Genomic DNA, 57,083 nt, shown 5'->3' with positions numbered 1-57,083 from the left:
GACAGTCACTCACGCGAGGAGCGCTCGCAACGAGCAGGCTACCTTTCAGCCGGCGGGTCTAAACCATCCGCAAAATGCCCCCTCCCAGAGACTTACGAAAAGTCAAAAATTCAGAAATCAATACAAGCTGCGCGACTTAACGGGTATTAGTGCGGAGATGAAGGGGGGCTGCATGCCTTGGCTGGATCACGAATTTATATTGGGTGACGACAGCATGTCATCTCCAACCGTTGGGTGCTCTTGCGGCTGGCGAAAGAAGGCATACTGGGGAGAGCCCGCAGACGCTTGGCAAAAGCAGCTGCGCAAGGCGCGTGCATATTTCGAGCACGATGAGAGCGATGCGACTCGGTGGACTGATTCCAACGGAGAAACTCGGGTGGCTTGTAGGTGTGGCTGGGAAGTGCACCTGGACGCCGACTGGATCTTATAGATGCATGCGAACAGCATCTACGCGACGCAAACTAATCCTCAGGCCGAAATATCAGCTGAGGAGCCGAGCCGACCACGCATTCTTCTGTCCATCCTGCCGTTGACCCACCGCGGAGCGGCAGCGGACCGGCGACGGAGGTGCAAGCCCGGCTTGACGTGTCCCTCAGCGTGGGCAGCTTCCACGTTCATTGGCCGCCAACGGTTACAGCCGGGCTTGCGGCGGAGGAGGCGGTCTGCTGGGCTTGCCTGGGTCGATGGCAGGCGGGATGGACCCCACCAGCCACCCCACAACCCGCACGTGCGTGCGATCGACATCCCGGAGCCGGAGCGCCCCCGCTGGAGGCATGCAGTGAGGCCGGCCCCGTGACCGCGCACGCGTGCGCTGGCTGGCTCGTCCACGTGAACCGAGAAGTGCGCCCCCTGTGTGATCAGGTCTGTACTGTCGCCTGGCGGCCCCTTCCACTCGTCCGCGCCAGCCGTCCGGCGTTCTGCGCGTCGCCGCCGGGAGCGCAGCGGGAGGTGGTGGCGTGCGCCGTGACGGCGGCGCGTGCGGCTCCTTGGGCCGCCTTGAAGGTACGAGAGCTCCGCCACTCTTTCGTCTCGATCTTGAGCGATGAGGACGTCTCGGTGGAACGCATCGCCGATCTCGTCGGGCACTCGACGCCCACCACCACGCAAACTGTCTATCGACACCAGATCAGACCGGTCATCGTCCATGGCGCTGAGACCATGGATGCTGTCTTCGGCAACGGCGACCAAGCTGGGTAGTGGCTCCCCCGTTGGCGCCCGGAACGACTCAGGCCCCTCATCCTTGATCCCGGAGAGGGGCCTGAGCTGTGTCTACCTCGGTCTTGCCGAAGCTCCCGCGATAGGACCCGAACCAATCCCCCACTGGGCCCCGAACAGATGTCCAGTCACGCCCTGGGGTGTGCCTGGCGGTATGCCGTGCGGAGGCGCTCGATCGAGACATGCGTGTAGATCTGGGTGGTGTGCAGCGATGCGTGTCCGAGAAGCTCCTGGACGCTGCGCAGGTCGGCGCCGCCTTCAAGCAGGTGCGTCGCCGCGGTGTGTCGCAGCCCATGCGGGCCCATGTCCGGTGCTCCCTCGACCTCACGCAAGCGAGCGTGCACCACCCGGCGCACCGTACCCGCGTCGATCCGCCCGCCTCGTACCCCAAGAAACACCGCCGCCCCCGAGCCGGCGCGGATCCACCGGGGGCGTCCGTGGACGCACCACCTGTCCAGAGCACGGAGCGCGGGCAACCCGAACGGCACCGACCGTTCCTTACGGCCCTTGCCGAGCACCCTGATGACGTGCCGATCCCGATCGACATCGTCGACGTCCAGCGCGCACAGCTCACTCACCCGCACCCCTGTGGCGTAAAGCAGCTCCAGGATGGCCTGATCCCGCAATTCCTTGGGCTCTCCGTCCGACGGCACTTCAAGGGTGGCCTGAGCCTGCTCCAGATCGAGTACGGCAGGCAACGGACGGGGAGCCTTGGCACTGCCCAACAGCAGGCCGGGGTCGTCCGGCAACCAGCCTCTGCGATGGCAGTAGGCCGTGAAGGTACGTACGCAGGCGGTCCTGCGCGCCAGCGTCGCCCTCGCCTTGCCGTTAGCGTGCTGCTCGGCCAGCCATTCGCGCAACGTACTGATATCAAGACCGTGGAGCTGACCGTCCAGGTGCTCGAACAGGGCCGTGACGTCGGAGAGATAAGCACGCACGGTATGCGGGGACAGGTCTCTTTCAAACCGCAAGTACCTGCCGAATTCGGCTGTCACCTCATCCGCCCCCAGCCACCCGTCGGTCATAAGCGCCTCCCCTCCCACAGAAGCCGACCGCTGCCGGAGCCACGCGCACCAGGCGATCGACAGCCCACGGCCGGGCTTGTACCCGTATATCGGCCTACCGTCGCCTCGTTTCTTTCACCTTTGCACATTGGTCCACGACCAGCAGCCGACCGATGGGACGGTGTCTCGTTGGTCGCGAATCGATGACGCCCCGCGGAGTGGCGTGGTTTCTCGGTCGCTCGGACCGATCCTCCCTGGTAGAAACCAAGCCATGCGGCGAGTTCGTGGATCCACCACTCAGTGGGACGCCACCGGCGGATCAGCGATCTAGCCAAGCTGAAAGCCGAGATCGCCCGCTCGCACCGGCGCGCCAGAAGCGGTCCAGGTAACCGACCGTTTCCACCTCTGGCAGAACCTGTCCACCGCGGTCGGTCGTCGGTCGAAGATGACGTCCCGCAGAGCGGTGTAGTTTCTGCGCGCTCGTTGTTCGCCCACGTAGAAAACACACAACAAGATCGTTGATCCACCACTGGGTGGGACAGACCCGCCGCCCTGGCCCGAAGCGGCCCAGATCGCGATCACGCGCCCACACCCGCTGGGCCCACCGTCGATGATCCCTTGCTCGCGGCAGCGCCTCCCCCGTGAAGGGATGAGCAACCCATGCTCCCCCAGCGGCTGTCAGTGCCATCTGCGCCGGCCGCCCGGCAGCCCCAGCCAGAGACCTCGGATGCGTTGGAATTCGCCGTTCTTGGGGGAGGGCCGTTGGGGTGCCGCCCCTTGAAGAGGGAAGGCGAGCGCCCGCCCCGCGGTGCTCGGTCGTGGATCGCGAGGCGGGCGCTCGTTCGGAGGCGCGGGCGGGAGCGCGTCCGCCCGCGACGGCGGGAGGGTCAGGAACTCGCGACGGTCGTAAGGCCAGCAGCCTTTGACGGTGGGAAGAGTCGAGCGCCCATGGCAGTGGGGAGGAGCGGGGAGCCCGTGACGGTGGGAAGGAGCGCGAGTTCGGAACGGTGGGAAGGGTAAGGAGCAGGTGGCGTGGTGGAAGGGTCAGGAGCAGGTGGCGTTGGTGGGCTGGGCGGCCGGGCCGTTGGCGGTGAAGCCGACGGCGACCGACGCGCCGGGGGCGAGGTTCTTGGCGTAGTCGGGGCCCTTGGCGGTCCACGTCGTGCCCGACTGGGTCACGACCGCGTTCCAGCCGTTGACCAGCGTCACGCCCGACGGGTACGTCCAGGTGGCGGCCCAGTCGCTGATCGTGCCGGTGCCGGTGTTCTTCACCGTCAGCTCGCCCTGGAAGCCGCCCTGCCAGGAGTTCGTCTGCTTGTACGTCACCGTGCACTGCCCGGGTGGGTTGGGCGTGGGCGTATCGGAGGGCTGCCCGGTGCCGCCGGTCGGCGGGATCAGGTACGGCTGGAGAATGGCCTGCTTGGCCTGGTTGACGGTGGTCCAGTCGTCGTTGAGGATGCCCCCGGTATCACCAGAGTTCGGGTTCCACGACCAGTAGGTGAACGACATCCCGTTCACCCCGGTACCCGTGTACTTCAGGAGCTCCTGCAGCCAGATCTTGTCCACGTTCGCGGCCAAGGTGGTGCCGAACTCGCCGATCATGATCGGCGCGATGTTCTGCTTGTACAGGTAGCCCCAGTACTTGTCCCAGATGGCTGGCAGGTTGGCGGGGTAGTCGGGGGCGTCGAACCAGGTCTGGTGGTAGACCGAGGTCGCATAGTCGTGGGGCGAGTAGACCAGGCGGTTGGCCACGTTGAGCCGTACCGGATACTGGCCCGCCTTCGACAGGTTCCCGCCCCACCAGCCGCAGTCCTCGTCGTTGCTGGGATCGCCGTCCCACACGTTGGACAGGCCGCCGCTCGGGCAGCTCACGCCCTCCACGAAGATCAGCCAGTTGGGGTTGACCGACAGAACCGCGTTGCCGGCACGCTCGGCGGCCAGCCGCCAGTCGCGGGCCTGGTCGCCGCAGCCCCAGCAGGAGCCGGTTGCGTTGGGGTTGGTGCCCTCGGCGTGCGGCTCGTTGTGCAGGTCGGCGCCGATGACGGTGGGGTTGTTCGCGTAGTGCTGGGCCAGCGCCTTCCAGTCGTTGATCCAGGTGCTCTCCGGCGTGGCGGAGACGTACCAGAGCGCGGACTGGCCCGCGGCGGTCGGGCGGTGACGATCGAGGATGATCCGCATGCCCTTGCCGCCCGCGTACGCGATGATCTTGTCCAGGATCTGCAGCGGCGACAGGCCGATCAGGTCGGGGTTGACGTAGTCGTTGATGCCGGTGGCCGTGGCGCCGGACTTGAGCGCGTCGTTGGAGTACGGCACGCGGATCGTGTTGTAGCCCAGCGAGGCCATCTTGTCGAGGTGGCCCTTCCAGGGAGTGCTCGACCACAGGCCGTGGAAGGTCCGGTTGTCGGTCTCCATGCCGAACCAGTTGAGGCCGGTCAGGCGCACGGTCGCGCCAGTACTGTCAACGATCTTGTTGCCGCTGGTGTGCAGGTAGCCGGTGCCCGTGCCGCCGGCTGCGCCTGCCGGGGCAGCCGTGGTCACCGCGACAGCGACTGCCGCTCCGGCCACCAGCGTGGCCAGGGCGGCCGTCATCGCCTTGGACAAGTGCATGGGGGTGCCTTTCGGAGAGGGAGAACGCGGCGTCATGCTCGGCTGCCGTCTTCACGCTCGTCAATGCACCGTGGGTTCTATGGCTGTGACCAGGCAGAATGCTTGAAAGTTTCACTGGGCAGACTAGTGCTCTGGAACGGGGAACAACCGGTGCATGCCCGCGGCCACCCTCCGGCTGATCAGGCCGTCAGGAGCTTGGCGATCGCGACGACGCCGATGCAGACGATCACGCCGCGCAGGATCGGCGCGGGCAGCCTGCGGCCCAGGCGTGCGCCGAAGAAGCCGCCGATCATCGAACCCAGCGCCACCAGCAGCACGGCCTGCCAGTCGACGTCCGCGACCAGGATGTACAGGACAGCGGCGGTGAAGTTGACCAGCAGGGCGAGCACGTTCTTGGCCGCATTGATGCGCTGCAACTCCTCGTCCAGCATGATGCCCATCAGGCCGATGAGCAGGATGCCCTGGCCCGCGCCGAAATAGCCGCCGTACGCGCCGGCAGCGAGCGTGCCCAGCCACAGCCACGGCCCGCCGTGCGCGTGCCCCGGCCGGGCGGACAGCAGACGGCTCAGCCTGGGCTGGGTGATGACCAGCGCGCAGGACAGCGCGATCAGCACGCTCACGATCACGTTGAAGCTGCCCTCGGGCAGGGTGAGCAGCAGCAGCCCGCCGGCCAGCGAGCCGATGACGGAGGCTGGCGCCAGCCTGAGCAGCCGCTCCCGCTGGCCCTTCAGCTCGGCCCGGTAGCCCATGACACCGGTGAGGCCGCCGGGGACCAGGCCGATGTTGTTGGAGACATTCGCCGTGATCGGCGGCAGGCCGACGGCCAGCAGCGTGGGAAACGTGATCAGTGACCCGGAGCCGACGACGGTGTTGATCGCTCCGCCCGCAATCCCGGCCGCCAGCACCGCGACCATCTCAAGTGGTGCCATGCTCGGAACTCTAGAGCGCATCTCTCTTTCTAAGACATATCAGTCCAATATATGGGAATGATCGGGCGTGGTTTCAGAGGGAGATCACGACCTTGCCGGATGCGTGGCCCAGGGCCGTACAGGACCAGCGCCCCGAACGCCGCCAGGCCACGGCGGCCGCCGAGCGGCGGCGCGCGTCCGCTTCCGGTGCGCCGCTGTGGAGGATCGCCGGGCCAAGCGGCTACTCCCCCGGTAGCAAGACCCGGTGCCCCGCGCCCAACGCCACGTCCACTTCCGGTGCGCCGCCGTGGACGATCGCCCGGCCGGGCAGCTAATCCCCCGGTAGCAAGACCCGGTGACCCCCGCCCCCGCCTCGATCCGCATCTGGGTCAGCAGACCGGCCCGCCACGCCACGCCACGCCTCGGGCTCACGGGAGAAACGCTTGGCCGACCCGATCTGGTCGTCCTCTCCGGTCACCAGCAGCACCGGCCCGTTGATCCGCCCCACCGGAATCGCCGCCGCCGCAACGACGTCGGATCGGAGGCTGCGTTCGTAGATCGGGCGAAGCGGCGGGAGCCGTCGTGAATGGCGTGGTCATACGGGAAATAAGACAACGGGTGGTCGCCCAGGGGCCAGATCGGTAGGCGTTTCGCCCCTTCGCCCCTTCGCCCCTTCGCCCCTTCGCCCCTTCGCCCCTTCGCCCCTTCGCCCCTTCGCCCCTTCGCCCCTTCGCCCCTTCGCCCCTTCGCCGGGGAGTGTCGCCTACGGCCATGGGCGACTCGCTGGCACATGGGTGTGGACTGCCCGCGGGAAGTTCACGGATCGTCGGGTGAAGGTGGGAGATCGTCGTCATCGGTTAGGTCTGAGGGGTACTGCCTAGGAGGTGCTGTTTCGTCGGCCTTCACGTACGTCCTTGATGGTGTTTTGCGGGTGCGCCAGCCCTTGGCCACTCGTTCTATGTAGCCTGCGGCGGCCAGGCCGCCCAGTGCGCTCAGGGCCGTGTCCAGAGAGACTCCGGCCGCTACGGCGATGGAGGCGGGGCCTGCGGCGCCGCGTGTGGGGATGGCGTCGAGGACCCGGCTGGTTGTCTCGCTCAGCGTGTCTCGTGGGACGACCGGGCCGCGAGTTTGGGGGGCTAGGTCGTCGCCTATCGAACCGACCAGTTCGATCACTTCCTCTGGCGAAGTGACACAGACGGCCTTGCGTTCGCGAAGGAGGCGGTGGCAGCCGGCCGACATGGTGGAGGTGATCGGGCCTGGCACAGCCGCCAGGTGGCGTTGCAGTGACAAAGCGTGACCGGCTGTGTTGAGTGCGCCGCTGCGGAGTGCCGCCTCCACTACGACGGTGCCTCGTGACAGGGCGGCGATCAACCGGTTTCTGATGAGGAAGCGCGCACGGGTGGGGTGTACGCCGGGAGGGCACTCGCTGACCACAACGCCCTGGTCGCGGGCGGCGGCGAACAGTTCGTGATGTCCGGTCGGGTAGCTGACGTCGACGCCGCAGGCCAGGACGACGACCGTCGGAGAGTCGGCGGCCAGGCTGCCGCGATGGGCCGCGCCGTCGATCCCGAACGCACCGCCCGAGACCACGGTCCAGCCGGAGTCACTGAATCCCACGGCGAACTGAGCCGCGACGTGCACACCATACGCCGTGGCAGCTCGTGCGCCGACGACGGCGATCGATCGCAGGCAGGAGAAGCGCAGGTCGGCCGAGCCGTGGAGCCACAGGCCGAGAGGGCGGCGCGGTCCGAGTTGGTCCAGCTGAGTAGGCCATTCTGGACTGCCGGGGATGATGAATCTGGCGCCGCTTCGTTCGCCGTTGGCGAGGTCGGCTGCGGGATCGGCGGACTCCAGACGGGCGCGCCAGGCGCGTAGTCGCTGGGTGAGCTCTGTTATGCGACGCTCTGTGAAGGCCGTGCCGAGTTGCTGGCCGGGGCCTGTGACGTGCTGCTGAGTGGAGTCGGAGATCCGTTGCTGGGGGATTGTCGTCGTTCCGCATTGCCCCCCGGAGTCTGTGGTCTGCCTCTGGGTGGGATTGTCTCCGTGTTGTCGGCTTGGGTCATTTAGCTGACGTTGGGTGAGGTCGGCTGCGATGTGCTGCCACATTGGGTCCGGGATGTGTGGCTGAGTCGGGTCCGGCATGTGCTGCCGGGTGGGATCCGACAATTGGTGCTGGGGGGCGTCCGAGATGTGCTGCCCGTTGAGGTCCGCCCGTCGGCGTTGGGTGGGGTCCAGGAGGTGCTGCCCGCTGGGGTCCACCAGTCGGTGTTGGGTGAGGTCCGGAAGGTGCTGCCCGCTGGGGTCCGCCAGTCGGCGTTGGCCGGGGTCCGGGATGTGGTGGTCTTGGGTTTCCTGGGAGATGAAATCGGGCGGGAGGGTCTCCGTACGTACCGCGTCGATTGCTGCCTCGGCGCCGCAGCAGGCGACGAGGCGACCCATCGTCGGGTCTCCAGCGTCGGCTACGCGCATGAGCGCGGCCCTCGCCTCCACTTCTGCTCTCGTCATCGACGCTCCTGAGGGGTGGGAATGCGGGCTTCGGGTGCGCCGGGCCTCGGTGGTGGCTGCGCGGCGGGTTGAGGGGTCACGTGTTCACCCCCAGCCACAAGGCGAGGGCTGTCGACGTTTCCGTGTCTTCGGGGCGGGGTTTGCCGGCCAAGTCCGTAAGGGTCCACGCGACTCGTAGGACGCGATCGAGGCCGCGCGCGCTGAGGGCGCCCGAGTCGAGGGCGGTCGTCATGCACTTCATGGCGGCGTCTGAAGGGCGGTAGTCGGCGTGGAGGGCGGCGGACGGGATTTCGGCGTTCGTGCGCCAGGCGGTGCCGGCCAGGCGTTTGGCGGCTCGTTGGCGGGCTGCCAGCACGCGCTCGGCCACGATCTTGCTCGGTTCGACGAACTGGCGGTCGGCCATGAGCTCGCGTCTGGACGTACGGGCGACTGTGACCTTCATGTCTACGCGGTCGAGAAGCGGGCCGGACAGTCTGGCCAGGTAGCGGCGTCTCATCGTGGGTGAGCACTGGCAGCTTTCGCCCTGGTCCTGGGGCTGAGCGCAAGGGCAGGGGTTGGCGGCGAGAACGAGCATGAAGCGGGCCGGGAAGGTGACGGAGCCCGCTGATCTGCACACCGTCACGCGACCGGCCTCCAGGGGCTGGCGGAGGGAGTCGAGGATATGGCGGGGAAATTCGGGGGCTTCATCCATGAACAAGACTCCCCGGTGGGCGAGAGAGACCGCGCCGGGGCGTATGACGGTGCTGCCGCCGCCGATGATGGCCGCCGCCGTGGCGGTGTGGTGAGGGCTGACGAACGGCGGTCTGCTCAGCATGGGGCTGCTGGCCGGGAGTACGCCTGCCACCGAGTGGATGGCCGTCACCTCAAGGGCGTGGTCCAGCTCCAGGTCGGGGAGGAGTGTGGGGAGGCGTTCGGCCAGCAAGGTCTTGCCTGTGCCGGGCGGGCCGAGCATCCAGAGGTTGTGGCCTCCCGCCGCGCATATCTCAAGTGCTCGGCGGGCTACCGGCTGGCCGGCCACGTCGGACAGGTCGACGGCGGGCTGAATGGTCGGCTGAGGCGGCTCTGGAACCTCTTGGATGTGCCACTCGGGCAGGTCGTCTCCCCGTCGTAGCCACTCCACCAGCTGGCGCAGGTCGGTGAACGGCGCCACCTTGACATCGGGCACCAGCGCCGCTTCCGCCGAGTTCGCGGCGGGGACGACCACCGTGACGTCTCCGTGCTCGGCAGCGCCCAGCACCGACGGGAGAACGCCACGCACGGGTCTCAGGCGTCCGTCGAGGCCGAGTTCGCCGAGGAAGAAAGGCTCCGCGACCCGGTCGGCGGGGACCACCCCGGCGGCGCCCAGTATGGCCACGGCTATGGCGAGATCGAACTGGCTGCCACGCTTGGGAAGGCTTGCGGGGAAGAGGCTTACTGTGATGCGGGCGTCTGGCCAGGGGAAATGGCTGTTGACCATCGCCGATCTGACCCGTTCTCTGGCCTCGCTGAGTGCCATGTCCGGCAGGCCGATGAGGTGGATCCCCGCCAAGCCGTTGCCCACATCGGCTTCCACTTCCACGCTGCGGCCTTTGACGCCGACCAGGGCCACGCTGCGGGTCCTCGCGACTGCCATCTCAGATCGCCCCCCGTACGTGCTGGAGGGAGTAGTCACCGGCGAAGCGCTCCAGGGCGATCACGTCGATTCTGACCGTGTCGAAGGCGCGGGGCTGGGTCATGAGCCATTTGGCGGCGAGCATGCGGAGCTTGGCCAGTTTGGCCGGTCGTACCGACTCCAGGGCTGTGCCGTGTGATCGGCTGGATCTGGTCTTGACCTCTACCACGACCAGGTTGGGGCCGTCCTCGGCGATGACGTCGATCTCGCCGTGGCGGCAACGCCAGTTGCGTTCGATAATGGTCATTCCCTCGGCTTCCAGGTAGTTGACGGCGAGCTGCTCGCCGTGTTTGCCGAGGTCGTTCCTCGCGGCCATGTGGCACCTCCGGGCCCTGACTTTCGCGGATCGGGGATGGGCGATTGGGGCCGAGCGAGGTTCTGTGGACAGAGGGGGCTGTGGGTCCGGGGGTTGTGGATAAGTCGGGGGCGGGGTTGGGCATCTGGCAACGCGCCAGGCGCCGGGTGAGGTGCGCTGCCGCTCCGGGTGGCCTCGCCGAATGGCTGCTCCGGATGGCCTCGCCGTAAGCCACCCGCCCAGAATGAGCCGACCCAGGTGATCCATCCGCCCAGAATGAATCGGTCCAGGTGATCCATCCGCCCTGAGTGGCCTGTGGCAGGTGCAGGTGGTCAGTGGCGGTGCGGGTGACCGGCCTGCGGCGGTGCGGGTGCCCCGTGGCGGCTGCGGGACGGCTGTAGCGGGGGAGCGCGGGTGGCTTACGGCGGTGCGGCTGACCGGCCTGCGTCGGTCAGGGGCCCCATGGCGGCTGCGGGACGGCTGTAGCGGGTGACCGCGGGGAGTGCGGGTGGTTGTACGGGTGCAGGTGGCAGTGGAGCGACAGTGCGCGTGCGGGTGACTGCGGGGATTGCGAGTGGCCCGTCGCGTTGCGGGTGGCCTGTGGCGGAGCAGGTGGTGGCGGGTGAGCTGCGCTAGTTAACGTGGGAGGCCGCCGAGATGCGCGAACAACCGTCCGGGTACGTGAATCGGGCGTTCTATTACGCTTGTCCGCCGTTCGCGTCCGGCATTACCGTGCCGCAGTGGATCTCTTCTCACGCTCTTGGATGGCGTTGCGTACGGCGGTCGCCGAAATCCCGGATGAGGACTTCGAGCGGCCGTCCGGTTGTGTCGGCTGGCTCGTTCGAGACCTGGCGTGCCACCTGGTCATCGACGCCCAGGACGTACTGATCACGCTGGTCACGCCCGTAGAAACCGAACCGACCGTGGACGCGGTCACCTACTGGAACCTTGTCGAGCCCCCGACCGGCGAGGACCCGCTCGATGCGCTGATCCCCCGGCTGGCCGCCGCGTACGGCGAGCCGCGGTTGCTCAAGTTCCATCTCGACGACGTCGGTTCCGCCGCTGGTCGTGCTGCCGAACTCGCCGATCCCGCCGTGCACGTCAGTACACGCGACGAGGTGCTGACCGTCGGCGACTATCTGTCCGCGTACGTGCTCGAATGGACCTTGCACCACCTCGACCTGATCGCGCATCTGCCGTCGGCCGCCGAGCCGCCCGCCGAGACCCTCGTGGCGGCGCGCGCGTCGCTTGAGAAGATCGGCGGGACCTCGTTTCCCGCCTCGTTCTCTGACAAGGACGCGCTGCTGATCGGCACCGGACGTCGTACGCCGACCGACGCGGAGAAGGCCGCGCTGGGTGATTTCGCCGCTAAGCTCCCGCTTATCCTCGGTTGAGCGGTTCACCGTGGGCTACGGCCCGCAGGGTCTACGGCCCGTGGGGTTCCACGGTCCGCAAGGGGTCTACGGCCTGTGGGGTTCTACGGGCCCTAGAGAGGGCTATGGGGGTGGCCGGCAGGGGGCTGTGCTTGGGGCCCATGAGGAGCTGGCGCCCTAGCGGGCGGCCCTCTGGGGATCCCGCGAGTGCCTAGGAGGAAGGGACCCGGGCGGGTAGCCAAGTGGTTGCGGCGCCCAGTGGTTGGCTGTGGGTAGGCCCGGCGCGGCTGTGGATCGGCCCGGTCGATGGGCCCTGACGGCCCGGCGGTTCGTCACGGGCGGACGTGCGAGGAACCACGGCGTCGACCCCAAGTTGGATGAGTGGTTCGGGGGGCGGGCGGGCTGGCGGGTGACCGTGTGGCTGCGGTGCCCGGGCGGCCGGCTACGGGTAGGCCCCGGCGGGTGATTGTGGATTGGCTATGGCGGCCAGGCAGTCGGATATCCGTGAGCGCGCGGGAACCGGGCGACTGACCCCCGATTGAGCGTGTGGCCCAGCAGGTGGCGGGCTGTCGTGGCTGTGATGCCCAGCGGCTGACTGTGGGCAGACCCCGGCGGCGGGGCTGCAGGTGGCGGGCTGTCGTGGCTGTGATGCCCAGCGGCTGACTGTGGGCAGACCCCGGCGGCGGGGCTGCAGGTGGCGGGCTGTCGTGGCTGTGGTGCCCAGCGGCTGACTGTGGGCAGGCCCCGGCGACGGGGCTATGGATCGGCCCGTTCGATGAGCCATGACGGCCAGCCGGTTGGCCACGGGCGGACGTGTGAGGAACCGGGGTGACTGACCCCGAGTGAGTGAGTGGCTCCCAGCGAGCGAGTGGCCGAGCAGGTGGGTGGCCATGCTGGCCCATGGGCGACCCTTCAGGGCTGGCCCGGACGGTGACCCTTCGAGACGGCCCTGGACGGTGAACCCTTCAGGGCGGGCCTGGACGGGCCTCAGGGCTGGCAGGGCCCCGGCCACGGGTGTTCCGGCCCCCCAAGGCACTGTCCTCCCACCGGACAGCCGCCCACAGCAACCCGCTCCAACAAACCGAGCCACCCCGAACGAACACCCCCAAAAAGCGCCTACCCCGAGAACCCCTCCTTCGGCATCTCCAGGTCGGCCTTGGCCAGTTCTTCGACGTTGACGTCCTTGAACGTGACCACCCGTACATTCTTCACAAACCGCGCCGGCCGGTACATATCCCAAACCCAAGCATCCTGCATCTTCACATCGAAGAACACGTCCCCGTTCTCCGCGGTCCGGACGTCGAGGTCTACCGAGTTGGTCAGGTAGAAGCGCCGTTCCGTCTCCACGACATACGTAAACAGCCCGACGACATCGCGGTATTCGCGGTAAAGCTGCAGCTCCATCTCGGTTTCGTACTTTTCGAGATCCTCTGCGCTCATCGCGGTCCTCCTGTCGTACCGGTCTTCCGGTTCGCCTGGTCAGGCAACCCCGGCCCCCATTTCATTTTCCCCCATCTCCCTGGCCACCGTGACGAAGGAGTAACGGTGGTGGGAGCACGGCCCGTTCGTCTCCAGCGCCAGCCGATGTCCGGGAGTGACGTACCCCTTGTGCTCGGCGAAGCCGTAGCCCGGGAACTCGGCGTCCAGTTCGATCATCATGCGGTCCCTGGTCACCTTGGCCACGATCGAGGCCGCCGCCACGCAAGCGGCCACCTGGTCCCCCTTCCACACCGCCAGCGAAGGCGCCGGCAGGCCCGGGACGGGGAAGCCGTCCGTGAGGATGTACCCCGGGTCACAGGTCAACCGCGCGACGGCCCGGCGCATTCCGGCCACGTTGCTCTTATGCAGCCCTCGCGCGTCGATCTCCGCCGGCGGAATGACGACGATCCCGACGTGCGCCGAGTCCATGATCAGGTCATAGAGCCGTTCTCGTACGGCCGGCACCAGCAGTTTCGAGTCGTTGAGACCCTCGATCGGCCTGCGCAGGATGGTCGCGGCGACCACCAGCGGACCGGCACAGGCCCCCCGGCCTGCTTCGTCGACCCCGGCGATCGGGGTCAAGCCACGGCGGGCCAATGCCCGCTCGTAGGCATAGAGTCCGGAATCACGCCGGACAACGCTGGGCCGAGGGCGGAACGCAACTGTCATGACAAGAGGCAGCGTACGCCCCAATCGCCGCAAACCGCGACCGGGAGCCGCCGCTATTTGACCTTGGCGAAGGTGTCAGGGTGCATGAAGATGCTGCCTCGCGACAGCGGCCAGTAGCGCATGACGGCCTTGCCGACCACCGCGTCCTCCGAGATGAACCCGCCCCCGGGCTCCTCGACGTGGCTGCGCGAGTCGGCGGAGGCGCTGCGGTGGTCGCCCATCAGCCACAATTTGCCGGGCGGCACGGTGTACTTGAATGGTTCGCCCGGATCCGATGGGAAGTCGCCCGGATAGAGGTAGGACTCCTCATCCAGCGGGGTGCCGTTGACCGTCACCCGCTTCTTGGCGTCGCAGCAGGCCACCTTGTCGCCGCCGATGCCGATGACCCGCTTGATGGTGTCCTCGCCGTTCCAGCCCTTGAACACGATGATGTCGCCGCGTTCGGGCTTGCCCGAGAGCTTGTTGACGAACACCCGGTCGTTGATCAGCAGGGTGTTCTCCATCGACTCCGACGGGATGTAGAACGATCCGATGACGTACGCCTGCAACAGCAGCGCGATGCCGACGCCGAGGACCAGCAGCAGGATCGTCTCGCGGAAGCCGCCCTTCTTCTTCTTGTCATCCCCCGCCGCCGCCTTCTTGGTGAAGGACATCAGGGCCTCCTGCTTCGCCTGCGCCGACGGATCAGCACCAAGGGTAGTGCTCCCGCGAACCCGGCGACCAGCGGCACGGAGCCGCCCAGCGCCTGCAACGCCGGCTGCGCGAACGTGTCGGGGATGGGCAGCGTGGTCGCCCTGTTGAACGGCCAGACGATGACGAACGCCCGCCCGACCACCTGGCCCACGGGAATCGAGCCGCCGCCCGGGTCACCCTGGTGCGAGCGCGAGTCGAGCGACACCGAGCGGTGGTCGCCCATCACCCACAGCCGCCCCTCAGGCACCTTGATGTCGAAGAACTTGTCGGAGGGCACATTGCCCGGATAGAGATAGCCACCCTCGTCGATCGCCACGCCGTTGACCGTGATGCGCCCCTTGGGGTCGCAGCACTTGACGTGGTCGCCGCCGACGCCGATGACCCGTTTGATGTAGTCCTTCTCGCCGGGCACCACGCCGAACGCGGTGCCGACCCAGCGGAAGAACGCCGCGACCGGGTTGGACGGCTCCTCCATCTCGAACTCGCCGTCCCAGGAGTCGACGCCCGAGAACACCACCACGTCGCCGCGCTCGATGTCACGCGTGTGGTAGACCATCTTGTTCACCAGGACCCGGTCGTTCTTCAGGAGAGTGTTCTCCATCGACTCCGACGGGATGTAGAAGGCCTGGATCACGAACGTCTTGATGATCAGGGCCAACACCAGCGCCACGACGACCAGGACGGGAAGTTCTTTCCAGAACGATCCCTTTTTGTCCTTCTTGCCGCCCTTTGCTGGCTTCTCTGTTTCTTCGGCGACCACGTCCACCTCGTCCTTGACAGGGCGGCGCGACGCGCCGTGCTCCTGGCTCTCGCTAGTCATCGCTGACGAGCCTAGATGATGCGTCGGCTCGACAAGTCTCGACCGACGTTACACCCGCGCCCGAGTCGCTCCACATAAAGGAAATGCCCCTGCAAAGCCGAATGGCCCGCGCAAGACGCGGGCCATTCGGAAAGGTCTGTGTCACTTGGCGGGCACGGCCTCGCGCTTCTCGCGGATCCGGGCGGCCTTGCCGCGCAGATCGCGCATGTAGTAAAGCTTGGCGCGACGCACGTCACCGCGGGTCACGAGCACGATCTTCTCGATGATCGGGCTGTGCACGGGGAAGGTCCGCTCGACGCCGACGCTGTAGCTGACCTTGCGGACCGTGAAGGTCTCGCGGGCGCCGCTGCCCTGCCTGCGCAGCACGAAGCCCTTGAAGACCTGGACGCGGGAGCGGTTTCCTTCGACGACGCGGACGTGAACCTCGAGCGTGTCACCGGGGCGGAAATCCGGCACGTCGCCGCGCAGGGTCGCCTTCTCGAGCTCCTGAATCTTCGTGTGCATGAGAGCTGTCCTCAAGTCCTCGCGAGCACGCGGAGGTCCACCCGGCCTGAGCTCGCGGCGGACGCGCCTGCTGATTCGATGAACCCGGGACTGTCCCCCGGGCATGGCAGACCAACCACATGATGGTCGGTAGCGCTTCAGTTTGCCATATCTTCCGGCTGGAAGCGAAACGAGAGCTCCTCCAGCAGCCGCCGGTCGTGCTTGTCGAGCGTCTCGGGGTCGAGCGCCGCCGCCAGCTCGGGCCGGTTGGCGACGGTACGGCGCAGCGCCTCGTCACGCCGCCACCGCGCGACCTTCCCGTGATGCCCGGACAGGAGTACGGGCGGCACCTCGTGCCCCCGCCAGACCGGCGGCTTGGTGAAGACGGGGCCTTCGACGAGGTTGCGCATGGCCCCCGGCGCGAAGGAGTCGTCGACGGCCGAGTGGGCGTTGCCGAGCACGCCGGGCAGCAGCCTGCCGATGGCCTCCACCATCACCAGCGTCGCGACCTCGCCGCCGGCCAGCACGTAGTCGCCGATGCTGATCTCGTCGACGCGCAGGCGCGTGCCGTACTCGGCCATGACACGCGAGTCGATGCCCTCGTAGCGCCCGCACGCGAACAGCAGCCAGGGCTCGTCGGCGAGCTCCTGGGCGAGCTCCTGGGTGAACGGCCGCCCGCTCGGCGTGGGCACGATCAGACGCGGCAAGCCGCCCCCAGCGACCGCAGCCGGTGAACCGCCCCCGGTGACCGTGGTCGACGGGCCGCCCTCAGTGACCGTGGTCGGCGAGCCGCCGGCGATCACCGCGTCGATGGCCTCGCCCCACACCTCGGGCTTCATGACCATGCCGGGTCCGCCGCCGTAGGGGGTGTCGTCCACGGTCTTGTGCACGTCGTGCGCCCAGTCGCGGAGCTGGTGCACCCGGACGTCGAGGGTGCCGCGCTCGCGGGCCTTGCCGATGAGGGAGACGTCGAGCGGCGCGAAGTATTCGGGGAAGATCGAGACGATGTCGAGCCGCATCACAGCAGCCCTTCGGGCGGGTCGACGACGAGCCGGCCGCCTTCGAGATCGACCTCGGGCACCAGCGCCCTGACGAACGGGATGAGCGCGTCGTCCTGGCCGCTCCGCCGTACGACCAGGAGGTCCTGACCGTGATGGAGCACGTCGGTGACCTCGCCGACGGCCTCCCCGGAGACGGTGACGACCGTGAGCCCGATGAGCTGGTGATCGTGGAACTCGTCGGGGTCGTCGGAGGGCGTCACCTCGTCGGAGTCGATGACCAGCATCGTGCCGCGGAGTTCCTCGGCCGTGTCGCGTTGGGTCACCCCGGCGAAAGTGATCAGCAGCGCGCCCTTGTGCCAGCGGCGGCTCTCGATGACCAGCGGCCCCCTGTCGGCGGGATCGGTGGCGACGGCCGCGCCGACGGCGAAGCGGAGCTCGGGATCGTCGGTACGCACCTCCACGGTCACGTCACCGCGTACTCCGTGCGGGCGGCCTATCCGGCCGACGACCAACTGCACCCTGAACCCACCTTTTCTAAAGCAAGCGCCCCCATCGGCAAGAAACCGATGAGGGCGCAGGAACCTGACGCTAACGGACGGCTTCGTCCAGGTCGAGCAGATCGACCCGGACGTACTTCCCGTCGGCCAGGGCATTCACGACAGTGCGCAGCGCCTTGGCGGTGCGCCCACCGCGACCGATGACCTTGCCCAGGTCCTCGGGGTGCACCCGGACCTCCAGGACGCGCCCGCTGCGAATGCGGCGTGCGCGGACCCGGACATCGTCGGGATGTTCGACGATGCCCTTAACGAGGTGCTCGAGAGCCTCCTCGAGCACGTCAGGCCTCGCCCTCGGTCTTGGTCTCGGCGGGAGCGGCGGCAGCGGCCTCGACGGGGGCGGCCTCGGCCGTCTCGTCCTTCTTGCGAGCCTTCTTCGGCGTGGTGGCGGACGTGCCGGTGTCGCCACCGGACAGCGTCTCCTTGGCCGCGGCCTCGTAGAGGGCGTGACGGTCGGGCGCCGCCTCGGCGACCTTCATCGGCGCAGGGGCGGCCTCGCCCTTGAACTTCTGCCAGTCACCGGTCAGCTTGAGCAGCTTGAGCACCGGCTCGGTCGGCTGCGCGCCGACACCGAGCCAGTAGGCCGCGCGCTCGGCGTTGACCTCGATGCGCGAAGGGTCTTCCTTCGGGTGGTACAGGCCGATCTCTTCGATCGCCCGGCCGTCACGCTTGGTGCGGCTGTCGGCGACGACGATGCGGTACTGAGGGCTACGGATCATGCCGAGCCGCTTGAGCTTGATCTTGACTGCCACTGGTGTGGTCTCTCCTGCATTCGAGCGTGGGTGAACGGCATCACATCGAGTGGGGCACGATGGGAGTCCGCTCCAGGGACAGGCATGACCGGCGGGAGGTGAGAGGGCACCCACCTGGCCACGGTGTTCCAACATGTCATTGTGCCAGACGCACAGGACTGCGCACGACCCGCAGACGCGGGTCGCCGCACTCTTAAACCCGGAATATCCAGAAAAGTTGCTACTTCTGGCCCGGGAGATTGAACTTGCTGGGGTCGAAGCCCGGCGGCAGCTCCATGCCCGGAGGCAGCTTCCCGCCCAGGTTGCCCAGCAGACCACCCTTGGCCGGCTGCTGCGGCTCGGCGGGAGCCGAGTCGCCCTTGCCCAGAGCGGCCTTGCGCGGGTCGCCGCTCACGCGCCGCCCCTTCTTGGCCTTCTTCTGAGCCTTGGCCACCTTGCCCCGGCCGCCCGGCATGCCGGGGATGCCCATGCCCCCCGCCATCTTCTTCATCATCTTCTGGGCGTCGAAGAACCGCGTCACCAGGTTGTTGACGGCGCTCACCGTCACACCGGAGCCGGCGGCGATGCGGGCACGGCGGGAGCCGTTGATGATCTTCGGGTCCTGACGCTCGCCCGGCGTCATCGAGCGGATGATGGCCGCGATGCGGTCGAGATCGCGGTCGTCGATGGAGTTGAGCTGGTCGCGCATCTGCCCCATGCCGGGCATCATGCCGAGCAGGTTCTTGATCGGGCCCATCTTCTGGACCATCATCATCTGCTCGAGGAAGTCTTCGAGCGTGAAGTTCTCGCCCGAGGTGAGCTTGCCCGCCATCTTGGCGGCCTGCTCCTCGTCGAAGGTCTTCTGGGCCTGCTCGATCAGGGTGAGGATGTCACCCATGTCGAGGATGCGGGAGGCCATCCGGTCGGGGTGGAAGGCGTCGAAGTCCTCGAGCTTCTCACCGGTCGACGCGAACATGATCGGCCGGCCGGTGATGTGCCTGACCGACAGCGCGGCACCGCCACGGGCGTCGCCGTCGAGCTTGGTGAGCACCACCCCGTCGAAGCCGACGCCCTCCATGAACGCCTGGGCCGTCGTCACGGCGTCCTGGCCGATCATGGCGTCGACCACGAACAGGACCTCGTCGGGCGAGACCGCGTCGCGGATGTCGGCGGCCTGCCGCATCATCTCCTGGTCGATGCCCAGACGGCCGGCGGTGTCGATGATGACGACGTCGTGCTGCGCGCGCTTGGCCTCGTCGATCGACGCGCGGGCGACCCGGATCGGGTCGCCGACGCCGCTGCCGGGCTCGGGCGCGTAGACGGCCACCTGCGCGCGCTCGCCCACGACCTGGAGCTGCTGCACGGCGTTGGGGCGCTGGAGGTCCGCGGCGACGAGCATGGGCGCGTGGCCCTGCTCGCGCAGCCACTTGGCGAGCTTGCCCGCCAGCGTGGTCTTACCGGCGCCCTGCAGGCCCGCGAGCATGATGACGGTCGGTGGGGTCTTGGCGTAACGGAGCCGGCGCGTCTCACCGCCGAGGATCTCGATCAGCTCGTCGTTGACGATCTTGACGACCTGCTGCGCCGGGTTGAGCGCCTGGGAGACCTCGATGCCGCGGGCGCGCTCCTTGACCTGGGCGACGAACGCCTTGACCACCGGCAGCGCGACATCGGCCTCGAGCAGCGCGATGCGGATCTCGCGGGTGGTGGCGTCGATGTCGGCCTCAGACAGCCGACCCTTGGAGCGGAGGGAGGAGAAGACCGATGTCAGCCGGTCGGAAAGCGTCTCGAACACGTGGTAGGCCAGTCCTCGAAGCGAATGTTGGTCTAATGGTTCAGCCTATCCGCTCCGGCAGCCCTTCCAGCCTGGCTCGGCCATCCGGTCTGTCAGCATGCCCCAGACGGCGACATCCCGGACGGCGGCCTGCCAGGCGGCAGGCGAGGTCAGCTACCGCTCCAGCCCGGCACCGCCATCCGGACAGTAAGCGCGTGTTCGACCAGGTTGATGAGCGCGCTCTTGACCGAGTCCTTCGACCGGGCGTCCAGCCGCACCAGCGGGATGTGCGGCGCCAGTGTGAGAGCGTCGCGCACCTCCGCGTCACTGTGCGGGTATGACCCATCCCACCCGTTCACGCCCACGACGAACGGCAGTTGCGCCTCTTCGAAGTAGTCGATCGCGGGGAAGCTGTCGGCCAGCCGCCGCGTGTCCACCAGCACCACCGCGCCGATCGCACCACGCACCAGGTCATCCCACATGAACCAGAACCGGTGCTGTCCGGGCGTGCCGAACAGGTAGAGGATCAGGTCACGGTCGAGCGAGACCCGGCCGAAGTCCATGGCCACGGTCGTGGTGGACTTCAGCGGCGTCATACCGAGGTCGTCGATGCCCGCCGAAGCGTCCGTCATGACGGCCTCGGTCGTCAGCGGCATGATCTCCGACACCGCGCCGACGAACGTCGTCTTGCCCACCCCGAACCCTCCGGCCACCACGATCTTCGTCGAGGTGAGGCCGGGGCTAGAGCCTGCGAAGTCCACTGAGCACCCTTTCGAGCAGGTTTACGTCTGGCCGTCCGGACTCCAGCGCTGGCTGGTGTACGCGTACCAGACCTTCGGCCGCCATGTCGGCGATCAGCACGCGCACCACGCCGAGCGGGATCCGCAACAGGGCCGATACCTCGGCCACCGACCGGACCTGCCGGCAGAGCTGGCTGATCGCCTGATACTCCGGCGTGATGTGGGAGAACTCCCGGTGCTCGGCCGTCGCGGACGAGACCAGGGCCTCCATCGCCAGCTTGACCCGCGGCGCGGTCCGTCCTCCCGTCACGGCGTAAGGACGGACCGGCGACGCGGGATCTGAGCTCAGCTGCGGCTGGGGTTGCGGATGGGGATCCCAGCCACCGCTGTTCCACCTTGGGTCCGTCACCTACATCACCTGGTCTGGCTAGCGCGCAGCTCGGCGCGCACCGCCGGAGTAAGTACCTGACCGGCACGATCGACCATAAGCGTCATTTGGTACGCGACCAGGCCCATGTCGCAGTCGGGCGCCGCCAGCACGGCCAGGCAGGAGCCGTCGCTGATCGACATGATCAGCATCAGCCCGCGTTGCATCTCGACGATGGTCTGATTGACCGCGCCGCCCTCGAAGACCCTGGCCGCTCCCTGCGTCAGGCTCACCAGGCCGGACGCGATCGCGGCCAGTTGATCAGCCCGGTCCACGGGGAAGCCCGACGATGCCGCCAGCGGCAGACCGTCGGACGAGACAACGACCGCGTGGGCGACACCTGGAACGGTACTGACGAAGTCGGTTATCAACCAGTCGACTCCGCGTGCCGCGTGGCTCAGGTCGTTCATACGCCCTCCTCCCTGCTATCAACGGGCCTCGAGCCGGTGGGGTGCGCCCTGCCCTCGCTGATGTCGTCACGTGCCGCGCGGAAACCCTGCTGGAAGCTGGACAGCCGACTGCGGACACGATCGGGCGAGACGGAGGGCATCGGGGCGACGCCCTTCGGCGCCGAGGCGGTGTCGGCGGAACCCGGCACGAGGTTGGCCTTGGGAACCCGCTTGGGCAGCCCTGCGGCCGTCGAGCCGTCACGTACCGGCTCGACCGCGGCCGCCGCAGCGTTCCAACCGGCATCCGCCTTGGAGGAACCCCAGTTCGCGCCGCTTTCACCACCGTGCTCGAACCAGGCCGACTCCACTGAGGCGAAGATCGGCAGGTACTCGTCACCCGACGAGGGCGGGTTGACCACCGGGATGGGGCCGGTCGCCGCCGACTCCGTCTCCGGGAAGTCGTACCTCGGCCTGGGCGGCAGGCTCTGCTCCACCGGCCGGTTGCCGAAGCTCCAGTCCGGTGGCGGCTGGAACGGCGGCTGGTCGTTGGTGGGCCGCTTGGGCAGGCCGTTGTCGCTGCCCCAGCCGCCACCGCCGCCACCACCCGGGCCTCGCGACGGCACCCAGACGTCGGCGGTGTCGTAACCGCCGCTGCTGGCGCGCGGGTCGGAGGGCCAGCCGTTGACGTCGGACGGCCACTGAGGCATGGACGGCCAGGCGCCCGCGCCCGCACCGGCGGGCTCCGGGTTGGACGGGTAGGACGGGTGTCCCGGGCCCATCTGGTAGCCGCCGCCCTGCCACTGCGGAGGCGCGGGGGGCGCGGCCGTGGGAGCGGGAGCCGCGTAGGTCTCCTCGCGCACGGGCATGCCGCCCTGCGTCCCGGCGTAGGCCGGGGACTGGCTGCCGAGCAGGCTCTCGGGCACCAGGACCATGGCGGTGAGACCGCCGGAGCCGTGCGGGCGCAGCTGTACGCGGACGCCGTGCCGGTGCGCCAGCCTGGCGACCACGAACAGGCCCATGCGGCGCGACACCGAGACGTCCACGATGGGCGCGTCGGTGAGGCGGTCGTTGGCCTGGGCCAGTTCGTCCTGGGTCATGCCGATGCCGGAGTCGGTGATCGACAGCATCACGCCGCCGCCGTCGATCCGGCTGCCGGAGACCGTGACGCGGGTCTCGCGGGGCGAGAACGACAGCGCGTTCTCCACCAGCTCGGCCAGCAGGTGGATGACGTCGTTGACGGCCTGACCGGCGACGGCAACGCCGTCGGGCACCTGCAGGACGACCCGCTCGTAGTTCTCGACCTCCGACAGCGAGGCGCGGGCCACGTCGACCAGCTTGACCGGCTGGCTCCAGCGGCGCGGCGGGTCCTGACCGGCGAGGACCAGCAGGTTCTCGCTGTTACGGCGCATACGGGTGGCCAGGTGGTCCAGCTTGAACAGGTTCGCCAACCGGCTCTCGTCCTGCTCGCCCTGCTCCAGCCCGTCGATGAGGGTGATCTGCCGCTCGACCAGCGTCTGGCTTCTGCGGGACAGGTTGACGAACATCGCGTTGACGTTGCTTCGGAGTCGGGACTCCTCACCGGCCAGCCGGACGGCTTCCCGGTGTACCTCGTCGAACGCCCGCGCGACTTCACCGATCTCGTCTTCGGACATGACGCCGATCGGCTCGACCTCTACGGGGCCGCTCGCCTCGGACTCACGCAGCTGCTGGACCGTCTCCGGCAGGCGGCGGCTGGCGATGAACAGCGCCTCCCTGCGCAGCCGGCGCAGCGGGCCGCTGAGCGAACGCGCCATGAACGAGGTGATCACCAGCACCAGGATCAACAGGATGGCGATGGCGATCGCGATGATCATCGCGCCCTGCTGCTCCTGGCCCTGCAGGGTGCGGCTGCGCAGCAGGATCGAGTCGGAGACCTGCTGTTCGACCTTGCGCATGCCGTCGATGGTCTTGCCGATGGCCTTGAGCCATTCCTCGCCGTCGCGCGCGAGGCCGACCTCCGGGTCGACCAGCTGCGCCCCCGAGTCCTGCAGGAACAGGGCGCGGGCCTGGATCAGCTCGGCCTTGTCGACGGCCGAGCCGCTGACGACGTCGTCGTACGCCTGGCGGATGTTCAGCGGCACCTGGGCCCTGAACGTCGCCAGCTCGCTGTTGCGCTGCGCGCGAGCGGCGATGAAGGCGTCGAGCTCGTCCTTGCTGAATCGCCTGGCGGCCAGCGCGGACACCAGGAGCGCGCGTTGCCTGGAGACGAACTGCTTGGCTCTGGACAGAGCGGCGAAGCCGGAGACGCTGTCGGCGAGCTCCTTGTCAGCGGCACCCAGGTCGATGTTGTCGTTGAGCCCGATGAAGTCGGAGATGCTCCGGTCGTACAGCTCGATGACGGAGCCGACGTTCAGTTGCGAGTCCACCGCGGTCTTGCGTGACTGGTCGAGCTCGTCCAGACGGTTCTTGATGCGGATGGCCTGCGCGCGCTGGGGGCTGTCCGAGGCCGCGAGCGTGTTGACCGGGCCGCGCACGCTGTCGCGAAGCTTGTTGACCGTGGTGTATTGGGCGTCGACATCCGCCTTGCCGCTGCTCCTGCGGCCGAGGGCGACAAAGCTGGCGGTGAGGTCGCGTTCGAGCTCGACCTCGTGGGCGAGCGCGGTCAGCTGGCTCGCCAGGACGGCGACCTCGTTGACCCTCTCGTACTCGGTGGCACTGCTGATCGAGGTGGCTACGCGGAAGCCGCCGAGGACCAGGGCCGCCAAGGTGGGAATGACAACCAGAACGAGCAGCTTCGAGCGCACGCGCCAGTTGCGCAGCGCGAGGCCGCCCGTCTTCTTCGCACGCCCGGCCCGTGCTTTGGGCTTTGACTTGGCGTGAAGTGCCGCAGGAGCGGGCGCTTCAGCAGTTAAGCCGGGATCCCCACCTGCTGGGGGGAATGCGTTCCTCACTGGCCTCCGCAACCTCTCCTCTGATGGTCTGGTGCAAGAGGATCACGTCATGCATTGTGTTTGCCGTGTGACGCCGACGCACCCATGGGGCGAGAGCTTATTTGAGCACAACAACAGGAGATCGGCCAATACCGCAAAGGTCGCAGTCAACCCATCTCTTCGCAGAACATGCCAAACCCGGACAAATGCCACATCCTCCTGGTGGATGCCGGGCTGCCACCTCCTTGATTCGGACAATCATCCCAAACCTACATTGTGATCATCATTTCCGTATATATATTGGTAATTTCCAGAATCGGGGGACCATGCGCAAGAGTTAGCTGCGCTAGGGTGCGACCGTCGTCGATCACCCCCCGTTCGAAGGAGACGCGACATGAGGTTCGGTGCACTAGGGCGCACCGCCCTGATTGGACTTGTGGCCACCCTTGTCATTACGGGGTGTTCCAGCTCAGATAGCAAGACCGGAGGCGCCTCGAATGCCAACGGTCTTGAGAAGACAGACCTCCTGATCGGCGAGTACCCCGGGGCGGACGCAGCCCCGCTGTTCATCGCGATCGAGCGCGGCTTCTTCAAGGAGCAGGGCCTCAATGTCAAGACGGAGGCCATCCAGGCTCCGCAGGCCGTACTGCCCAAGCTCGCCAACGGCAGCATGGACGTGGTGCTGGGCAGCTACGCCACCATCTTGTCCATCCAGTCCCAGGGGCTGGAGAAGTTCAAGTACATCGCGGACTCCTACCAGGGAGCCGCGGGGGCCTTCGGCGTGATGGTGTCGAAGAACTCGCCCATCAAGAGCGTCGGTGACCTCAAGGGCAAGAAGATCGGCGTCAACGCGCTCGTCGGCCTGGGTGTTCTCACCATGAACCCCCACCTCAAGATCGCCGGCCTCGACCCCACCAAGGACGTCAAGTACGTCGTCGTGCCGAGCACCGACTGGCTCAAGTCGCTGAAGAGCGGTGCCGTGGACGCCGTCTGGATGACCGACCCGTACGTCAGCCAGGCCAAGAACCAAGACGGCGCGACGATGCTGCTCGACACGATGTCCGGCCCCACGGACAGCCTGCCGATCACGGGCTGGGCGGCCACGGAGAAGTGGATCGGCAAGAACCCCAAGACGATGGCCGCCTTCCAGCGGGCGATGGCGAAGGCGCAGAACGTCGCAGCCACCGACCGCAGCGCCGTGACGAAGATCCTGCCGACCTTCACCCAGATCCCGGCCGCGACCGCTGCCACGATCAACCTGGGCAACTACCCGACCTCACTGAACGCCCAGCGCATTCAGCGGGTGGCTGACCTGATGGCCGAGTACGGCTTCATCAAGAACAAGATCGACGTCTCCTCGATGATCGTTACGTCGCAGGGATGACCGCTGCCACAACACTGACGCGGGGCGGGCGTTCCACGCTCGCCCGCGCCAGGGTCGGAAAGCTCATCCGCCACGCCATCGGCGTGGCGGTTTTTCTGCTTGTCTGGGAGCTCGCCAGCAGGACCGGCCTGGTCGAATGGCTGCCCCCGGCCTCTACCTGCCTGGCCAGAGTGATCGGCCTGGCGTTCGATCCCGAATATCTCGCCGATCTGAGCTCCACGATGCTCGCCGCCGTCATCGGCCTGCCGCTGGCCATCCTGGTGGCCGTCCCCGTAGGGCTGCTGCTTGGGACCGTTCCCGTCGTGGAGGAGATGACCCGCGCGATCGTCGAGTTCCTGCGTCCCATCCCCTCGGTGGCGCTGATCCCGCTGGCGCTGTTCCTGTTCCAGCCCGACATCAACGCCAAGGTCGCGCTCATCGTCTACGCCGCCTCCTGGCCGATCCTGATCAACACGCTCTACGGCGTGCGTGACGTCGACCCGCTGGCCGCGGAGACGCTGCGCTCGTTCAGCTTCGGCTCCGCGGCCGTCGTCTGGCGGGTGTCGCTGCCGAGCGCCGCGCCGTTCATCTTCACCGGCATCCGGCTGGCCGCCTCGATCACGCTCATCCTGGCCATCAGCGTGGAGTACGTCGTCGGCGGCGCCGGCGGGATCGGCGCCTTCCTCATCCAGGCGAGCACCGCCCTGGACGATTCGGCGATGGTCGACGTGATAGCCGTGCTGGTCTGGTCGGGCGCCATCGGACTGATCGTCAACACCCTGCTGCTGCGTGCCGAGCGGCGGCTGTTCAAGTGGCGGAACGCATGATCAAAACCCTGGTCAAACGGCTCTGGCTGGTGCCGGTGGCCCTCGTCGCGTGGGAGCTGATCACCAGGGCGGTGGACGACCCCTTCATGCCCCGCCCCACGGTCATCGTGGCGCGCATGTACGAGATGTGGTTCTCCGGGCCCCTCATCCTCACCGACGAGGCGGTGGACAACTTCGTCCCCAGCATCATCAGGCTGGTCGGCTCGTGGAGCGTGGCCGTGGCCCTCGGGATAGCACTCGGTGTCGCGATCGGCAGGACCGCCTGGCTGTCCGACTACATCGACCCGCTGGTGGAGTTCGCCCGGGCCGTGCCGCCACCTGTGATGTTCCCCGTGTTCCTGGTGCTCTTCACCATGGGCACGCAGGTCCAGGTGGCGACGATCGTCTTCGGCGTCATCTGGCCGATCCTGCTGAATTCCATCGATGGCGCGCGTAACGTGGATCGTCTCCAGATTGAGACCGCTACCGTCTTCGGCGTCCCGGCGAGCCTGCGCCTGGTCCGGATCATCCTGCCCGCCGCCTCACCGAAGATCTTCGCTGGTCTGCGGCTGAGCGTCTCGCTGGCGCTGATCCTCATGATCGTCTCCGAGCTCAAAGGCGCTACCGACGGCATCGGCTACCTGCTGGCCAGCGCGAGCGACCGCTCCGACATGCCGGCCCTCTGGGGAGGAGTGGTCGTGCTCGGAGTGCTCGGTTACGTACTCAACACCCTGTTCCTCATGGTCGAGCGCCGGATGCTCACGTGGCACCGTGGCGCTCGCCGTACCGCGTAGGAGGCGGATGTGACTGACCTGTTGCTGAAGAACGTGCGTATTGTTACGCACGACCGAGACGAACCGGTCGTCGCGGACATCGCCGTGACGGACGGGCGCATCGAGCAGGTGGCAGCCGGCCTGTCCGCCGAGGGCGTCGAGGAGGTGCTCGACGGCGACGGGAAGCTGGCCTTCCCGGGCGTCGTGGACGCCCACCAGCATTGGGGCATCTACAACCCGCTGCCCGAGGACACCGCCTCGGAGAGCATGGCCAGCGCCCAGGGCGGCGTCACCACGGCGCTCACCTACATGCGGACCGGCCAGTACTACCTCAACAGAGGCGGTTCGTACGCGGAGTTCTTCCCCGAGGTGCGCAGGCAGGCGGAGGGACAGGCCTACATCGACTACGGCTTCCACCTCGCGCCCATGTCCAGCACGCACATCGGCGAGCTGCCCGACCTGGTGGAGAAGTTCGGGGTCTCGTCGTTCAAGATCTTCATGTTCTACGGCGGGCACGGGCTGCACGGGCGCTCGGCCGACCAGAGCAAGTTCCTGATGCTGCCCGAGGGCGAGCGCTACGACTACGGGCACTTCGAGTTCGTCATGCGTGGCGTGCAGGAGGCCCGCGAACGCTTCCCGCACCTGGCCGACGAGATCTCACTGTCGCTACATTGTGAGACCGCCGAGATCATGACCGCCTACACCAAGCTGGTGGAGGAGGCCGGCGACCTCAGCGGGCTGGCCGCCTACAGCGCCTCCCGGCCGCCGCACTCCGAGGGGCTGGCGGTATTCATCGCCTCCTACCTCGCCCACGAGACCGGCCTGGCCAACATCAACCTGCTCCACCTGTCCTCGCGCAAGGCGCTCGACGCGGCCGTGCGGATGGCCAAGACCTTCCCGCACATCGACTTCCGCCGCGAGGTCACGATCGGGCATCTTCTCGCCGACATCGAGACCGCCAACGGGATCGGCGCGAAGGTGAACCCGCCCATCAGGCCGCGCGAGGACGTCGAGGCGCTGTGGGAGTACGTGCTCGACGGCACCGTCGACTGGGTGGTCAGCGACCACGCCTGCTGCCGGGAGGAGCTCAAGTTCGGTGCTCCGGCCGACGACGTGTTCCTGGCCAAGGCCGGGTTCGGCGGCGCCGAATACCTGCTGCCCGGCCTGATCACCGAGGGCCGCCGCCGCGGCCTGTCCTACGGGCGCATCGCCGCCCTCACCTCCTGGAACCCCGCCCGCAGGTACGGCCTGCGGAGCAAGGGCACCATCGCGCCCGGCTTCGACGCCGACTTCTGCCTGGTCGACACCGGCAGCACGTGGACCGTCCGCGCCGCCGAGTCGGAGTCGACGCAGGAGTACACCCCGTTCGAGGGCTTCGAGCTGAGCGCGAAGGTCACCGACACGTTCGTCAGGGGCAACCACGTCCTCGACGCGGGCAAGATCGTGGGTCGTCCGGTGGGCCAGTACATCTCCCGGCCGCTGGGCTGAAAGGAAACCCCTTGCTTGAGATAGACAACCTCACGCACGTCTATGGCGAGGGCCCGACGCGGCACCACGCCATCGACGGCCTGAACCTGAGCGTCGCCGAGGGCGAGCTGCTGTGCATCGTCGGGCCCTCCGGGTGCGGCAAGTCGACGCTCCTGCGCTCCATCGCGGGCCTGATCAAGCCCACGGGCGGCGCCATCAAGGTCCAGGGCGAGCTGGTCCGCCAGACGCCCGCCAACCTGGCCGTCGTCTTCCAGGACTACAGCCGGTCGCTGTTCCCGTGGATGTCGGTGGCCGACAACGTCGCGCTGCCGCTGCGTCGCAAGGACATGACCAAGCAGCAGCGCCGCGAGGCGGCGCACGAGGCGCTGGAGTCGGTGGGGCTGGCGGAGGCCGGTCGCAAGTACCCGTTCCAGCTGTCGGGCGGCATGCAGCAGCGCGTGTCGATCGCCCGCGCGCTGGCCTACCGGCCGGCGCTGATGCTCATGGACGAGCCGTTCGGCTCGGTCGACGCGCAGACGCGTGAGGACCTCGAAGACCTCGTGCTGAAGGTACGCGGGCACCACCAGATGACGATCGTGCTCATCACGCACGACATCGACGAGAGCGTGTACGTGGGTGACCGGGTCGTCGTGCTGTCCAAGGCGCCCGCGCACGTCGTGGGCGACCTGAAGGTGGAGCTGCCCAGCCCCCGCGACCAGATCAGCTCTCGCGAGCACCCGGACTTCGTCCACCTGCGCGCCGAGGTGGGGCGTCTGGTGCGCGGCGTGGCCTCAGTCTGAGCACGTCCCCATACCCGCACGTCCCCACAACTGAAGCACAGGCCGAACCACCAGTGCCGCCGGGCGTCCAGCCCGGCGGCACTGGTGCAGAGGAAGTCAGGCCGGAGTGTGGGAGTGGCGGGTCAGGGCGTGTTCGACCAGCGTGATCAGCGTGCCCTTCACCGAGTCCCTGACTCGGGCGTCCAGGCGGACGATCGGGATGTGCGGGTTGAGTGACAACGCCTCCCGGATCTCCTCCTGCTGGTGCTGGAAGTTCCCGTCCCAGCCGTTGATGCCGATGACGAAGGGGAGTTTGGCCTCTTCGAAGTAGTCGATCGCGGGGAAGCTGTCGGCCAGCCGCCGCGTGTCCACCAGCACCACCGCGCCGATCGCACCACGCACCAGGTCATCCCACATGAACCAGAACCGGTGCTGTCCGGGCGTACCGAACAGATAGAGGATCAGGTCACGGTCGAGCGAGACCCGGCCGAAGTCCATCGCCACGGTCGTGGTCGTCTTGTTGGGCGTGAGAGAGACGTCGTCGACACCCGCCGACGCGTCCGTCATCACCGCCTCCGTGGTGAGCGGCAGAATCTCCGAGACCGCACCCACGAACGTCGTCTTGCCCACGCCGAAGCCGCCGGCCACGACGATCTTCGTCGAGGTTAGGCCGGGGCTAGAGCCTGCGAAGTCCACTGAGCACCCTTTCGAGCAAGTTGAGGTCCGGCTTTCCCGCGTCCAGCGCAGGCTGGTGCACGCGGATCAGGCCCTCCGACGCCATGTCGGCGATCAGCACCCGGACCACCCCAAGAGGCTGCCGTAAAAGGGCGGAGATCTCGGCAACCGACCTGACGTTCCGGGTTAGCTGAATGATCGCCTGATACTCCGGACTCAATAGTGAAATGTCTTTATATTCCGAGGTCACGGAGGACACAAGGGCCTCCATGGCGAACTTCATCCGTGGGGCCGTGCGGCCCCCTGTCACGGCATATGGCCGGACAAGGGAGCTCGGCTTCTGCGGACGCGGAGCCGACGGATGCGGCGGAGTGCTATCACCAGCCCAACCCTGACCTGACATCATGTTCTTCTCCTGTCACCGTCCCACTAACGCGGGCGGGACGCCTGCAGCTCGGCGCGCACGGCCGGGGTGAGCACCTGGCCCGCCCGTTCCACGAGCAGCGTCATCTGGTACGCGACCAGGCCCATGTCACAATCGGGCGCGGCGAGCACAGCGAGGCAGGAGCCATCGCTGATGGACATGATCATCAGGAGTCCGCGCTGCATCTCGATGACGGTCTGGGTGACCATACCGCCTTCGAACACACGAGCCGCGCCCTGCGTCAGGCTGATCACACCTGAGGCGACCGCGGCCAGCTGGTCGGCCCGGTCCTTGGGAAAACCCTCGGAGAAAGCCAGCGGCAAGCCGTCGGACGACACCACCACGGTGTGCGCGACTCCGGGCACGTTATTGACGAAATCGGTGATCAGCCAGCTGATGCCACGCGCTCCCTGGCTCAGTTCTCTCATTGCTCCTCCTCATTGTCTTCTCCGCGGGTGAACGCGCGGCCTTGCCGTACCCCCTGCTGAAAGCTGGACAGCCGGCTCCGCAATCGATCGGGAGAGATCTGTGGTGCCGGTGACGTCGCCTGCGGCTCGGCCAGGCTGGCCGTACCGGGAACCAGGTTGGCCTTTGGCACGCGCCGCGGCAGGCCAGAGGCCGTCGTGCCGCCCATGGCCGGCTCGGCGGCGGCCTGCGCGGCCTGCCAGCCGGTGTCGGCGGGCGAGGACCACGTCGAGCCCGCGCCGGACTTGCCCGGCACGCGTTGCGGCAGCGAGGGCTTGTCCGACGTCCCGGCGGAGGCGGCCGACGCGGCGACCGGCGGGGGCGCGGCGGGCGTGGCCGCGGGAGGCACGGGGAGCTGAGCGTAAGGCTGGGCGTAGGGCTGCCCGACGGGCTGCTGCGGGAACTGGCCGATCGGCGGCACGGCCGGTATCCCCCCGATCTGCGTCTCCTCCTGCGCGGAGATCTCGGAGTGCTGCTCCTGATCCGGCTTGGCCGGCTCGGGCTCCGGCTCCGGCCTGCGGAACCAGTCGGAGCCGACCGAGGAGAAGATCGGCAGGAAGTCGTCGCTCTGCTCCAGCGGCGAGTTGTTGCGCACCGCCGGGAGCGGGCCGGTCAGGTCCTTGGAGGAGTACTCGCCGGGACCGAACGGGTTGAACGCGCCACGACCGTTGTGCGTGAAGGGCTCGACGGGCGGGATCGGCGAGTCGGCGAACGACGGCCAGCGCTGCTCCTCGAACCCGTACGCCGGCCGCGGCTCGGCGTCGAAGGGCTTGGGCGTCGCGACGAACGGCGACCTGGGCGGCAGATCCTCGGCCGAGCCGAAGGACGGCCAGCGCGTCTCCTCCGAGGACGAGGGCGGGGGCGGCTCCGTGGCGAAGGACGGCCAGCGCTGCTCGTCCTGCGCCGGAGGCGGCGGCTCGGTGGCGAAGGAGGGCCAGCGCTGCTCGTCCTGCCGCGGCGCCTCCTCGGCGAAGGACGGCCAGCGCTGCTCGCCCGGAGCGGCGGCCGCGGGCGGCTCCTCGGCGAACGACGGCCAGCGCTGCTCGTCAGGCTGCTGCCTCGGCGGCTGCTCCTCGCCGAACGGCGGCCAGTTGCCGCCACCGCCCGGCACGGGCAGCGTGCCCGGCCACTGCGTGTCCACCGGCGCGTCGTCACGGATGTCGGGGGTGTCGATCGTGCCCTGCGGCGCGGCGTAGACGCCCGAGCCGTTCGTCGAGGACGGCTCCAGCTGGCTCGGGTCGAAGGTGGTGAAGGCTTCGTACTGGCCGCGCTGCTGGGGCACCGCGCCGGCGGCGGTGCCACCGCCGAGGAGCATGTCGGGCAGCATGACGAGCGCGGCCAGGCCGCCCGCCTCTCGCATCCCGAGCTGGACCCTGATGCCGTGGCGCAGCGCCAGGCGGCCGACCACGAACAGGCCCATGCGGCGCGAGACGGCCACGTCCACCACCGGCGGGTTGGCCAGCCGCCAGTTGGCCTCGGCCAGCTCGTCGGCCGACATGCCGATGCCCAGGTCGGTGATCGTCACCTGGATGCCGCCCTCGATGGGCGAGCTGGTGACCTGGACCTTGCTCTCGCGCGGGGAGAAGGAGATGGCGTTCTCGATCAGCTCGGCGAGCAGGTGCACGGCGTCGGTGACGGCCGGGCCGGCGACCTCGATGCCGGACGGGATCTGGATCTGGACCCGTTCGTAGTTCTCGACCTCGGACAGCGAGGCGCGGGCGATGTCGACCAGCGGCACCGGCTCGCTCCACTTGCGGGCGGCCTCCTGGCCGGCGAGGACCAGGAGGTTCTCGCTGTTGCGGCGCATGCGGGTGGCGAGGTGGTCCAGCCGGAACAGGTTCGCCAGCCGGTTCTCGTCCTCCTCACCCTGCTCCAGGCCCTCGATGAGCTGCAGCTGCCGCTCGACGAGCGTCTGGCTGCGCCGGGAGAGGTTGACGAACATCGAGTTGACGTTGGCGCGCAGCTTGGCCTCGTCGCCGGCCAGCCTGATCGCCTCGCGGTGGACCTCGTCGAAGGCCCGGGCCACTTCCCCGATCTCGTCGCGGGTGTTGACGCCGACGGAGGGCACGTCGGGCACCTCGGCGCTGTCCCCGGACTCGCGCAGCAGGCGGACGGTCTCGGGCAGCCGGGTGGTGGCCACCTGGAGCGCCTCGGCGCGCAGCCGGCGCAGCGGGCGGACCAGCGAACCGGCCACCCGGGTGGTGATCACCAGGACGAGCAGCAGCAGGACCAGGATGGTCGCGCCGGAGATGATGGCGTTGCGCTGCTCGGTGTCGCTCAGGTCCCGGGTGGTGGCCACGATCCTGGTGGTCAGGCCGTCCTCGACCTTGCGCATGGCGTTGGCGGACAGCGAGGTGCTCTCGTACCAGAGCTGGAGGTCACGGCGAGTCGTGATGTCCAGGTCCCTGATGGTCTTGAACTCGCGCAGCTGGGCCAGGGCCCGCTGGCGCATCGCGTCCGCGCGGTCGATCTGCGGGCCGCGCACGCCCTTCTTGTACGCCTGGAGGTCCTGAGGTTTGGCTTCCTGCTCGAAGGCGGTCAGCTCCAGCTGCTGACTGTTCCAGGAGCCGAGGAAGTCGGACAGGTCGTCATAGTCCAGCCGCCGCTCGATCAGCGCCACGACGAGGATGCCCTGCTGGCGCAGCACCTGCTCCCTGGTCTCGTCCAGAGCGGTCAGCGCGGCCACGTCGCCCTGGAGGGCGTCGTCGCTGATGCCGTCGCCCAGGTCGCTCTGGAGGCGCTCGAGGACCTCGATCAGGGAGGAATAGGTGCGGATGGCGGCTCGGGGCGGCACGCTCGCCTCACCCGCGATCGACCTGCGCAGGCCGTCGAGGCCGGTCAGCCACCGGCGGATCTCCACGACCTCCTGCTGGACGCGGGTGGTGTGGGTGGCGTCGATGGACGTGGTGGCGGCGAGCACGCGCTGCTTGGCAGCGTCGGACGCCTCGCGCTGGGTCTTGAGCTGGCTCAGGCGGATGGGACGCCGGCGGTCGGCCATGTACCACGCGGTGAGCGTACGTTCCTTGGCGAGCTCGTGCGACAGCGCGGAGGCGCGCTGGACCAGCTCGGCGACCTGGGTCAGCCGGCGGTACTCGGCGCTGGTGCCGATGGCGTTCGCGAGCTGGACGCCGGCGAGAAGCACACCCACGATCGTGGGGATGAGGATCAGCGCCACCAGCCTGGAGCGCACGCGCCAGTTCGCCAGCCGGAACCGTCCGCCTGTGTACTCCCCTGACCTGGTGTGCCTGGGGTTATCCGTCCTCACTGACTCTCGCAACCTCTCGCCGTTACGTGCTCGAAAATCTGACACGCTTGGGGCGCATGGGATTTCTGCGGGCTGGGTAATTGGAACACAACCCGTACCAGACGGCCAACCGTACATATCCCATCAAATACGACCAAACGTGCCCACAAGGTCGCATTTCGCCGCGCGCGTTTTCAGGCGGGCCGAAAGGAGTCTCGCTCCACCGGCGCCGCGTGCTTGACCATCAGGTGACGGGTCACCGAATACTCCTGCACCGCCTCCTGGCTCATGTCCTTGCCGAAACCACTGCCCTTGACCCCGCCGTGCGGGGCCTCGCTGGCTATCGGCAGGTGGTCGTTGATCCAGGTCACACCCACATCGAGGCGGTGCGAGACCCGCATCGCCCTGGCAACGTCTCGTGACCACACGGACGAGGCCAGACCGTAACGCGTGTCGTTGGCCAGCGTGACCGCCTCGTCCTCGGTGTCGAACGGCAGGACCACGAGGACGGGACCGAATAGCTCTCCCTGGACGATATCGCTGTTCTGTGACACTTCGTTAACAAGTGTCGGAAGGTAGTAGAAGCCGGGTCCGTCGACCGGCGCGCCACCGTGCACGACGCGCCCGCCGGAGCCGGAGACGAAGCCGTGCACCCGGTCGCGGTGGGCCGCCGAGATCAGCGGGCCGACGTCGGTGGCGGGGTCCCACGGGTCGCCCACGGTGATCCCGGCGAGCGTCTGCCTGATGGCCTCCACCGCCTCGTCGTAGACCGGCCGGGCCACGTAGACGCGGGTGGCGGCGGTGCAGTCCTGGCCGGTGTTGTAGGTGGCGCCCATGGCCACCCCGCGGGCCGTCTCCTCGAGGTCGGCGTCCTCGAAGACCAGCGCGGGCGCCTTGCCACCGAGCTCCAGGTGCACCCGCTTGAGCGTCTTGGCGGCGCCGCTCATGACGGCTCGGCCGGTCTCCGTCGAGCCGGTGACGCTGACCATGTCCACGCCCGGATCGGTGACCAGCGCCTCCCCCACCTCGGCGTCGCCGGTGACCACCCGCACCAGACCGGCCGGCGCGCCCGCCTGGGCGAACAGCTCGGCCAGGCGCAGCGTGGTGCGGGGCGTCTGCGGGGCGGGCTTGATGACCACCGCGTTGCCCGCGGCGACGGCCGGGCCGAGCTTCCACACGGCCATCACGAAGGGGAAGTTCCACGGCGCGATCGAGCCCACCACGCCGGCCGGGCGGCGCAGCATGACCGAGGTGTAGCCGCGGCTGAACACCCCAGCGCCCGACCCTTCGAGCGAGCGCGCGGCCCCGGCGAAGAAGCGCAGGTTGTCGGCCGCGAACGGCAGCTCGCCGTCCCTGAAGACCGCCGCGGGCTTGCCCGTCTCCTCGACCTCCAGCCGGGTCAGCTCCTCGGCGTCGGCCTCGACCAGGTCGGCCAGTCGCAGCAGCACCCGGGCCCGCTCGGCCGGGGTGGCCTGCGACCACTCCTCGAAGGCGGCGCGCGCCGCCCCCACGGCCCGCGTCACGTCCTCGACGGGGGTGTCGGGGATCTTGTCGAAGACGAGCCCCGTCGCGGGGTTGATCAGCTCACGCATCGGACCGCTGCCCCAGCTCCTCGATGAGGTCCGCGGCCTTGCGCAGCCCGTCCAGGCCGCGGATCCGCTCACCCTCGGCGGCCAGCCGGGCGCGCAGCTGCTCGTCGCCGAGCAGGCGGTCGAGGGCGCCCGTCAGCTCCTCGTCGGTGAAGGCGTAGGTCGACAACCGCACGCCGTAGCCGAGCTCGTCCACGCGCTGGGCGTTGTCGTACTGGTCCCAGAACAGCGGCAGCAGGATCATCGGCTTGCCGAAGTGCAGCGCCTCGGTGGTGGTGTTGTTGCCGCCGTGCGTGATGACCAGGTCGCAGAGCGGGATGATCTTCGTCTGCGGCAGGAACTCGGCGCCCCACATGTTGTCGGCCAGCTTGATCTCCTCGTGCAGCGGACCCTTGGAGACGATGAACTGGTGCGGGGTGGTGGCCAGCACGTCGATCACCCGCTGCATCAGCTCCACGTCGGAGGAGCCGAGCGAGCCGAGCGAGAAGTAGACCAGCGCGCCGCCGGTGCGCTGGAAGGGCAGCTGGAAGTCCTCGTCGGTCTCACGCACCGAGGAGTCGAGGCGGTGCCAGGTGGGGCCGAGCGGGCGGGCGTCGGTGTAGTCGAGGATCTCCGGGAACACGTAGAGGTTCAGGTCGCCCTCGTGGATGAAGTCGAGGTCGGGCAGCGGCTCGGTGCCCTGCTCGACGCACCACTCGTTGAAGGCGTTCCAGATCTCCCGGTGCGTACGGTCGTACTCGGCGCGGAAGGCGTCCCACTCCGCGCGGTGGTCGGCGGGCAGACCCGAGAACACCGGCGCGACGTCGTCCCCGCGCACCTCCAGCGGGTTGCAGGACACGATGCGGACGAACTTCTTGCCGGCCGTGAGCAGCGCGGGGAAGGTGATGACGTTGTCCTCGACGATGACGTCCGGCTGGACCCGCTCGATGATCGCCTTGAGCTGCGGCTCGCAGTACTTGGCGCCGTCGATGAGCGAGTCCCAGATGGGCTTGGTCACCGTTTCGAGCTGCTCCAGCGTGCTCTTGCGGTATTCCGGGGCGGTCTCGCGGATGAAGTCCTTCCAGAACTGCCCCGCGTCCTGCTCCTCGTCCCCCTCGGCGGGCGGCGCCAGGTCGACGAGGTCCTCCTCGAAGCCGAGCGCTTCGAGCTTGCCCTTCCACGAGGCCTCGGCGGCGAAGACGACGCGGTGACCGCGGCGACGGAGAATGTCGCCGATGCCGATGCTGTTGTTCGTGGGCCCGTAGGCGCTTTCCGGCATGAACAGGATGGTGAGGGACATCACGCGCTCCGAGGTGGCATCAATTTGAAGGGGAATTCAAATACTCATCTAGCGGGCCGGTCAACTTCAAGGCACTATGGTCACGGCTTCCTGAACGGCAGACGAACAAGGCGGTGAGTGTGACCCAGCGAAAGAGCCGCAGCGACCGGCGCATCGACCTGATCGAGGCGGCCCGGCGGGCCATCATCCGTCACGGCATCGACCGCGTCCAGCTCTCGCATGTGGCCGAGGAGGCGGGGCTTACCTCGGGCGCCGTGCTCTATCACTATCCCGACCTCAGCGAGCTGCTGGTCGAGGCGCAGCACGCCGGGATGGAGCGATTCTACGAGCAGCGGGTGCGGCAGCTCGCGGCGCTCACCGACCCGGCGGAGAAGCTGGTCATGACGATCAGGTCCGGGCTGCCGACCGGTCCGCTCGACCCCGATGTCCGGCTGCTCAACGAGCTGGGCGGGGCGGCGGGGCGCAGCCGGGTGTACGGGGTGCTGCTCACGTCCCTCTATGACCGGCAGGTGTCGATGTACCAGTCGATCCTGGACACGGGGGCCGCGCTGGGCGTCTTCACGCTGAGCTCCGACTCGCTGACGATCTCGCGCAACCTGGTGGCCCTGGAGGACGCCTACGGCTACCGGATCACCGCCCGGCACCCGGTGATAGGCCCGCAGGAGGCGGCCGAGCTGATCCTCTCCTACGCGCGCACGGCGACGGGCCACGGCCTCGCTCACTGAGCCGTTCGCCGGCCCGCCGCTCATTGAGCCGTTCCCTGGTCCGCCGGGATGATGACGGCCTCGTCGTGCCGCCAGTGCAGCTTGACCTTGGCGCCCTGCTCCACGGCGCTGGCGCCCTGCACGGCCACCAGGACCGGCTTGACGCGGCCGGGCAGGTCGACCGAGACGTGGGAGACGCCGCCGTAGAAGCTGACGTCGAGCACGGTCCCCTTGAGGCCGTGCGCGGCCGTCTCCTCGCGCAGCTCGATCTTCTCGGGGCGGACGCCCAGGAGTGCCTTGGCGCCGGTCTCCAGCTCCTCCAGCGGGGTGCCGGGCAGCAGGCCGAAGTCGTCGGTCCGCAGGGCCTCGGCGCCGCCGGCCGTACCCTCGAACAGGTTGTTGGCGCCGACGAAGTCGGCGACGAAGGGGGTGCGGGGCCGCTCGTAGAGCTCGACGGGCTGGTCCACCTGGCGCACGCCGCCGCGCTCGAAGACCGCGATGCGGTCGGCGAGCGACATGGCCTCCTCCTGGTCGTGGGTGACGACCACGAAGGTGATGCCGACCTCGTGCTGCAGCCGCTTGAGCTCCAGCTGCATGTCGGCGCGGACCTTCTTGTCCAGCGCGGACAGCGGCTCGTCGAGCAGGAGCAGGCGCGGGCGCTTGACGATGGAGCGGGCGAGCGCGACGCGCTGGCGCTGACCGCCGGACAGCTGGGCGGGCTTGCGACCGCCGAGGTCCGACAGGCCGACGGTCTCCAGCACCTCGCCGACGCGCTGCTTGATCTCCTGGCGCGGCAGCTTCTCGCGCTCCAGGCCGTAGGCCACGTTCTTGGCCACGGTCATGTGCGGGAACAGCGCGTACGACTGGAACATCAGGCTGATCGGCCGCCGGTTCGGCTGCTTGCCGAGCAGGTCCTCGCCGTCCAGCGTCACCGTGCCGCTGTCGGGCGTCTCGAACCCGGCCAGGATGCGCAGCAGCGTGGTCTTGCCGCAGCCGGAGGGCCCCAGCAGGGCGAAGAACTCACCCTGGCGGATGTCCAGGGAGACCCCGTCGAGCGCGGTGACGTCACCGAACCGCCGGGTGATCCCGTCAATCTTCAGCACGTGACACACTCCTCATGGTCGAGTCCGCCTCACCTTGCACCCTGAGGTCCGCACGTGGTCCTCCAGGTGTCCGGTTCGGCTCCCTCTCCCCGATCTTGGTCATCCGCTGGCCCACGATCACCGCGGTGAAGCTCACCAGGAGCAGGATCGCGGCCAGCGCGTTGATCTTCGGGGTCACCCCGAAACGGATCATCGAATAGATGACGATCGGCAGCGTCTGCTCGTTGTTGCCGATCGTGAAGAAGGCGATGACGAACTCGTCCAGCGACAGCGTGAAGGCCAGCAGCGCGCCCGCGATGATGCCCGGCGTGAGCTGCGGCAGCGTCACCTTCATGAACGTGACGACCGGGCCCGCACCGAGGTCGCGCGAGGCCTCCTCCAGCGAGGTGTCGGCGTTCGACAGCCTGGTACGCACCACCGCGGCGACGAACGCCATCGAGAAGACGCCGTGCGCGAGGATCACCGAGTAGAGCCCCAGGGTGAGCTGGATCATCCCGTAGAAGACCAGCAGCCCGATGGCCAGCACCAGGTCGGGTAGGACGGCCGGCATCAGGGCGAGCGCGTCGAGCGTCTTCGACCGGGTGTACCTGGCCAGGCCGACGGCCAGCAGCGTGCCGAGCACCGTCGCGACGACGGTCGAGCCCGCGGCCACGATGAGCGTGTTGACCACGCCGTCCCTGATGCGCTCGTCCTGGGCCAGTTCGCCGTACCACTTGAGGCTGAAGCCCTCGTAGGTGTAGGCCGACCTGCCGGAGTTGAACGACATCACGACGAGCACGATGATCGGCGCGTACAGGAAGACGTACGTCGCCCAGAACGGGACATGCAGCCACTTCGACCTACGCACGACGGGCCACCCACGACTGCGCGATCAGCAGCACCACCAGGACCGCCACCAGGGCCAGCGTCAGCGCGGAGCCGAAGGGCCAGTCGCGCGCCTGCAGGAACTCGGTGCGGATCAGGTTGCCCACCATGACCGACTTGCCGCCGCCGAGCATCTCGGGGATGACGAAGTTGCCGAAGCTGGGCACGAACACGAACAGGCACCCGGTCAGCACGCCCGGCACCGTCAGCGGCAGCGTCACCTTGCGGAAGGTGCTGAACGCCGACGCGCCCAGGTTCGCCGACGCCTCGCGCAACTGCGGGTCGAGCCGCTCGATCGCCGCGTAGAGCGGCAGCACCATCAGCGGCAGGTAGGAGTAGAGCAGCCCGAGGACGATGGCGCCCTGGTTGTAGAGCAGTTCGTACGGCCCCAGGCCGAGCGCCTTCAACCCCGAGTTCAGCAGGCCGGGACCGTTGAGCAGGATGATCCAGGCGTAGACGCGGATGATGAAGTTCGTCCAGAACGGCAGCACGACGGCGACCAGCGCGACCGTCTTCCACTTGCGCGGCAGCTGCGCGATCAAGTACGCCGTGGGGTAGCCGAGCAGCAGCGCGAGCAGCGTCGTGAGCCCCGCGATCTTCAGGGAGGCGCCCACCACGCTGAGGTAGAGCGGGTCGATCAGGCGGCTGAAGTTCTCGCCGGTGACCTCGTAGACGACACCGCCGAACCGGCCGCGCTGGAAGAGCGTGTAGCTCAGCACGAGCACCAGCGGCACCAGCAGGAGCACCACCAGGTACGTCAGGCCGGGTGACAGGAAAACGAACGCACCCAGCCGGCGTCCTCTGGAAGGAGACACCGGCCGGGCTTGAGCTTCTGACTTCATTCGTGTTCTGACTTCATCCCGCGACTACGACTGCGCCTTGATCTCGGTCGCCAGGCGCGTGTACTTGACGCCCGCCTGGCCCAGGTCGATGAGTGACTCACCGTTGAGCAGCTCGGCCGGCTTGATGTCCAGCAGGGAGCCCTTGGCGATCTCCACCTTGTCCATGGCGGCCTTGTTGGGCACCTTGTAGTTGATGTTCACGGCGGCCCAGCTGTGGATCTCGGGGTCGAGGATGTAGTTGATCAGGGCGTGCGCCGCCTCCTTGTTCTTGGAGGACTTCATGATCACCATGGTGTCCACCCAGAGGTCGCTGCCCTCCTTCGGCACCACGAACTTGATGTTCTGCTTCTCGTCCGTGGTCGGGCACCAGCCGTCCCACGCCTCGACCATGACCGCCTCGCCGGACTTGAGCTTGTCGCCGAAGGTCGTGTCGTCGTAGCCGAGCAGGTGCGGCTTGGCCGCGACAAGGAGCTCCTTGGCCTTGGCGATCTCGGCGTCCTTGTCGGTGTTGACCGAGTAGCCGAGCGCCTTGAGGGCGGGCAGGGCCAGCCAGCGCTCGGTGGTCATCATGGTGACCTTCTTGTCGGCCCACGACGGGGGCTGCAGGAGGTCCTTCCAGCTCGTCGGCGGCGTCTTCACCAGGTCGCTGCGGTAGCAGATGCCGGTCGTGCCCCAGGTGTAGGGCACCGAGTACTTGTTGCCCTTGTCGTAGGACAGCTGGGTCGCCTCGGGGTAGAGGTTCGACAGGTTCGGGATCAGCTCGGGGTGGATCGGCTCCAGCAGGCCCTGCTCGTTGAGCGCCTGGGCGTACTGTCCGGACACGAACGCCACGTCGATGCCGCTGTCGCCACCGGCGGTCAGCTTGGTCATCGCGGTCTCGTTGGTGTCGTGGATCGCGATCTTCAGCGGGAACTTGAGCTTGTCCTTGACCTTCTGCGGCAGCTCCTTGGGCGTGTACCCGTCCCAGACCGTCACGTTGACCGACTGCTTCGACAGGTCGGCGTTCGGGTTGAGCTGGTCGGCAGTCGCCGCCGGCGCCGCGCCTGCGTTGGTCGACTCACCGCCGCACGCCGCGGCGGCGAGCGCGAGGCCGGCCACCGCTACGGCGGCCGGAAGACGACGGGTGAACCGGGTACGGAACACGGCCGCTACTCCTTCAGGGTTCCGGTGGATGAGGGGTCGCGCGACCAACCGGGCACGGCAGACCAGACGAGGAGTGTTGCAGCAGAAATCAACATGAGCAAGACTTTTGCGGACACTGTTACCTGGATGTTTGGTATTCCTGTTGAACATGGATTCAATTTGGAGGCGGTTGCTCTCTCTCGGTGAGAAGCCCCTCACATCACGGGACCGCGGCGTCTCGGCCGCGCTCGTGACGGCGCTGGGGGGAGGGGATGACGTGCCGCCGCCGTTCGCGGTCCGCCGCTTCTCCGCGCTGCCCAGCCTCTCGTACGAGGCTGGGGATCTCGACACTGGGGTGCCGGTCGAACGGGATTTCGGCGCGCATGTCGACCAGACGAACTATTCCGTGGTCGTGGCCGATCGGGTGGTCGTCAAGTGGCTGACGCCGCCGGCGGCGCTGCCGCATCCCGCTCCCGATCTGCTCGCCCACCTGGCCGGAACCGGGTTCCGGGACACGGCTCCGCCGTACGCCGCTCTGACCCGGGTGGACGGGGCGGGAGAGACGCTGCTCGCGCTGGTCACGGGCTACCTGCCGGAGGCCAGGGACGGTTGGGAGTGGTGCGCCGACGAGGCCGCTGCCGGCCGCACCGCCTTCGCGGAAGCCCTCGGCCGCCTGGCCGCCGACCTCCACCTGGCGCTCTCCACTTTCCCACCCCCTTCCATCGTCGCCACTCCCCCAACCGTTACACCCATTTCCGGTCTGGCTGTTTCCCGTCTGGCGGGTTCCCGTCTGGCTGTTTCCCGTCTGGCGGAAAGGGCCGAGCAGGCGCTGGCCGAGGCTCTCGCCCTGACGGACGGCGAGGACGGCGCGTGGCTGGCCGGCCGGGCCGACGCCCTCAGAGCCGAGCTGGCCCCGCTGACCAGGCCGATCAGCACGCCGCTGATCCGCATCCACGGCGATCTGCACGTCGGCCAGATCCTGCGGTGGCGCGACGGTTACGCCGTGATCGACTTCGACGGCAACCCCACCGTCATGGAGGCCGCGCCGTACCAGCCGGCGGCCAGGGACCTCGCCCAGCTCGCCACGAGCCTGGAGCACGTCGCCCAGGTGGTGATCAAGCGCCGCGGCACCCCGCCGAGTCAGGCGCTCGACTGGGCCGGCGAGGCTCGCGAGCTCCTGCTGGCCGCCTACCGGAGCCGCCTGGCCGAGCGCGGGCGGCCGGACCTCCTGGACGAGTCGCTGCTGCGCCCGTTCGAGATCGAGCAGGAGTGCCGGGAGCTGGTCTACGCCGCCCGCCACCTGCCCCGCTGGCGCTACGCCCCGATGGGCGTGCTGCGCGCCCGCTATCCCGAGAAGACCCCGTGAACCCCGAGCCGTGCCAGGCAGACACTTCTGAGGAGACCCCGTGAATTCCGAGCTCTACCTGGCCGACCTGGAGGCCAAGCCCGCGGCCCTGGCCACCCTCGCGGACGAGCTGGCGGCCGGCGGCCTCTACGAGGGGCTGCCTGCCGGTGTCCGGCGGGTGCTGTTCCTCGGCATGGGCAGCTCCCGCTACGCCGCCGGAGTGGCCGCGCTCCGCCTGCGCGCCGCGGGCATCGACGCCTACGCCGACTACGCCTCGGCCGCCGCGTCATACCCGGCGAGCCCGGAGACGCTCGTGGTGCCCATCTCGGCGACGGGTACCAGCCGCGAGACGCTCGACGCGGTGGCCCGCTACGCGGGCGGCCCGTCGTTCGTGGCGGCGCTCACCAACCATCCCGGCTCGGCCCTCGCCGAGGCGGCCGACCTGGTCGTGCCCATGCACGCGGGTGAGGAGCGGGGCGGGGTGTCCTGCCGTACGTTCCAGCACACGCTCGCCCTCCTGCTCGCGCTGGAGGCGCACCTCACGGGCGACGGGCGCGACCTGGCCGACCTCGTACGACGCAGCGCCGAGGCGTCGGCCGACCTCCTCGACCGCAGGGAGGAGTGGCTGCCCCTGACGCTGGAGCTGCTGGACGGCCCGGACGGCGTCTACACCATCGCGCCCGTGGAGCGCCTGTCGTCGGCGGAGCAGTCGGCGCTGATGTTCCGTGAGGGTCCGCGCCGGCCGGCCGACGCCTGCGAGACGGGCGACTGGGCCCATGTGGACGTCTACCTCACCAAGACCCTCGACTACCGCGCCCTGCTCTTCCGCGGCTCCGGCTACGAGGACCAGGCCATGGACTGGGTGCGGCAGCGCGGCTCGACGGTCGTCACGGTCGGCGGCGACCTCATCGGCGGCGATCTGCTCGGCGGGGATCTCAAGGACGCCACGGCCGCCATCCGCTACGCGCACGACGGCGACGCGGACGTGGCACTGCTCACGGAGACGCTGGTGGCGGAGCTGGTGGCCGCCCACTGGTGGTCGGCCGTGTCCTGAAAGGCGGCGTCCTGGGAGGTGGGCGGCGTCCTGAAAGAGCGTCCTGAGACAAGCCGTCAGCGGGCGCCGGACGCGGCGCTGGCGTTCAGCGCGTGCTCGACCAGCGCGATGAGCGTGTTCTTGACCGGCTCGCGGGCCCGCGCGTCGGTGCGCACGATCGGGATGTGCGGGGAGAGCGTGAGTGCCTCCCTGACCTCGCTCTCCACGTGCGGGAACCGCCCGTCCCACCCGTTGAGCCCGACGATGAAGGGCAACCCGGCGTTCTCGAAGTAGTCGATCGCGGGGAAGCTGTCGGCCAGCCGCCGGGAGTCCACCAGGACCACGGCCCCGATCGCTCCCCGCACGAGGTCGTCCCACATGAACCAGAACCGGTGCTGTCCTGGCGTACCGAACAGGTAGAGGATCAGATCACGGTCGAGCGACACACGCCCGAAGTCCATGGCCACGGTGGTGGTCGTCTTGCCCGGTGTGTGCGCGAGGTCGTCGATGCCCGCCGAGGCGTCCGTCATCACCGCCTCCGTCGTCAGCGGCATGATCTCCGACACCGCGCCGACGAAGGTGGTCTTGCCCACACCGAACCCACCCGCGACGACGATCTTCGTCGAGGTGAGCCCGCTAGAGCCTGCGAAGTCCACTTAGTACCCTTTCGAGCAGGCCCTTGTCAGGGATGCCCGCCTCGAGCTGTGGCTGGTAGACGCGTACCAGCCCTTCCGACTCCATGTCGGCGATCAGCACCCGCGCCACTCCGAGCGGGATCCGCAGCATAGCCGACACCTCGGCCACCGAGCGGACCTGTCGGCACAGCTCGCTGATCGCCCGGTACTCCCGGGTGTAGGCCATACCGAGCCGCATCGAGGTCGACGAGGAGATGAGCGCCTCCATGGCCAGGCCACCGCGTGGGGCGGTCCGGCCGCCCGTGACGGCGTACATCCGGACCAACGAGCTGCGCTCGGGCTCCGGTCCGCGGTCGTCCCACGCTGCCAACAGTCCGCTCCCATCACCAGGTACGCGCGGCCGAGAGTTCCGCGCGGACGGCGGGCGTGAGCACTTGCCCCGCGCGCTCGACCAGAATCGTCATCTGGTAGGCCACCAGGCCCATGTCACAGTCGGGTGCGGCCAGCACCGCCAGGCACGAACCGTCACTGATGGACATGGCCAGGAGCAGCCCGCGGTCCATCTCGATGAGGGTCTGGGTGACTCCGCCGCCTTCGAAGACGCGCGCGGCGCCCTGGGTGAGGCTGATCAGCCCCGCCGCGATGGCCGCGAGCTGATCGGCGCGATCCTGGGGGAATCCCCGCGAGATGGCCACCGGCAGCCCGTCGGCGGAGACCACCACCGTGTGCGCGACGCCGGGAACCTGCTCCACGAAGCCGCTGACCAGCCAGTTCAGGTCCCTGGCCGCCTGGCTCAGGTTCTTCATCATGAGTCCTCCTCTAACTCTGCGCGGCCCTTGCGCACGCCCTGCTGATAGCCGGCGAGCCTGCTGCGCAACCGGTCGGGCGAGACCGGCGGCGCCTGCGCGGGCGTCGGCGGGGGCGCGGCGGAGCCGGGCACGAGGTTGGCCTTCGGCGTCCGCTTGGGCAGTCCGGATGTTGTCGTCCCGCTCTGGGCGGGTTCGCCGATCGCTCCCGCCGCCTGCCATCCGGTGTCGGCCGGCGAGGTCCAGGCGGGGTCGCGCTGGTCCGGCGTCGGTGTCGCCTTGGTGAACCAGCTCGACTCGAAGGTGTCGTAGAACTCGTTGTCAGCCCGCGCCGGTGGGGCGGCCAGGTCGGGCATCGGCACCTCCACCGAATGCGTGTGCTGTGAGCTGAACCACGACGCCGAATCGAGCGGCTGGTCGAACGCGGGGTCGTACGACGGGTGGCCGAGGCCGGGCATCGCCGGTGTGGCCTGCATCGGCACCTGGACGAACGGCGGCGGCTCCGGGGGCGCCACGGGCCCGGGGAGCGCGGTGAGCAGCATCTCGGGGATCAGCACCATGGCGGTCAGGCCGCCGGTGTCCTGGGGGCGCAGCTGCACCCTGATGCTGTGCCGCAGCGCGAGCCGGCCGACCACGAACAGGCCCATCCGCCGGGAGACCGAGACGTCGACCACCGGCGGGTTGGCCAGCCGCCAGTTGGCCTGGGCCAGCTCCTCCGGCCCCATGCCGATGCCGTGGTCGGTGACCGAGACCATCAGCCCGCCGCCGTCGATGTGGCTGCTGGAGATGATGACCTTGGTGTCGCGCGGGGAGAACGAGACCGCGTTCTCGACCAGCTCGGCGAGCAGATGCACGACGTCACTGACCGCCTGGCCGGCGATGGCGGCCGCCGACTGCACCTGGACGCTGACCCGGTCGTAGCTCTCGACCTCGCCGAGCGACGCGCGTACGACGTCCATCAGCTCGACGGCCTCGCTCCACTTGCGCGCCGCCTCCTGGCCGGCCAGGACCAGCAGGTTCTCGCTGTTGCGGCGCATGCGGGTGGCCAGGTGGTCGAGCAGGAACAGGTCGCCGAGCCGGGTGTCGTCGCGCTCGCCGCGCTCCAGCCGCTCGATCAGCGTGAGCTGCCGCTCGACCAGGGTCTGGCTGCGCCGCGACAGGTTGACGAACATCGCGTTGACGTTCGAGCGCAGCCGTGCCTCGTCGCCGGCCAGTCGTACGGCCTCGCGGTGCACCTCGTCGAAGGCCCGCGCGACCTCGCCCACCTCGTCCTTGGAGAAGATGCCGATCGGCGGCACCTCGGCGTTGAGCGCGCCGTCGCGCGACTCGCGCAGGTGCTGGACGAACTCCGGCAGCCGCCGGCCGGCGATCTCCAGCGCCTCGCCGCGCAGCCGGCGCAGCGGGCGGACCAGCGATCTGGCCACCCCGGTGGTGATCAGCAGGACGGCGATGAGCAGCGCGAGCACGGCGCCCGCGATGACGAGGGCGCGCTGGCGCTCGTCCGCGCCCAGCGCCTCGCTGCGGGTCAGGATGCCGGCCGCCTGGCGCTGCTCGACCTTGCGGAAGGAGTCGACGACGACGTTGCCCGCGTCGTACCACTCCTTGGCGTCGTCGCCGCGGCTGGCCTGGTCGAGCCCGCGCAGCGGCAACCCGGCCGTGGCCCGGATCAGCACCAGCTCGCGCAGGAACAGCATGCGGTCGGCGGGCCTGCCGTTGACGGTCTCGTCGAAGAAGCGGCGCTCCTCGGCGGTGGCCTCGTCGCCGAAGCTCTTGCGCTCGTTGCGCTCGCGCGACAGCTCGCCGAGGAAGCGCTTGAGCTGTTCCTGGTCGAGACTTCCCTCCACCAGGCCGGTGGTGACCAGCGCCTGCTGGAGCGAGACGCTCTCCTTGGCCTGGGCCAGCGCGTCGAGCATGCGGGTCTGCCGGAACAGCTCGTCGTCCTGGCTGCCCTTGATCAGCTCGTTGTGCACCGACAGCAGCTCATTGATCACCGTGGTGTAGAGCTCGACGCAGGCACCGGGCAGCAGCTCGGCTTCGAGCGCCTGCTCACGCAGGCCGGCCAGGTCGTTCAGGCGGCTCAGCATGTTCTCGATCTGGTCGGCGGTACGGCCGGTGACGTCGCCCACCAACTGCTCGGCGCTGGCGCGTACCTCCTTGGTGGACTCGTCCACCTGGTCCATCTGGTTGCGCACGGCGGCCAGCCCCGTCACGGGCCGGCCTCTGGCGATGAACCACGAGGTCCTGGCGCGCTCGCCGGCGACCAGGTGGGTGAGCGCGCCGACCTGCTGAGACAGCTGCGCCAGCCGGTTGGTACGGGTGTAGTCACCGGCGGCGCCTATCGAGGCGAACACCTGGAAGCCGCCGAGCAGGACGGCGGCGGCGGTCGGGATGACGATGAGGGCGACCAGCCGCGCCCGGACACGCCAGTTGCGCAGACGCCAGTTTGCCTCGTCCGCCTGCCGTTCACCCAACTGAGTACTCACCGAACGCAACCTCTCGCCCGAATCGGCGTATATGAAGGGCGCCTGAGGCCCCTGGGGAAAATCAGCAAGTGCCGGTAATTGGAACACATACCTACCAGCTCGGCCAAGCGAACATAAGGCCACAAAAGTTGAGTTGTGTGGCACATGAGGCGAGAACCTGGAGCCCCATTTATGCCGACCATTGGCCGAGAAATATTCCAATAACTGAACAAGTGTCCGCTTGTGGGCGTTTGTACCGTTCCAGGGCTGTAACACCGGAGAAGCGCAGATGTCTCCTAAAGGTCACAGCGTTGAGATTTGCGTTATCCACGACATAGGTTGAGGCCCGTCAAAGCGAGGAGGCGAGTGTGGCGGTTTCTCCCGACAGTGCGGCCATCGAAGTCGACGGGCTGTGGAAGATCTTCGGCCCAAAGGCGGAAAGGGTCCTGGAGTGCGATGACAGGTATCTCGAACCCGCCGTACTGAGAGAGAAGACAGGTTGCACCGCCGCAGTCAGAGACGTCAGTTTCGAGGTACGGCCCGGCGAGGTGTTCGTCGTCATGGGCCTTTCAGGAAGCGGTAAATCCACCCTGGTCCGCTGCCTCACCAGGCTCATCGAGCCGAGCGCGGGCGAGGTGAGGATCGACGGCGAGGACATCGGCCGCGCCGCCCCCGCCCGCTTACGCGAGATCCGCCGCCACCGGGTCAGCATGGTGTTCCAGCACTTCGGCCTGCTCCCCCACCGGCGGGTGATCGACAACGTCGCCTACGGCCTGGAGGTCCAGGGCCTGGCCAAGGCCGCCCGGCACGCGCGGGCCGGGGAGATCCTCTCCCTCGTCGGCCTCGACGGGCACGCCGACGCCTACCCCGACCAGCTCTCCGGCGGCATGCAGCAGCGGGTCGGCCTGGCCCGCGCGCTCGCCGTCGACCCCCGGGTGATGCTCTTCGACGAGCCGTTCAGCGCGCTCGACCCGCTGATCCGCCGAGACATGCAGGCCGAGGTGATCCGCCTGCACCGCGAGGTCGGCAAGACGATGGTGTTCATCACCCACGACCTGTCCGAGGCGCTGAAGCTGGGCGAACGCATCGCGATCATGCGGGCCGGGTCGATCGTGCAGCTCGGCACGCCGGAGGAGCTGGTGGGCGCGCCGGCCGACGACTACGTGGCCGACTTCGTGCGCGACATCCCCAGGAGCCACGTGCTCACGCTTCGCTGGATCTGCCGCCCGCCCGAGCCCGGCGAGCCCCTCGACGGCCCGGTCCTGCCCGCGCACACGGTCATCAAGGACGCGATCGGCGCCATGTCATCCTCCTCCCGGCCCATCCGGGTCGTCGACGGTGACGAGCTGGCCGGAGTCGTGGACCGGGTGGACATGCTCACCTTCCTCGCGGGGCAGGACCCGGCGACCGCCGTACAGGCGAACGCATGAGCACCACGGCCGTCACGACTCCCTCCAGGCTGCGTGTGCCCAGGTGGGCGGTGCCGGCGGGGATCGCGGTGCTGTTCGCCGTCGCCTACCTCCTCTTCCGCGGCACGGGAACGCTCCCGCACGACAAGTCGGCGCCGCAGTTCCTGGCGCTCACCGACCTGCGCGAGTGGATCGACGACCACCGCAACTCCAACCCGCTGTTCCTGTACTTCCTGAACTACATCCGGATCTTCGTCGGCTCGGTGTACACGGCCTTCCAGGCCGGGCTGTACGCGCTCGGCTGGCCCGGACTCATCGGCGTGATGGGCGCGCTGGCCTGGCTCGCGGGCGGCTGGCGGATCGCGCTGCCGGCGGTCGCCGGGGTCGGCTCGTTCGGCGTGCTCGGGCTCTGGCAGTCCAGCGTCGACACGCTGGCCCTGGTCGCGGCCTCGGTGCTGCTGTCGCTGGCGATCGGGATCCCGCTGGGCGTCTGGGCGGGACTCTCGCCACGGGTGCGCCGGACGATCACTCCGGTCCTCGACGTCATGCAGATCATGCCGACGTTCGCCTACCTGGCGCCGCTGGTGCTGTTCTTCCACATCGGCGCGCCCGCCGGCGCCATCGCGACGATGATCTACTCGATCCCGCCGGCCATCCGCATCACCGCGCTGGCCATCGAGCAGGTCTCCCCCACCGCCGTCGAGGCGTCGTCCTCGCTGGGCGCCACGGGCCGCCAGACGCTGTTCAAGGTCTACCTGCCGCTGGCCAGGTCGACGATGGCGCTGGCGGTCAACCAGACCATCATGATGGCGCTGTCGATGGTCGTCATCGCGAACCTCATCTCGGCGCCGGGCCTGGGCGGCGACATCATCCGGGGCCTGTCGCGCGCCCAGGTCGGCATCATGCTCCCGGCCGGGATCGCGATCGTCATCATGGCGGTGGTGCTGGACCGCATGCTGGTCGCACTCGCCAGAAAAGACCCACACAGCCGAATCGGCCGGGTGCGGCTGATCGTCGCCGCCGCGCTGGCCGCCGGCGGGCTGGCCCTGACGCCGCTGCTGCCCGCCGAGTGGCCCGAGGACTGGACGGTCAACTTCGTCGTCCAGGTCAACGACGCGGTGCACTGGGCCGAGACCAGCTGGTACGGCGTCACGACGTTCGTCAAGGACGTCACCACCGATCTCCTGCTCAACCCGCTGGAGGGCCTGCTCACCTCGGCGCCGTGGTGGCTGATCGCCGCCGCCGCGCTGCTCCTGGCCTGGCGGGTGAGCGGGGTACGACCGGCACTCACGGCACTCGGCTGCCTGCTGGCGATCGCGCTGCTCGGCATCTGGGAGCACGCCATGCAGACGCTCACCACCGTCGCGGTCGCGGTGCTCGTCACCCTGGTCATCGGCCTGCTGCTGGGCGTGACCGCCGCGCGGTCGGCCCGATACTCGGCCGTGCAGCGCCCGATACTCGACGCCGCGCAGACGATGCCGGCCTTCGTCTACCTGCTGCCCGCGCTCGCCCTGTTCGAGACGACCAGGTTCACCGCGATCTTCGCCTCGGTCATCTACGCGGTGCCCCCGGTCGTCCGCCTGGTCGAGGACGGCATCAGGGCGGTGCCCGCGACCGTGGTGGAGGCGGCCACCGCCGCCGGGTCCACCTCGGGCCAGCTCCTGTGGAAGGTGCAGCTGCCGATGGCCCGCCGGGCGATCCTGCTGGCCGCCAACCAGGGCATCGTGATGACGCTGGCCATGGTCGTCGTGGGCGGCCTGGTCGGGGCCGGCGCCCTCGGCTACGACGTGGTCGTGGGCTTCTCCCAGCGGACCGACTTCGGGATGGGGTTCGTCGCCGGCATCGCGACGGTCCTGCTCGGGGTCATGCTCGACCGCATCACGCAGGGTGCCGACAGGCGCCCTTCCCCCCAAAGAAGGAAAACCACATGAAGATTCGCCTGCTCGCAGGCCTTCTCGCGCTCGGGCTCGCGGCTGCGGGATGCGGCGGCGCCAAGGTCGAAGAGCCGTCCAGCTCCGCCGCGCCCAAGGCCCAGGGCAGCGCCTCGAGCGCCGGAACCGTCAAGATAGCGATCAACCCGTGGGTGGGCTACGAGGCCAGCGCCAACGTGGTGGCGTACCTGCTGAAGAACGAGCTCCACTACGACGTCCAGCTCCCGGAGATCAAGGAGCAGCTCGCCTGGGAGGGCTTCGAGACCGGCGACGTGGACGTCATCATCGAGAACTGGGGTCACCCGGACCTGGCGAAGAAGTTCATCGAGGAGAAGAAGGTCGCCCTGTCGGCCGGTTCGACCGGCAACAAGGGCGTCATCGGCTGGTACGTACCCAAGTGGATGGCCGACAAGTACCCGGACATCACCGACTGGAAGAACCTGAACAAGTACGCCAGCCTGTTCAAGACGTCGGAGTCCGGCGGCAAGGGCCAGCTCCTCGACGGCGACCCCAGCTACGTCACCAATGACGAGGCCCTGGTCAAGAACCTCAAACTGGACTTCAAGGTGGTCACGGGCGGCAGCGAGGCGGCCCTGCTCAAGTCGGCGACCCAGGCGCAGGAGCAGAAGAAGGCGCTGCTGTTCTACTTCTGGACGCCGCACTGGCTCTTCGACAAGGTCGATCTCGTCCGCGTCAACCTGCCCGCCTACACCCAGGGCTGCGACGCCGACGCCAAGAAGGTCGCCTGCGACTACGCGGAGCTGGACCTCGACAAGATCGTGAGCAAGAAGTTCGCCGACACCGGTGGCAAGGCCTACGACCTGGTCAAGAACTTCAACTGGACCAACGAGGACCAGAACGCCGTCGCCAACGACATGACCAACGCGGGCATGACCGGCGAGCAGGCCGCCAAGAAGTGGGTCGAGGCCAACACCGCCAAATGGCAGGCGTGGATCCCCAAGTAACCGTCTTAACCCCTCTTGACCGCGGCCCCCGGCGGGCCGCGGTCGTGGAGCCTCTCATGCCTCTCATTTCTCTCACGCAAGGCAAGACGATCGCCGGGCCGCTGGTGGCGGCCCTGCTGCTGACGGCCTGTTCCAGCGGGGCGCCGTCGCCCGCCGCCGCGGCGAAGGGCACGGTGCACATCGACGTGCACGGCTGGGTGGGCTACGAGGCCCAGGCCGCCGTACTGACCTACCTGCTCGAACACGAGCTGGGGTACAAGGTCCAGAAGCGCAAGATGAAGGAGGAGGACTCCTGGAAGGGCTTCGAGACCGGCCAGGTCGACGTGATCGTCGAGAACTGGGGGCATAACAATCTCAAGAAGGAGTACATCGAGGACAAGAAGGTCGCACTCTCCGCTGGTCTCACCGGAAACAAAGGCGTGATCGGATGGTACGTCCCCGAGTGGATGGTCAAGAAATATCCGGACATCACGAACTGGCGGAGCCTGAACAAGTATTCGAGCCTATTTCGGACCGCTAAATCCGGAAATTTCGGTCAGGTGCTCGACGGCGATCAGTCGTTCGTCACCAATGACGAGGCGCTCGTGAAGAACCTCGGCCTCGATTACCGGGTCGTCTACTCCGGCAGTGAGGACGCTCTGATCAAGGCGGCACAGGTGGCGACCAAGAATCGTACGCCGGTGCTGATGTATTTCTACGAACCCCAGTGGCTGTTCACCAAGGTCAAACTCGTCAAGATCAACCTGCCCGCCTACTCGATAGGCTGCGACGCCGCCGCCACCAAGGTCGCCTGCGACTATCCGCCGTACCTGCTCGACAAGATCGTGAGCAAGAAGTTCGCCGAGACCGGCGGCCCGGCGTACGAGCTGGTCCGCAATTTCACCTGGAGCAACGACAACCAGAACGCGGTCGCCAGTGACATGATCAACGGCAAGATGACCGCCGACGAGGCGGCCAAGAAGTGGGTCGACGAGAACAAGATCGTGTGGAAGGACTGGATCCCCCGTTGAGGTTCGACTACGTCATCGTGGGCGGCGGGTCGGCGGGGTGCGCCCTGGCCAACCGGCTCAGCGCCGATCCCTCTGTGTCGGTGCTGGTGCTGGAGGCGGGCCGGCCCGACTACTCCTGGGACGTGTTCATCCACATGCCGGCCGCGCTGATGTTCCCCATCGGCAGCCGGTTCTACGACTGGAAGTACGAGTCGGAGCCCGAGCCGTACATGAACGACCGGCGCGTCTACCACGCGCGCGGCAAGGTGCTCGGTGGCTCCAGCAGCATCAACGGCATGATCTTCCAGCGCGGTAACCCGCTGGACTACGAGCGCTGGGCCGCCGATCCGGGCATGGAGAGCTGGGACTACGCGCACTGCCTGCCGTACTTCAAGCGGATGGAGCACTGCCTGGCCGACCCCGGCTCGGAGTTCCGCGGCGACGACGGGCCGCTGATGCTGGAGCGCGGTCCCGCGAAGGGGCCGCTCTTCGATGCGTTCTTCGAGGCCGTCCAGCAGGCCGGGCACCCGCTCACCGACGACGTGAACGGCTTCCGGCAGGAGGGCTTCGCCGCCTTCGACCGCAATGTCTTCCGGGGCCGCCGGCTGAGCGCCGCCCGCGCGTACCTACATCCCGTACGGCATCGCCGCAACCTCACGGTCAGGACGCGGGCCTTCGTGGAGAAGGTGGTCTTCGAGGGCACCCGGGCGGTCGGGGTGATCTGCGACGGCCGGCGCATCCCGGCGGGCGAGGTCATCCTGTGCGGCGGCGCCATCAACTCCCCGCAGCTGCTGCAGCTGTCGGGCGTCGGCCCCCGGGCGCTGCTCGAACCGCTGGGCATCGACGTGGTCCACGACCTGCCGGGCGTGGGCGAGAACCTGCAGGACCACCTGGAGGTGTACGTCCAGCACGCCTGCGCCGAGCCGGTGTCGCAGCAGCCGTCGCTGGCCATGTGGCGCCGGCCCTTCATAGGCGCGAACTGGCTCTTCCTGCGCGGCGGCCCCGGCGCCACCAACCATTTCGAGGCCGGCGGCTTCATCCGCTCCAACGACCAGGTCCGCTACCCGAACCTGATGTTCCACTTCCTGCCGATCGCGATCCGCTACGACGGCTCGGCCCCGGCGGGCGGCCACGGCTACCAGGTGCACATCGGCCCGATGTACTCCGATGCCCGCGGCTCGGTGCGGATCAGGTCGGCCGATCCCCGGCGGAAGCCCGCGCTGCGCTTCAACTACCTGTCCACCGACCAGGACCGGCGCGAGTGGGTGGAGGCCATCAGGCATGCCCGCGCCATCCTGTCCCAGCCCGCCTGGGCCGGTCTGGACGCCGGTGAGCTCTCGCCGGGGCCCGCCGTACAGACTGACGAGGAGATCCTGGACTGGGTGGCCAGGGACGGCGAGACCGCGCTGCACCCGTCGTGCACCTGCAAGATGGGCACCGGCGAGCTGGCCGTCGTGAACCCCGCGACCATGCGCGTGCACGGCCTGGACGGGCTACGGGTGGTGGACGCCTCGGCCATGCCGTACGTCACGAACGGCAACATCTACGCGCCGGTGATGATGCTGGCCGAGAAGGCGGCCGACCTCGTACTCGGCAACACCCCCCTGCCACCCGAACCCGTCGAGTTCTACCGCCACACTCCGTGATCCCCCCGAAGGGACCCCGCCCCGACGGACCGTCACCCGCGTGACGAAACACCGGGAAACCATGGTGGCTACCGCGCTACCGGTCCAGGCGCTGGTAGAGGCGGACCGACAGGACGAAGAAGACGGCGGTGATCGCCAGCGGCCAGACGATCGCCATCGTCACCGCGTGCTGGGCGACCCACGAGTCGCCGCCCCAGCCGGGATTGCCGAACAGTTCCCTGGCCGCCGCGACGGTCGACGACAGCGGGTTCCACTCGGAGACGGCGCCCAGCCAGCCCGGCATGGTGGCCGGGGCGACGAAGGCGTTTGAGAGAAACCCGATCGGAAACTCCAGCGTCTGGATGACCGTCACCGCCCCCGGGTCCTTGGCCACCAGACCGAGGTACATCCCCACCCACAGCAGGGCGAAGCGCAACAGCAGGAGCAGTCCCACGGCTCCGAGCGCCCCGCCGAGGTCCGCCGGACGCCAGCCCACCGCGAAGCCACAGGCCAGCAGGCCCGCCAGGACCAGCACCGAGTTGAGCAGGTCGGCGACGGCCCGGCCGATGAGGACGGCCGAGGGGGCCATCGGCATGGACCGGAACCGGTCGGTCACGCCACGGGAGAGGTCCGTGGTGATCGCGACCATGGTGGCACCGAGTCCGAACAGCATCGTCATGCCGTACATGCCGGGCATGAGGAAGGCGAAGTAGTCGGCTCCCTCCGGCACGTCCACCGCGCCGCCGAACAGGTAGCCGAACGCGAGGGTGATCACCACGGGGAACGCGACCCCGAACACGATCGTCATGGGCTGGGCGATCCAGTGGATCAGGTCACGCCGCGCGACCGACCACCCGTCGGCCAGCGCCCAGCGCAGCCGGGTGAGCGGCCCGTCCACGGCGGTCGCGGTCAGGTCGGAAGCTACTGCGGTCATGTCGGAGCTCCTAAGGTCGGTTGAGGTCCGAGGAGTTCACTCGGCGCTGCGGTCTGTGGGTGTCTCGCAACAGGAGGGCTTTCAGGCGGCGGTGAGGCTCAGGAAGACCTCGTCGAGTGTCGGCCTGCGCAGCGCGACGTCCTCGGCCTCGATGCCCGCGGCCGAGAACGCCGCCAGGACCGCCGTGAGCGCCTGAACCCGCTCGCTTACCGGGGCGCTCACGTGACGGGTGTCCTCGTCGATCTCGGCGGCCCCGGCGGCCACCCGGCCGACGATGCCGGCGGCCTCGGCCAGCCGCGCCGCGTCCCTGACGACCACGTCGAGCCGGTCGCCGCCGAGCTTGGACTTGAGCTCGCCCGGCGTGCCCTCGGCGACGACCCTTCCGGTGTCGATGACCGAGACGCGGTCCGCGAGCTGGTCGGCCTCCTCCAGGTATTGGGTGGTGAGCAGCACCGTGGTGCCGGTGGCGACGAGGGCGCGCACCGCCTTCCACACCTCGCCGCGGCTGCGCGGATCGAGCCCCGTGGTGGGCTCGTCGAGGAAGAGCACGGGCGGGGAGAGGATCATGCCGGCCGCCAGGTCGAGCCGGCGCCGCATACCGCCGGAATACTCCTTGACGGGACCCGGATGCTCCAGGCCGAACGCGTCCAGCAGCTCGGCGGCCCGCCTCCTGGCCGCACCGGCGTCCAGGTGGTAGAGGCGGCCGAACAGCTCCAGGTTCTGCCTGCCGGTCAGCACCTCGTCCACCGCCGCGTGCTGGCCGACGAGACCGATGCTCCGCCGTACCAGCCGGGGACGGGCCGCCACGTCGAACCCGGCCACCTCCGCGCGGCCGCCGTCCGGGCGCAGGAGCGTGGTGAGGATCCTGACGGCCGTGGTCTTGCCCGCGCCGTTCGGGCCGAGCAGCCCGCAGACCGTGCCCTCGGCCACCTCCAGGTCGAAGCCGTCAAGGGCCGTCTTCTTGCCGTACGCCTTGCGCAGGCCCTGTGCGAGCACCGCCGCCATAACGCCTCCTTGAATTCCGTACGCCGTACCGTACAACATACGATCCAGCCCGGCAACCGTACGGTGTACCGTACGAAGGTGACCATCGAGTACTCCGGCAAGGGCGACCCGGCACGCAGCCTGGCCCTGCTCTGGCGCACCAGCGAGCGGACCAGCCGCAAGGGCAAGCCCGACCTGAGCGTCGACCGGATCGTCCGCGCAGCCATCGAGGTGGCCGACGC

The 57,083-nt window shown here is 68.5% G+C and carries 54 protein-coding genes (1 of these 54 running past the window's edge); 17 read left to right on the top strand and 37 right to left on the bottom strand.

Features of this window, described 5'->3' with window-relative positions:
- Window positions 1-857 precede the first annotated feature (857 nt).
- Complete coding sequence (locus ACGFJ2_RS10650; protein ID WP_393466855.1) at window positions 858-1,067, bottom strand: hypothetical protein; 210 nt, start codon at window positions 1,065-1,067, stop codon at window positions 858-860.
- Between ACGFJ2_RS10650 and ACGFJ2_RS10645 the strand changes: the two genes are divergently transcribed.
- Window positions 1,057-1,197: a hypothetical protein gene (locus tag ACGFJ2_RS10645; RefSeq protein WP_393466852.1), complete on the top strand. Its 141-nt coding sequence runs from the start codon at window positions 1,057-1,059 to the stop codon at window positions 1,195-1,197. The two genes, ACGFJ2_RS10650 and ACGFJ2_RS10645, sit on opposite strands and share 11 nt — an antisense overlap.
- A 146-nt stretch (window positions 1,198-1,343) precedes the next feature.
- Here the strand turns inward: ACGFJ2_RS10645 and ACGFJ2_RS10640 are convergent, their stop codons facing one another.
- The 3 genes from ACGFJ2_RS10640 to ACGFJ2_RS10630 form a co-directional block, all read right to left on the bottom strand.
- The gene (locus ACGFJ2_RS10640; RefSeq protein ID WP_358191544.1) at window positions 1,344-2,240 is read right to left on the bottom strand and encodes a tyrosine recombinase XerC; all 897 of its coding nucleotides are present in this window, start codon (window positions 2,238-2,240) and stop codon (window positions 1,344-1,346) included.
- 1,023 nt (window positions 2,241-3,263) lie between these two features.
- Entirely contained in the window at window positions 3,264-4,826 is a 1,563-nt protein-coding gene (locus tag ACGFJ2_RS10635; RefSeq protein WP_393466849.1) for a cellulase family glycosylhydrolase, read from the bottom strand.
- A 179-nt stretch (window positions 4,827-5,005) separates the two neighbouring features.
- Window positions 5,006-5,755 (bottom strand): sulfite exporter TauE/SafE family protein, encoded by a 750-nt coding sequence (locus tag ACGFJ2_RS10630; RefSeq protein WP_357942957.1) that lies wholly within the window; start codon window positions 5,753-5,755, stop codon window positions 5,006-5,008.
- A 92-nt stretch (window positions 5,756-5,847) separates the two neighbouring features.
- Between ACGFJ2_RS10630 and ACGFJ2_RS10625 the strand changes: the two genes are divergently transcribed.
- Complete coding sequence (locus ACGFJ2_RS10625; protein WP_393466845.1) at window positions 5,848-6,069, top strand: hypothetical protein; 222 nt, start codon at window positions 5,848-5,850, stop codon at window positions 6,067-6,069.
- A 481-nt stretch (window positions 6,070-6,550) separates the two neighbouring features.
- Here the strand turns inward: ACGFJ2_RS10625 and dprA are convergent, their stop codons facing one another.
- The 3 genes from dprA to ACGFJ2_RS10610 form a co-directional block, all read right to left on the bottom strand.
- Window positions 6,551-8,239 carry a DNA-processing protein DprA gene (gene dprA, locus ACGFJ2_RS10620; RefSeq protein ID WP_357942955.1) on the bottom strand — a complete coding sequence of 563 codons (1,689 nt, stop codon included), beginning with the start codon at window positions 8,237-8,239 and terminating at the stop codon, window positions 6,551-6,553.
- Between the two features lie 76 nt (window positions 8,240-8,315).
- Entirely contained in the window at window positions 8,316-9,851 is a 1,536-nt protein-coding gene (locus ACGFJ2_RS10615; RefSeq protein WP_393466841.1) for a YifB family Mg chelatase-like AAA ATPase, read from the bottom strand.
- Window position 9,852: 1 nt separating this feature from the next.
- Complete coding sequence (locus tag ACGFJ2_RS10610; RefSeq protein ID WP_357942951.1) at window positions 9,853-10,206, bottom strand: YraN family protein; 354 nt, start codon at window positions 10,204-10,206, stop codon at window positions 9,853-9,855.
- A 743-nt stretch (window positions 10,207-10,949) separates the two neighbouring features.
- On the opposite strand from ACGFJ2_RS10610, the gene ACGFJ2_RS10605 reads away from it, so the two are divergent.
- Entirely contained in the window at window positions 10,950-11,579 is a 630-nt protein-coding gene (locus ACGFJ2_RS10605) for a maleylpyruvate isomerase N-terminal domain-containing protein (RefSeq protein ID WP_393467019.1), read from the top strand.
- Window positions 11,580-12,674: 1,095 nt separating this feature from the next.
- Here ACGFJ2_RS10605 and ACGFJ2_RS10600 read toward each other — a convergent pair.
- From ACGFJ2_RS10600 to ACGFJ2_RS10535, 14 genes are all read right to left on the bottom strand, one after another.
- Window positions 12,675-12,998 (bottom strand): DUF2469 domain-containing protein, encoded by a 324-nt coding sequence (locus ACGFJ2_RS10600; protein WP_026215037.1) that lies wholly within the window; start codon window positions 12,996-12,998, stop codon window positions 12,675-12,677.
- 39 nt (window positions 12,999-13,037) lie between these two features.
- Window positions 13,038-13,706 (bottom strand): ribonuclease HII, encoded by a 669-nt coding sequence (locus ACGFJ2_RS10595; RefSeq protein ID WP_357942947.1) that lies wholly within the window; start codon window positions 13,704-13,706, stop codon window positions 13,038-13,040.
- A gap of 53 nt (window positions 13,707-13,759) precedes the next feature.
- On the bottom strand, window positions 13,760-14,359 hold the full coding sequence (lepB, locus tag ACGFJ2_RS10590) for a signal peptidase I (protein ID WP_357942945.1): 600 nt from the start codon (window positions 14,357-14,359) through the stop codon (window positions 13,760-13,762).
- Window positions 14,359-15,219, bottom strand: coding sequence for a signal peptidase I (gene lepB / locus ACGFJ2_RS10585; protein ID WP_357942943.1), 861 nt, complete (start codon window positions 15,217-15,219; stop codon window positions 14,359-14,361). Before lepB (ACGFJ2_RS10585) ends, lepB (ACGFJ2_RS10590) begins: the two co-directional genes overlap by 1 nt.
- Window positions 15,220-15,360: 141 nt before the next feature.
- Window positions 15,361-15,723 carry a 50S ribosomal protein L19 gene (gene rplS / locus ACGFJ2_RS10580; RefSeq protein WP_214641562.1) on the bottom strand — a complete coding sequence of 121 codons (363 nt, stop codon included), beginning with the start codon at window positions 15,721-15,723 and terminating at the stop codon, window positions 15,361-15,363.
- 137 nt (window positions 15,724-15,860) lie between these two features.
- Window positions 15,861-16,721, bottom strand: a complete 861-nt coding sequence (trmD, locus tag ACGFJ2_RS10575) for a tRNA (guanosine(37)-N1)-methyltransferase TrmD (RefSeq protein ID WP_393466837.1) — start codon at window positions 16,719-16,721, stop codon at window positions 15,861-15,863.
- A complete protein-coding gene (rimM, locus tag ACGFJ2_RS10570; protein WP_358191489.1) occupies window positions 16,721-17,221 on the bottom strand; it encodes a ribosome maturation factor RimM in 501 nt (166 codons plus the stop codon). The genes trmD and rimM overlap by 1 nt, the downstream gene beginning before the upstream one ends.
- 70 nt (window positions 17,222-17,291) lie before the next feature.
- Window positions 17,292-17,537 (bottom strand): RNA-binding protein, encoded by a 246-nt coding sequence (locus tag ACGFJ2_RS10565; protein WP_020546537.1) that lies wholly within the window; start codon window positions 17,535-17,537, stop codon window positions 17,292-17,294.
- 1 nt (window position 17,538) lies between these two features.
- Window positions 17,539-18,009, bottom strand: coding sequence for a 30S ribosomal protein S16 (gene rpsP, locus ACGFJ2_RS10560; protein WP_225290503.1), 471 nt, complete (start codon window positions 18,007-18,009; stop codon window positions 17,539-17,541).
- A gap of 220 nt (window positions 18,010-18,229) precedes the next feature.
- A complete protein-coding gene (gene ffh / locus ACGFJ2_RS10555) occupies window positions 18,230-19,780 on the bottom strand; it encodes a signal recognition particle protein (protein ID WP_357942936.1) in 1,551 nt (516 codons plus the stop codon).
- 149 nt (window positions 19,781-19,929) lie between these two features.
- Window positions 19,930-20,520 carry an ATP/GTP-binding protein gene (locus ACGFJ2_RS10550; RefSeq protein ID WP_214641567.1) on the bottom strand — a complete coding sequence of 197 codons (591 nt, stop codon included), beginning with the start codon at window positions 20,518-20,520 and terminating at the stop codon, window positions 19,930-19,932.
- Complete coding sequence (locus ACGFJ2_RS10545) at window positions 20,501-20,848, bottom strand: DUF742 domain-containing protein (RefSeq protein WP_214641717.1); 348 nt, start codon at window positions 20,846-20,848, stop codon at window positions 20,501-20,503. The genes ACGFJ2_RS10550 and ACGFJ2_RS10545 overlap by 20 nt, the downstream gene beginning before the upstream one ends.
- Window positions 20,849-20,913: 65 nt before the next feature.
- Window positions 20,914-21,336, bottom strand: a complete 423-nt coding sequence (locus tag ACGFJ2_RS10540) for a roadblock/LC7 domain-containing protein (RefSeq protein WP_214641568.1) — start codon at window positions 21,334-21,336, stop codon at window positions 20,914-20,916.
- A complete protein-coding gene (locus ACGFJ2_RS10535) occupies window positions 21,333-24,059 on the bottom strand; it encodes a nitrate- and nitrite sensing domain-containing protein (protein WP_393466831.1) in 2,727 nt (908 codons plus the stop codon). Before ACGFJ2_RS10535 ends, ACGFJ2_RS10540 begins: the two co-directional genes overlap by 4 nt.
- 559 nt (window positions 24,060-24,618) lie before the next feature.
- Here ACGFJ2_RS10535 and ACGFJ2_RS10530 point away from each other — a divergent pair.
- The 5 genes from ACGFJ2_RS10530 to ACGFJ2_RS10510 are packed head-to-tail and all read left to right on the top strand — an operon-like array spanning window position 24,619 to window position 29,433.
- Complete coding sequence (locus ACGFJ2_RS10530; RefSeq protein WP_358191450.1) at window positions 24,619-25,608, top strand: ABC transporter substrate-binding protein; 990 nt, start codon at window positions 24,619-24,621, stop codon at window positions 25,606-25,608.
- Entirely contained in the window at window positions 25,605-26,414 is an 810-nt protein-coding gene (locus ACGFJ2_RS10525) for an ABC transporter permease (protein WP_393466827.1), read from the top strand. Before ACGFJ2_RS10530 ends, ACGFJ2_RS10525 begins: the two co-directional genes overlap by 4 nt.
- A complete protein-coding gene (locus ACGFJ2_RS10520) occupies window positions 26,411-27,187 on the top strand; it encodes an ABC transporter permease (RefSeq protein WP_357942928.1) in 777 nt (258 codons plus the stop codon). The genes ACGFJ2_RS10525 and ACGFJ2_RS10520 overlap by 4 nt, the downstream gene beginning before the upstream one ends.
- A gap of 9 nt (window positions 27,188-27,196) precedes the next feature.
- A complete protein-coding gene (locus tag ACGFJ2_RS10515; RefSeq protein ID WP_357942926.1) occupies window positions 27,197-28,654 on the top strand; it encodes a dihydroorotase family protein in 1,458 nt (485 codons plus the stop codon).
- A gap of 11 nt (window positions 28,655-28,665) precedes the next feature.
- Entirely contained in the window at window positions 28,666-29,433 is a 768-nt protein-coding gene (locus ACGFJ2_RS10510) for an ABC transporter ATP-binding protein (RefSeq protein ID WP_357942924.1), read from the top strand.
- A gap of 96 nt (window positions 29,434-29,529) precedes the next feature.
- Here ACGFJ2_RS10510 and ACGFJ2_RS10505 read toward each other — a convergent pair whose 3' ends face one another.
- From ACGFJ2_RS10505 to ACGFJ2_RS10480, 6 genes are all read right to left on the bottom strand, one after another.
- Entirely contained in the window at window positions 29,530-30,108 is a 579-nt protein-coding gene (locus tag ACGFJ2_RS10505) for an ATP/GTP-binding protein (RefSeq protein ID WP_225290495.1), read from the bottom strand.
- Window positions 30,089-30,490, bottom strand: coding sequence for a DUF742 domain-containing protein (locus ACGFJ2_RS10500; protein WP_225290601.1), 402 nt, complete (start codon window positions 30,488-30,490; stop codon window positions 30,089-30,091). The genes ACGFJ2_RS10505 and ACGFJ2_RS10500 overlap by 20 nt, the downstream gene beginning before the upstream one ends.
- Window positions 30,491-30,516: 26 nt before the next feature.
- Complete coding sequence (locus ACGFJ2_RS10495) at window positions 30,517-30,939, bottom strand: roadblock/LC7 domain-containing protein (protein WP_246650111.1); 423 nt, start codon at window positions 30,937-30,939, stop codon at window positions 30,517-30,519.
- Window positions 30,936-34,241, bottom strand: coding sequence for a nitrate- and nitrite sensing domain-containing protein (locus ACGFJ2_RS10490; RefSeq protein ID WP_393466822.1), 3,306 nt, complete (start codon window positions 34,239-34,241; stop codon window positions 30,936-30,938). Before ACGFJ2_RS10490 ends, ACGFJ2_RS10495 begins: the two co-directional genes overlap by 4 nt.
- A 173-nt stretch (window positions 34,242-34,414) precedes the next feature.
- Window positions 34,415-35,812: an aminobutyraldehyde dehydrogenase gene (locus ACGFJ2_RS10485; RefSeq protein ID WP_393466819.1), complete on the bottom strand. Its 1,398-nt coding sequence runs from the start codon at window positions 35,810-35,812 to the stop codon at window positions 34,415-34,417.
- Window positions 35,805-37,088: a glycosyltransferase gene (locus tag ACGFJ2_RS10480; RefSeq protein WP_357942918.1), complete on the bottom strand. Its 1,284-nt coding sequence runs from the start codon at window positions 37,086-37,088 to the stop codon at window positions 35,805-35,807. The genes ACGFJ2_RS10485 and ACGFJ2_RS10480 overlap by 8 nt, the downstream gene beginning before the upstream one ends.
- A 119-nt stretch (window positions 37,089-37,207) precedes the next feature.
- Here ACGFJ2_RS10480 and ACGFJ2_RS10475 point away from each other — a divergent pair, with 119 nt between their 5' ends.
- Window positions 37,208-37,813: a TetR/AcrR family transcriptional regulator gene (locus tag ACGFJ2_RS10475; RefSeq protein WP_393466816.1), complete on the top strand. Its 606-nt coding sequence runs from the start codon at window positions 37,208-37,210 to the stop codon at window positions 37,811-37,813.
- Window positions 37,814-37,833: 20 nt separating this feature from the next.
- Here ACGFJ2_RS10475 and ACGFJ2_RS10470 read toward each other — a convergent pair whose 3' ends face one another.
- The 4 genes from ACGFJ2_RS10470 to ACGFJ2_RS10455 are packed head-to-tail and all read right to left on the bottom strand — an operon-like array spanning window position 37,834 to window position 41,744.
- The gene (locus tag ACGFJ2_RS10470; protein ID WP_358191398.1) at window positions 37,834-38,895 is read right to left on the bottom strand and encodes an ABC transporter ATP-binding protein; all 1,062 of its coding nucleotides are present in this window, start codon (window positions 38,893-38,895) and stop codon (window positions 37,834-37,836) included.
- The gene (locus ACGFJ2_RS10465; RefSeq protein ID WP_357942913.1) at window positions 38,882-39,742 is read right to left on the bottom strand and encodes an ABC transporter permease; all 861 of its coding nucleotides are present in this window, start codon (window positions 39,740-39,742) and stop codon (window positions 38,882-38,884) included. Before ACGFJ2_RS10465 ends, ACGFJ2_RS10470 begins: the two co-directional genes overlap by 14 nt.
- Complete coding sequence (locus tag ACGFJ2_RS10460; protein WP_357942911.1) at window positions 39,735-40,574, bottom strand: ABC transporter permease; 840 nt, start codon at window positions 40,572-40,574, stop codon at window positions 39,735-39,737. The genes ACGFJ2_RS10465 and ACGFJ2_RS10460 overlap by 8 nt, the downstream gene beginning before the upstream one ends.
- 51 nt (window positions 40,575-40,625) lie before the next feature.
- The gene (locus tag ACGFJ2_RS10455) at window positions 40,626-41,744 is read right to left on the bottom strand and encodes a spermidine/putrescine ABC transporter substrate-binding protein (protein ID WP_357942909.1); all 1,119 of its coding nucleotides are present in this window, start codon (window positions 41,742-41,744) and stop codon (window positions 40,626-40,628) included.
- A 256-nt stretch (window positions 41,745-42,000) separates the two neighbouring features.
- Between ACGFJ2_RS10455 and ACGFJ2_RS10450 the strand changes: the two genes are divergently transcribed.
- Window positions 42,001-43,089 carry a hypothetical protein gene (locus ACGFJ2_RS10450; protein WP_393466811.1) on the top strand — a complete coding sequence of 363 codons (1,089 nt, stop codon included), beginning with the start codon at window positions 42,001-42,003 and terminating at the stop codon, window positions 43,087-43,089.
- A gap of 40 nt (window positions 43,090-43,129) precedes the next feature.
- A complete protein-coding gene (locus ACGFJ2_RS10445; RefSeq protein ID WP_357942905.1) occupies window positions 43,130-44,122 on the top strand; it encodes an SIS domain-containing protein in 993 nt (330 codons plus the stop codon).
- A gap of 56 nt (window positions 44,123-44,178) precedes the next feature.
- Here ACGFJ2_RS10445 and ACGFJ2_RS10440 read toward each other — a convergent pair whose 3' ends face one another.
- From ACGFJ2_RS10440 to ACGFJ2_RS10425, 4 genes are all read right to left on the bottom strand, one after another.
- Entirely contained in the window at window positions 44,179-44,757 is a 579-nt protein-coding gene (locus ACGFJ2_RS10440; RefSeq protein WP_357942903.1) for an ATP/GTP-binding protein, read from the bottom strand.
- Window positions 44,738-45,052 carry a DUF742 domain-containing protein gene (locus tag ACGFJ2_RS10435; protein ID WP_357647311.1) on the bottom strand — a complete coding sequence of 105 codons (315 nt, stop codon included), beginning with the start codon at window positions 45,050-45,052 and terminating at the stop codon, window positions 44,738-44,740. Before ACGFJ2_RS10435 ends, ACGFJ2_RS10440 begins: the two co-directional genes overlap by 20 nt.
- 67 nt (window positions 45,053-45,119) lie before the next feature.
- Complete coding sequence (locus ACGFJ2_RS10430; protein ID WP_357943114.1) at window positions 45,120-45,533, bottom strand: roadblock/LC7 domain-containing protein; 414 nt, start codon at window positions 45,531-45,533, stop codon at window positions 45,120-45,122.
- Between the two features lie 8 nt (window positions 45,534-45,541).
- Window positions 45,542-48,025: a nitrate- and nitrite sensing domain-containing protein gene (locus tag ACGFJ2_RS10425; RefSeq protein ID WP_357942901.1), complete on the bottom strand. Its 2,484-nt coding sequence runs from the start codon at window positions 48,023-48,025 to the stop codon at window positions 45,542-45,544.
- Between the two features lie 347 nt (window positions 48,026-48,372).
- Here ACGFJ2_RS10425 and ACGFJ2_RS10420 point away from each other — a divergent pair, with 347 nt between their 5' ends.
- Genes ACGFJ2_RS10420 through betA form a run of 5 tightly spaced genes read left to right on the top strand, consistent with a single transcriptional unit; the run spans window position 48,373 to window position 54,944 of the window.
- Window positions 48,373-49,434 (top strand): glycine betaine/L-proline ABC transporter ATP-binding protein, encoded by a 1,062-nt coding sequence (locus ACGFJ2_RS10420; RefSeq protein WP_357942899.1) that lies wholly within the window; start codon window positions 48,373-48,375, stop codon window positions 49,432-49,434.
- A complete protein-coding gene (locus tag ACGFJ2_RS10415; RefSeq protein ID WP_393466806.1) occupies window positions 49,431-51,344 on the top strand; it encodes an ABC transporter permease in 1,914 nt (637 codons plus the stop codon). The genes ACGFJ2_RS10420 and ACGFJ2_RS10415 overlap by 4 nt, the downstream gene beginning before the upstream one ends.
- Window positions 51,341-52,309 carry an ABC transporter substrate-binding protein gene (locus tag ACGFJ2_RS10410; RefSeq protein ID WP_358191330.1) on the top strand — a complete coding sequence of 323 codons (969 nt, stop codon included), beginning with the start codon at window positions 51,341-51,343 and terminating at the stop codon, window positions 52,307-52,309. The genes ACGFJ2_RS10415 and ACGFJ2_RS10410 overlap by 4 nt, the downstream gene beginning before the upstream one ends.
- 56 nt (window positions 52,310-52,365) lie before the next feature.
- Window positions 52,366-53,319, top strand: coding sequence for an ABC transporter substrate-binding protein (locus tag ACGFJ2_RS10405; RefSeq protein ID WP_357942893.1), 954 nt, complete (start codon window positions 52,366-52,368; stop codon window positions 53,317-53,319).
- Window positions 53,316-54,944: a choline dehydrogenase gene (betA, locus tag ACGFJ2_RS10400; protein ID WP_393466801.1), complete on the top strand. Its 1,629-nt coding sequence runs from the start codon at window positions 53,316-53,318 to the stop codon at window positions 54,942-54,944. The genes ACGFJ2_RS10405 and betA overlap by 4 nt, the downstream gene beginning before the upstream one ends.
- Window positions 54,945-55,020: 76 nt before the next feature.
- On the opposite strand, the gene ACGFJ2_RS10395 is transcribed toward betA, so the two are convergent.
- Complete coding sequence (locus ACGFJ2_RS10395) at window positions 55,021-55,857, bottom strand: ABC transporter permease (protein WP_393466798.1); 837 nt, start codon at window positions 55,855-55,857, stop codon at window positions 55,021-55,023.
- Window positions 55,858-55,938: 81 nt separating this feature from the next.
- Complete coding sequence (locus tag ACGFJ2_RS10390) at window positions 55,939-56,862, bottom strand: ATP-binding cassette domain-containing protein (RefSeq protein ID WP_393466795.1); 924 nt, start codon at window positions 56,860-56,862, stop codon at window positions 55,939-55,941.
- 78 nt (window positions 56,863-56,940) lie between these two features.
- Between ACGFJ2_RS10390 and ACGFJ2_RS10385 the strand changes: the two genes are divergently transcribed.
- Window positions 56,941-57,083 carry the 5' end (the start) of a TetR/AcrR family transcriptional regulator gene (locus tag ACGFJ2_RS10385; protein WP_393466792.1) on the top strand. The gene runs 631 nt beyond the window's last position, so the window shows 143 of its 774 coding nt (coding positions 1-143); the start codon lies at window positions 56,941-56,943; its stop codon lies off the right edge, out of view.

It is taken from the genome of Nonomuraea sp. NPDC049028, from assembly GCF_043197735.1.
GTDB lineage: Bacteria > Actinomycetota > Actinomycetes > Streptosporangiales > Streptosporangiaceae > Nonomuraea.
The sequence above is the reverse complement of the archived record's forward strand: the minus strand, read 5'-3'. Positions and strand labels throughout refer to the sequence as shown.

Bases quoted from the DNA above. Each gene is read 5' to 3' on its own strand.
- ACGFJ2_RS10640 (WP_358191544.1), bottom strand. From the start codon at position 2,240: ATGACCGACGGGTGGCTGGGGGCGGATGAGGTGACAGCCGAATTCGGC.
- ACGFJ2_RS10520 (WP_357942928.1), top strand. From the start codon at position 26,411: ATGATCAAAACCCTGGTCAAACGGCTCTGGCTGGTGCCGGTGGCCCTC.
- ACGFJ2_RS10435 (WP_357647311.1), bottom strand. From the start codon at position 45,052: ATGTACGCCGTCACGGGCGGCCGGACCGCCCCACGCGGTGGCCTGGCC.
- ACGFJ2_RS10525 (WP_393466827.1), top strand. From the start codon at position 25,605: ATGACCGCTGCCACAACACTGACGCGGGGCGGGCGTTCCACGCTCGCC.
- ACGFJ2_RS10485 (WP_393466819.1), bottom strand. From the start codon at position 35,812: ATGCGTGAGCTGATCAACCCCGCGACGGGGCTCGTCTTCGACAAGATC.
- ACGFJ2_RS10500 (WP_225290601.1), bottom strand. From the start codon at position 30,490: ATGTCAGGTCAGGGTTGGGCTGGTGATAGCACTCCGCCGCATCCGTCG.
- lepB (WP_357942943.1), bottom strand. From the start codon at position 15,219: ATGACTAGCGAGAGCCAGGAGCACGGCGCGTCGCGCCGCCCTGTCAAG.
- ACGFJ2_RS10410 (WP_358191330.1), top strand. From the start codon at position 51,341: ATGAAGATTCGCCTGCTCGCAGGCCTTCTCGCGCTCGGGCTCGCGGCT.
- ACGFJ2_RS10630 (WP_357942957.1), bottom strand. From the start codon at position 5,755: ATGGCACCACTTGAGATGGTCGCGGTGCTGGCGGCCGGGATTGCGGGC.
- ACGFJ2_RS10415 (WP_393466806.1), top strand. From the start codon at position 49,431: ATGAGCACCACGGCCGTCACGACTCCCTCCAGGCTGCGTGTGCCCAGG.
- ACGFJ2_RS10395 (WP_393466798.1), bottom strand. From the start codon at position 55,857: ATGACCGCAGTAGCTTCCGACCTGACCGCGACCGCCGTGGACGGGCCG.
- dprA (WP_357942955.1), bottom strand. From the start codon at position 8,239: ATGACGAGAGCAGAAGTGGAGGCGAGGGCCGCGCTCATGCGCGTAGCC.
- ACGFJ2_RS10480 (WP_357942918.1), bottom strand. From the start codon at position 37,088: ATGTCCCTCACCATCCTGTTCATGCCGGAAAGCGCCTACGGGCCCACG.
- trmD (WP_393466837.1), bottom strand. From the start codon at position 16,721: ATGCGGCTCGACATCGTCTCGATCTTCCCCGAATACTTCGCGCCGCTC.
- ACGFJ2_RS10650 (WP_393466855.1), bottom strand. From the start codon at position 1,067: ATGCGTTCCACCGAGACGTCCTCATCGCTCAAGATCGAGACGAAAGAG.
- rplS (WP_214641562.1), bottom strand. From the start codon at position 15,723: ATGCACACGAAGATTCAGGAGCTCGAGAAGGCGACCCTGCGCGGCGAC.
- ACGFJ2_RS10610 (WP_357942951.1), bottom strand. From the start codon at position 10,206: ATGGCCGCGAGGAACGACCTCGGCAAACACGGCGAGCAGCTCGCCGTC.
- ACGFJ2_RS10390 (WP_393466795.1), bottom strand. From the start codon at position 56,862: ATGGCGGCGGTGCTCGCACAGGGCCTGCGCAAGGCGTACGGCAAGAAG.
- ACGFJ2_RS10405 (WP_357942893.1), top strand. From the start codon at position 52,366: ATGCCTCTCATTTCTCTCACGCAAGGCAAGACGATCGCCGGGCCGCTG.
- ACGFJ2_RS10600 (WP_026215037.1), bottom strand. From the start codon at position 12,998: ATGAGCGCAGAGGATCTCGAAAAGTACGAAACCGAGATGGAGCTGCAG.
- ACGFJ2_RS10495 (WP_246650111.1), bottom strand. From the start codon at position 30,939: ATGAGAGAACTGAGCCAGGGAGCGCGTGGCATCAGCTGGCTGATCACC.
- ACGFJ2_RS10540 (WP_214641568.1), bottom strand. From the start codon at position 21,336: ATGAACGACCTGAGCCACGCGGCACGCGGAGTCGACTGGTTGATAACC.
- ACGFJ2_RS10595 (WP_357942947.1), bottom strand. From the start codon at position 13,706: ATGACAGTTGCGTTCCGCCCTCGGCCCAGCGTTGTCCGGCGTGATTCC.
- ACGFJ2_RS10605 (WP_393467019.1), top strand. From the start codon at position 10,950: ATGGCGTTGCGTACGGCGGTCGCCGAAATCCCGGATGAGGACTTCGAG.
- ACGFJ2_RS10530 (WP_358191450.1), top strand. From the start codon at position 24,619: ATGAGGTTCGGTGCACTAGGGCGCACCGCCCTGATTGGACTTGTGGCC.
- ACGFJ2_RS10615 (WP_393466841.1), bottom strand. From the start codon at position 9,851: ATGGCAGTCGCGAGGACCCGCAGCGTGGCCCTGGTCGGCGTCAAAGGC.
- lepB (WP_357942945.1), bottom strand. From the start codon at position 14,359: ATGTCCTTCACCAAGAAGGCGGCGGCGGGGGATGACAAGAAGAAGAAG.
- ACGFJ2_RS10635 (WP_393466849.1), bottom strand. From the start codon at position 4,826: ATGCACTTGTCCAAGGCGATGACGGCCGCCCTGGCCACGCTGGTGGCC.